Annotated in this window: 53 protein-coding genes, 4 tRNA genes, 1 pseudogene and 1 riboswitch (1 of these 59 cut by a window edge); of the genes and pseudogenes, 28 read left to right on the top strand and 30 right to left on the bottom strand. The window is 61.9% G+C overall.

Annotated features, from left to right (window positions below):
- From ACB030_RS14905 to ansB, 7 genes are all read left to right on the top strand, one after another.
- A protein-coding gene (locus tag ACB030_RS14905; protein WP_371160818.1) for a glycoside hydrolase family 1 protein crosses the window boundary here: on the top strand, positions 1 to 1317 show its 3' portion. Its footprint begins 69 nt before the window's first position; the window shows 1317 of its 1386 coding nt (coding positions 70-1386); its start codon lies beyond the left edge, outside the window; the stop codon is at positions 1315 to 1317.
- A 70-nt stretch (positions 1318 to 1387) separates the two neighbouring features.
- A complete protein-coding gene (gene chbA, locus ACB030_RS14900) occupies positions 1388 to 1699 on the top strand; it encodes a PTS N,N'-diacetylchitobiose transporter subunit IIA (protein ID WP_025328403.1) in 312 nt (103 codons plus the stop codon).
- A gap of 11 nt (positions 1700 to 1710) precedes the next feature.
- Positions 1711 to 2640 carry an ROK family protein gene (locus ACB030_RS14895; RefSeq protein WP_371160816.1) on the top strand — a complete coding sequence of 310 codons (930 nt, stop codon included), beginning with the start codon at positions 1711 to 1713 and terminating at the stop codon, positions 2638 to 2640.
- Between the two features lie 225 nt (positions 2641 to 2865).
- Complete coding sequence (locus tag ACB030_RS14890) at positions 2866 to 4005, top strand: carbohydrate porin (protein WP_371160814.1); 1140 nt, start codon at positions 2866 to 2868, stop codon at positions 4003 to 4005.
- A gap of 127 nt (positions 4006 to 4132) precedes the next feature.
- A complete protein-coding gene (locus ACB030_RS14885; protein ID WP_205642546.1) occupies positions 4133 to 5095 on the top strand; it encodes a LacI family DNA-binding transcriptional regulator in 963 nt (320 codons plus the stop codon).
- 62 nt (positions 5096 to 5157) lie between these two features.
- On the top strand, positions 5158 to 5352 hold the full coding sequence (locus ACB030_RS14880; RefSeq protein ID WP_371160812.1) for a heavy-metal-associated domain-containing protein: 195 nt from the start codon (positions 5158 to 5160) through the stop codon (positions 5350 to 5352).
- 129 nt (positions 5353 to 5481) lie between these two features.
- Positions 5482 to 6540 (top strand): L-asparaginase 2, encoded by a 1059-nt coding sequence (ansB, locus tag ACB030_RS14875; RefSeq protein WP_139745638.1) that lies wholly within the window; start codon positions 5482 to 5484, stop codon positions 6538 to 6540.
- A gap of 95 nt (positions 6541 to 6635) precedes the next feature.
- Here the strand turns inward: ansB and ACB030_RS14870 are convergent, their stop codons facing one another.
- Positions 6636 to 7622: a sodium:calcium antiporter gene (locus tag ACB030_RS14870; RefSeq protein ID WP_371160809.1), complete on the bottom strand. Its 987-nt coding sequence runs from the start codon at positions 7620 to 7622 to the stop codon at positions 6636 to 6638.
- A gap of 4 nt (positions 7623 to 7626) precedes the next feature.
- Positions 7627 to 7818: riboswitch (yybP-ykoY riboswitch) on the bottom strand.
- Positions 7819 to 8020: 202 nt separating this feature from the next.
- On the opposite strand from ACB030_RS14870, the gene ACB030_RS14865 reads away from it, so the two are divergent.
- Positions 8021 to 8608 (top strand): superinfection exclusion B family protein, encoded by a 588-nt coding sequence (locus tag ACB030_RS14865; protein WP_025328396.1) that lies wholly within the window; start codon positions 8021 to 8023, stop codon positions 8606 to 8608.
- 64 nt (positions 8609 to 8672) lie between these two features.
- On the opposite strand, the gene ACB030_RS14860 is transcribed toward ACB030_RS14865, so the two are convergent.
- The 3 genes from ACB030_RS14860 to ACB030_RS14850 all read right to left on the bottom strand — a co-directional run bounded on the left by ACB030_RS14860 (position 8673) and on the right by ACB030_RS14850 (position 10270).
- Positions 8673 to 9131, bottom strand: a complete 459-nt coding sequence (locus tag ACB030_RS14860; RefSeq protein WP_162520173.1) for a methylglyoxal synthase — start codon at positions 9129 to 9131, stop codon at positions 8673 to 8675.
- Positions 9132 to 9442: 311 nt separating this feature from the next.
- Positions 9443 to 9922 (bottom strand): bacterioferritin, encoded by a 480-nt coding sequence (gene bfr / locus ACB030_RS14855; protein WP_025328394.1) that lies wholly within the window; start codon positions 9920 to 9922, stop codon positions 9443 to 9445.
- Positions 9923 to 10063: 141 nt separating this feature from the next.
- Positions 10064 to 10270 carry a bacterioferritin-associated ferredoxin gene (locus ACB030_RS14850; RefSeq protein WP_139433903.1) on the bottom strand — a complete coding sequence of 69 codons (207 nt, stop codon included), beginning with the start codon at positions 10268 to 10270 and terminating at the stop codon, positions 10064 to 10066.
- Between the two features lie 139 nt (positions 10271 to 10409).
- Between ACB030_RS14850 and ACB030_RS14845 the strand changes: the two genes are divergently transcribed.
- The 6 genes from ACB030_RS14845 (at position 10410) to ACB030_RS14820 (ending at position 17366) form a co-directional block, all read left to right on the top strand.
- Complete coding sequence (locus ACB030_RS14845; RefSeq protein WP_371160806.1) at positions 10410 to 10724, top strand: HlyU family transcriptional regulator; 315 nt, start codon at positions 10410 to 10412, stop codon at positions 10722 to 10724.
- Positions 10721 to 12793: a tRNA(Met) cytidine acetyltransferase TmcA gene (locus ACB030_RS14840; protein ID WP_371160804.1), complete on the top strand. Its 2073-nt coding sequence runs from the start codon at positions 10721 to 10723 to the stop codon at positions 12791 to 12793. The genes ACB030_RS14845 and ACB030_RS14840 overlap by 4 nt, the downstream gene beginning before the upstream one ends.
- Positions 12794 to 13194: 401 nt before the next feature.
- Complete coding sequence (gene coxB / locus ACB030_RS14835) at positions 13195 to 14322, top strand: cytochrome c oxidase subunit II (protein WP_371160860.1); 1128 nt, start codon at positions 13195 to 13197, stop codon at positions 14320 to 14322.
- Between the two features lie 9 nt (positions 14323 to 14331).
- Positions 14332 to 15918: a cytochrome c oxidase subunit I gene (gene ctaD / locus ACB030_RS14830; RefSeq protein ID WP_139433907.1), complete on the top strand. Its 1587-nt coding sequence runs from the start codon at positions 14332 to 14334 to the stop codon at positions 15916 to 15918.
- A gap of 9 nt (positions 15919 to 15927) precedes the next feature.
- Entirely contained in the window at positions 15928 to 16482 is a 555-nt protein-coding gene (locus ACB030_RS14825) for a cytochrome c oxidase assembly protein (protein WP_371160802.1), read from the top strand.
- Positions 16483 to 16484: 2 nt separating this feature from the next.
- Positions 16485 to 17366: a cytochrome c oxidase subunit 3 gene (locus ACB030_RS14820; protein ID WP_041204951.1), complete on the top strand. Its 882-nt coding sequence runs from the start codon at positions 16485 to 16487 to the stop codon at positions 17364 to 17366.
- Between the two features lie 8 nt (positions 17367 to 17374).
- Here ACB030_RS14820 and ACB030_RS14815 read toward each other — a convergent pair whose 3' ends face one another.
- On the bottom strand, positions 17375 to 17581 hold the full coding sequence (locus ACB030_RS14815; protein WP_268422370.1) for a DUF2909 family protein: 207 nt from the start codon (positions 17579 to 17581) through the stop codon (positions 17375 to 17377).
- Positions 17582 to 17662: 81 nt separating this feature from the next.
- Between ACB030_RS14815 and ACB030_RS14810 the strand changes: the two genes are divergently transcribed.
- The 4 genes from ACB030_RS14810 to cyoE all read left to right on the top strand — a co-directional run bounded on the left by ACB030_RS14810 (position 17663) and on the right by cyoE (position 20799).
- Positions 17663 to 18325 carry an SURF1 family protein gene (locus ACB030_RS14810; protein ID WP_371160799.1) on the top strand — a complete coding sequence of 221 codons (663 nt, stop codon included), beginning with the start codon at positions 17663 to 17665 and terminating at the stop codon, positions 18323 to 18325.
- Entirely contained in the window at positions 18322 to 18810 is a 489-nt protein-coding gene (locus ACB030_RS14805; RefSeq protein WP_247625454.1) for a hypothetical protein, read from the top strand. The genes ACB030_RS14810 and ACB030_RS14805 overlap by 4 nt, the downstream gene beginning before the upstream one ends.
- 70 nt (positions 18811 to 18880) lie before the next feature.
- Positions 18881 to 19897, top strand: a complete 1017-nt coding sequence (locus ACB030_RS14800; protein ID WP_371160797.1) for a heme A synthase — start codon at positions 18881 to 18883, stop codon at positions 19895 to 19897.
- Positions 19894 to 20799: a heme o synthase gene (cyoE, locus tag ACB030_RS14795; RefSeq protein ID WP_371160795.1), complete on the top strand. Its 906-nt coding sequence runs from the start codon at positions 19894 to 19896 to the stop codon at positions 20797 to 20799. Before ACB030_RS14800 ends, cyoE begins: the two co-directional genes overlap by 4 nt.
- A gap of 76 nt (positions 20800 to 20875) precedes the next feature.
- Here cyoE and ACB030_RS14790 read toward each other — a convergent pair whose 3' ends face one another.
- From ACB030_RS14790 to nhaC, 7 genes and pseudogenes are all read right to left on the bottom strand, one after another.
- Positions 20876 to 22306 carry a gamma-aminobutyraldehyde dehydrogenase gene (locus tag ACB030_RS14790; protein ID WP_371160793.1) on the bottom strand — a complete coding sequence of 477 codons (1431 nt, stop codon included), beginning with the start codon at positions 22304 to 22306 and terminating at the stop codon, positions 20876 to 20878.
- 29 nt (positions 22307 to 22335) lie between these two features.
- Positions 22336 to 23152, bottom strand: a pseudogene (locus ACB030_RS14785) (ABC transporter permease).
- A 7-nt stretch (positions 23153 to 23159) separates the two neighbouring features.
- Complete coding sequence (locus ACB030_RS14780) at positions 23160 to 24128, bottom strand: ABC transporter permease (RefSeq protein WP_371160791.1); 969 nt, start codon at positions 24126 to 24128, stop codon at positions 23160 to 23162.
- Positions 24125 to 25138: an ABC transporter ATP-binding protein gene (locus ACB030_RS14775; protein WP_371160789.1), complete on the bottom strand. Its 1014-nt coding sequence runs from the start codon at positions 25136 to 25138 to the stop codon at positions 24125 to 24127. The genes ACB030_RS14780 and ACB030_RS14775 overlap by 4 nt, the downstream gene beginning before the upstream one ends.
- A 74-nt stretch (positions 25139 to 25212) precedes the next feature.
- Positions 25213 to 26358 (bottom strand): ABC transporter substrate-binding protein, encoded by a 1146-nt coding sequence (locus ACB030_RS14770; protein ID WP_371160787.1) that lies wholly within the window; start codon positions 26356 to 26358, stop codon positions 25213 to 25215.
- A 198-nt stretch (positions 26359 to 26556) separates the two neighbouring features.
- Positions 26557 to 27480, bottom strand: coding sequence for a LysR family transcriptional regulator (locus ACB030_RS14765; protein ID WP_025328378.1), 924 nt, complete (start codon positions 27478 to 27480; stop codon positions 26557 to 26559).
- Positions 27481 to 27585: 105 nt separating this feature from the next.
- Positions 27586 to 28995 carry a Na+/H+ antiporter NhaC gene (nhaC, locus tag ACB030_RS14760; protein WP_371160784.1) on the bottom strand — a complete coding sequence of 470 codons (1410 nt, stop codon included), beginning with the start codon at positions 28993 to 28995 and terminating at the stop codon, positions 27586 to 27588.
- A 304-nt stretch (positions 28996 to 29299) separates the two neighbouring features.
- Between nhaC and ACB030_RS14755 the strand changes: the two genes are divergently transcribed.
- Positions 29300 to 29509 (top strand): hypothetical protein, encoded by a 210-nt coding sequence (locus ACB030_RS14755; RefSeq protein ID WP_041206801.1) that lies wholly within the window; start codon positions 29300 to 29302, stop codon positions 29507 to 29509.
- 7 nt (positions 29510 to 29516) lie between these two features.
- Here the strand turns inward: ACB030_RS14755 and ACB030_RS14750 are convergent, their stop codons facing one another.
- The 8 genes from ACB030_RS14750 to rsmC form a co-directional block, all read right to left on the bottom strand.
- Positions 29517 to 29783, bottom strand: a complete 267-nt coding sequence (locus ACB030_RS14750; protein ID WP_106885716.1) for a late competence development ComFB family protein — start codon at positions 29781 to 29783, stop codon at positions 29517 to 29519.
- 102 nt (positions 29784 to 29885) lie between these two features.
- Positions 29886 to 29971: transfer RNA gene (locus ACB030_RS14745), tRNA-Leu, on the bottom strand.
- Between the two features lie 70 nt (positions 29972 to 30041).
- Positions 30042 to 30127, bottom strand: a tRNA-Leu gene (locus ACB030_RS14740).
- Between the two features lie 46 nt (positions 30128 to 30173).
- A tRNA-Leu gene (locus ACB030_RS14735) sits at positions 30174 to 30259 on the bottom strand.
- A 51-nt stretch (positions 30260 to 30310) separates the two neighbouring features.
- Positions 30311 to 30396 (bottom strand) — tRNA-Leu (locus ACB030_RS14730).
- Positions 30397 to 30512: 116 nt separating this feature from the next.
- Positions 30513 to 31973 (bottom strand): glycogen synthase GlgA, encoded by a 1461-nt coding sequence (gene glgA / locus ACB030_RS14725; protein WP_371160782.1) that lies wholly within the window; start codon positions 31971 to 31973, stop codon positions 30513 to 30515.
- A complete protein-coding gene (gene glgC / locus ACB030_RS14720) occupies positions 31963 to 33222 on the bottom strand; it encodes a glucose-1-phosphate adenylyltransferase (protein WP_371160781.1) in 1260 nt (419 codons plus the stop codon). Before glgC ends, glgA begins: the two co-directional genes overlap by 11 nt.
- Before the next feature lie 107 nt (positions 33223 to 33329).
- Positions 33330 to 34358 (bottom strand): 16S rRNA (guanine(1207)-N(2))-methyltransferase RsmC, encoded by a 1029-nt coding sequence (rsmC, locus tag ACB030_RS14715; protein ID WP_371160780.1) that lies wholly within the window; start codon positions 34356 to 34358, stop codon positions 33330 to 33332.
- 278 nt (positions 34359 to 34636) lie between these two features.
- Between rsmC and dapA the strand changes: the two genes are divergently transcribed.
- From dapA to ACB030_RS14700, 3 genes are all read left to right on the top strand, one after another.
- Positions 34637 to 35509 carry a 4-hydroxy-tetrahydrodipicolinate synthase gene (gene dapA, locus ACB030_RS14710; protein WP_042648184.1) on the top strand — a complete coding sequence of 291 codons (873 nt, stop codon included), beginning with the start codon at positions 34637 to 34639 and terminating at the stop codon, positions 35507 to 35509.
- 95 nt (positions 35510 to 35604) lie between these two features.
- Positions 35605 to 37245 carry a diguanylate cyclase domain-containing protein gene (locus ACB030_RS14705; protein WP_371160779.1) on the top strand — a complete coding sequence of 547 codons (1641 nt, stop codon included), beginning with the start codon at positions 35605 to 35607 and terminating at the stop codon, positions 37243 to 37245.
- A 158-nt stretch (positions 37246 to 37403) separates the two neighbouring features.
- On the top strand, positions 37404 to 37994 hold the full coding sequence (locus ACB030_RS14700) for an HAD family hydrolase (RefSeq protein ID WP_371160778.1): 591 nt from the start codon (positions 37404 to 37406) through the stop codon (positions 37992 to 37994).
- A 135-nt stretch (positions 37995 to 38129) separates the two neighbouring features.
- On the opposite strand, the gene hfq is transcribed toward ACB030_RS14700, so the two are convergent.
- Positions 38130 to 38489, bottom strand: coding sequence for an RNA chaperone Hfq (gene hfq / locus ACB030_RS14695; protein WP_371160777.1), 360 nt, complete (start codon positions 38487 to 38489; stop codon positions 38130 to 38132).
- A 323-nt stretch (positions 38490 to 38812) separates the two neighbouring features.
- Here hfq and ACB030_RS14690 point away from each other — a divergent pair, with 323 nt between their 5' ends.
- From ACB030_RS14690 to ACB030_RS14680, 3 genes are all read left to right on the top strand, one after another.
- On the top strand, positions 38813 to 40084 hold the full coding sequence (locus ACB030_RS14690) for a PqiA/YebS family transporter subunit (protein WP_371160776.1): 1272 nt from the start codon (positions 38813 to 38815) through the stop codon (positions 40082 to 40084).
- Positions 40077 to 41723, top strand: a complete 1647-nt coding sequence (pqiB, locus tag ACB030_RS14685) for an intermembrane transport protein PqiB (protein WP_371160775.1) — start codon at positions 40077 to 40079, stop codon at positions 41721 to 41723. The genes ACB030_RS14690 and pqiB overlap by 8 nt, the downstream gene beginning before the upstream one ends.
- A 100-nt stretch (positions 41724 to 41823) precedes the next feature.
- Positions 41824 to 42393 carry a membrane integrity-associated transporter subunit PqiC gene (locus ACB030_RS14680; protein ID WP_371160774.1) on the top strand — a complete coding sequence of 190 codons (570 nt, stop codon included), beginning with the start codon at positions 41824 to 41826 and terminating at the stop codon, positions 42391 to 42393.
- Between the two features lie 57 nt (positions 42394 to 42450).
- On the opposite strand, the gene ompA is transcribed toward ACB030_RS14680, so the two are convergent.
- Positions 42451 to 43482: a porin OmpA gene (gene ompA, locus ACB030_RS14675; protein ID WP_371160773.1), complete on the bottom strand. Its 1032-nt coding sequence runs from the start codon at positions 43480 to 43482 to the stop codon at positions 42451 to 42453.
- 299 nt (positions 43483 to 43781) lie between these two features.
- Positions 43782 to 44789 (bottom strand): SGNH/GDSL hydrolase family protein, encoded by a 1008-nt coding sequence (locus tag ACB030_RS14670; protein ID WP_371160772.1) that lies wholly within the window; start codon positions 44787 to 44789, stop codon positions 43782 to 43784.
- A 238-nt stretch (positions 44790 to 45027) separates the two neighbouring features.
- Here ACB030_RS14670 and ACB030_RS14665 point away from each other — a divergent pair, with 238 nt between their 5' ends.
- Entirely contained in the window at positions 45028 to 45408 is a 381-nt protein-coding gene (locus ACB030_RS14665) for a YgiW/YdeI family stress tolerance OB fold protein (protein WP_371160771.1), read from the top strand.
- 64 nt (positions 45409 to 45472) lie between these two features.
- Here the strand turns inward: ACB030_RS14665 and mltC are convergent, their stop codons facing one another.
- The 5 genes from mltC to ACB030_RS14640 all read right to left on the bottom strand — a co-directional run bounded on the left by mltC (position 45473) and on the right by ACB030_RS14640 (position 50636).
- Entirely contained in the window at positions 45473 to 46573 is a 1101-nt protein-coding gene (gene mltC, locus ACB030_RS14660; RefSeq protein WP_106885730.1) for a membrane-bound lytic murein transglycosylase MltC, read from the bottom strand.
- A gap of 179 nt (positions 46574 to 46752) precedes the next feature.
- Positions 46753 to 47025 carry an oxidative damage protection protein gene (locus tag ACB030_RS14655; protein ID WP_139433930.1) on the bottom strand — a complete coding sequence of 91 codons (273 nt, stop codon included), beginning with the start codon at positions 47023 to 47025 and terminating at the stop codon, positions 46753 to 46755.
- Positions 47022 to 48095, bottom strand: coding sequence for an A/G-specific adenine glycosylase (gene mutY, locus ACB030_RS14650; protein ID WP_371160770.1), 1074 nt, complete (start codon positions 48093 to 48095; stop codon positions 47022 to 47024). The genes ACB030_RS14655 and mutY overlap by 4 nt, the downstream gene beginning before the upstream one ends.
- A 205-nt stretch (positions 48096 to 48300) precedes the next feature.
- Positions 48301 to 48993, bottom strand: coding sequence for a GspB family T2SS assembly factor variant ExeB (gene exeB, locus ACB030_RS14645; protein ID WP_371160768.1), 693 nt, complete (start codon positions 48991 to 48993; stop codon positions 48301 to 48303).
- Positions 48993 to 50636, bottom strand: a complete 1644-nt coding sequence (locus ACB030_RS14640) for an ExeA family protein (RefSeq protein ID WP_371160766.1) — start codon at positions 50634 to 50636, stop codon at positions 48993 to 48995. Before ACB030_RS14640 ends, exeB begins: the two co-directional genes overlap by 1 nt.
- A 250-nt stretch (positions 50637 to 50886) precedes the next feature.
- On the opposite strand from ACB030_RS14640, the gene ACB030_RS14635 reads away from it, so the two are divergent.
- Positions 50887 to 52125, top strand: coding sequence for a multifunctional CCA addition/repair protein (locus tag ACB030_RS14635; RefSeq protein WP_234566953.1), 1239 nt, complete (start codon positions 50887 to 50889; stop codon positions 52123 to 52125).
- Positions 52126 to 52240: 115 nt separating this feature from the next.
- On the opposite strand, the gene ACB030_RS14630 is transcribed toward ACB030_RS14635, so the two are convergent.
- A complete protein-coding gene (locus tag ACB030_RS14630) occupies positions 52241 to 53506 on the bottom strand; it encodes an inorganic phosphate transporter (RefSeq protein WP_106885734.1) in 1266 nt (421 codons plus the stop codon).
- Positions 53507 to 53531: 25 nt separating this feature from the next.
- A complete protein-coding gene (locus ACB030_RS14625) occupies positions 53532 to 54212 on the bottom strand; it encodes a TIGR00153 family protein (protein WP_025328355.1) in 681 nt (226 codons plus the stop codon).
- 169 nt (positions 54213 to 54381) lie between these two features.
- On the opposite strand from ACB030_RS14625, the gene ACB030_RS14620 reads away from it, so the two are divergent.
- Positions 54382 to 55326: an inorganic triphosphatase gene (locus tag ACB030_RS14620; RefSeq protein ID WP_371160763.1), complete on the top strand. Its 945-nt coding sequence runs from the start codon at positions 54382 to 54384 to the stop codon at positions 55324 to 55326.
- The last annotated feature ends 157 nt before the right edge of the window (positions 55327 to 55483 follow it).

Here is a 55483-nt window from a genome sequence, read left to right as displayed (position 1 = left end):
AGCCTCCAGGGTGGCAAGGCCCCAACCATCTGGGATCACTGGTTCGAGCAGTCCCCCAACCGTTTCCATCAGCAGATAGGGCCGGCGCAGACCTCCGGTTTTTATGAGCATTTTCGCGATGACATCCGTCTGCTGAAGCAGCTTGGTCACAACAGCTTTCGCACCTCCATCGCCTGGTCCAGGCTGATCCCGGCTGGCCGGGGGGAGCCCAACCCGGAGGCTGTCGCCTTCTACGACGCCATGCTCGACGAGCTCAAGGCCGAGGGGATCGAGCCCTTTATCTGCCTGTTCCACTTCGACATGCCCATGAGCATGCAGGCGCTGGGGGGCTGGGAAAGCCGGGACGTGATAGAGGCTTACGCCGAGTTTGCCGAGACCTGCTTCAGGCTGTTCGGGGGCAAGGTCAAACACTGGTTCACCTTCAACGAGCCGATCGTGCCGGTGGAGGGGGGTTACCTCTACGACTTCCACTATCCGAACGTGGTGGACTTTCGCCGCGCCGCCACCGTGGCCTATCACACCATGCTGGCTCACGCCAAGGCGGTGCAGGCCTATCGCGACCAAGGCCAGGATGGCCAGATCGGCATCATCCTGAATCTGACCCCTTCCTATCCGCGCTCGCAACACCCGGCGGATCTGAAGGCGGCCAACATTGCGGATCTGATGTTCAACCGCAGCTTCCTGGATCCGGCGGTCAAGGGGGAATACCCCGCCGAGCTGGTCGAGCTGCTGCGGGAATACGATCAGCTGCCGGCCTGCGAGCCGGGCGATGCCGCCCTGCTGGCGGCCGGCAAGATAGACCTGCTGGGGGTCAACTACTACCAGCCGCGCCGGGTCAAGGCGCGCAGTCACGCGGTCAATCCTGCCAGCCCCTTCATGCCGGAGTGGTTATTCGACTACTACGAGATGCCGGGGCGCAAGATGAACCCGCACCGGGGCTGGGAGATCTACGAGCAGGGGATCTACGACATCCTGGTCAACCTGCGCGACCACTACGGCAACATCCCGAGCTACATCTCCGAAAACGGCATGGGGGTCGAGGGGGAGGCCAGGTTCAAGGGAGAAGATGGCCAGATCCAGGATGACTACCGCATCGGCTTCATCCGGGATCACCTCATCTGGCTGCACAAGGGGCTGTCGGAGGGCTGCCAGTGCCGGGGCTATCACCTCTGGACCTTCATCGACAACTGGTCCTGGAGCAATGCCTACAAGAACCGTTACGGCTTCATCGAGCTGGAGCTGGAAAGCCAGACCCGGCGTATCAAGAAGAGCGGCCAGTGGTTTGCCACCGCCGCCCGTGAGAATGGCTTTGACTGATTATTCTGTCACCTGACCCCCTATAAAGAGCGCCAGCCCCAGGGCCGGCGCCCATCATCAAGGAGTGTGTATGTTCGATCTGGAAGAGACCGTCATGGGTCTTATCATCAATGCCGGCATGAGCCGCAGCCTCTGTTTCGAGGCGCTGCGCCAGGCCAGGGCCGGCCAGTTTGCGGAGGCTGACGATCTGTTGCGCCAGGCCGCCGAGGCCGCCAATGCCGCCCATGCAGTACAGACTCGGCTGATCGAGGCGGATGAGGGGGAGGGCAAGATCCCGGTCACGCTGATCCTGGTCCACGCCCAGGACCACCTGATGACCGCCATGTTGGCCCGAGAGCTGGTCACCGAGCTCATCGAGCTGCACCGCAAGCTGGCTGCCTGAGGAAGACGATCATGTTGCGACTCGGACTCGACATCGGGGGCACCAAGATCGAGGCTCAACTGCTCGATGGCCAGGGCGTCAGCCTGCTGCGCAAGCGTATCGCGACCCCGACCACGGGGTACGGCGATTTCCTGGCGGCCATCACCGAGCTGGTGAGGGAGATACGGCAGGCGATGGACAGCGTCTTCACCATCGGCATAGGGCTGCCCGGGGCGATCGACCCGCAGACGGGTCGCATCAAGAATGCCAACTGTCTGTTTCTCAACGGACAAGACCTTAAAGGAGACTTGACCCAGGCACTGGGCCAGCCGGTGTGGCTCGCCAATGACGCCGACTGTTTCGCCCTCTCGGAGGCCGTCGACGGGGCGGGAGAGGCGGGCAGGGTAGTGTTTGGCATCATCCTCGGCACCGGCTGTGGTGGCGGCTTGGTGGTCAATCGCCAGCTCGTCGTCGGTCCCAACGCCATCACCGGGGAGTGGGGTCACAATCCGCTGCCCGGCTACGATCCGGCGCTTGATGGCCCAACCCAGCCCTGTTACTGCGGGCGCAGCAACTGCATCGAGCGGTTCGTCTCCGGGACAGGGTTTGCCGGCCGTTTCGTGGAACGCCACGGCCGCGGGCTGTCGCCGCTTGGGATCATCACGGCTGCCGCCGAGGGGGATGTGGAGGCAGGGGTCCACTATGACCACTTCATCCATGCCCTGGCCCGCAGCGTCGCCAGCCTGATCAATGTGCTGGATCCGGATGTCATCGTACTGGGGGGCGGCCTCTCCAACATCGCCTCCCTCTATCGCGATCTGCCGGCGGCAGTGATCCCCTACCTGTTCTCGGCGCAGTGCCTCACCCCCATAGTGCCTGCCCGCTACGGAGACAGCAGCGGGGTACGCGGCGCCGCCTGGCTGCCGAGCTGCGTCGAAGGAGCCACCACATGGGCCATCTGAGCCGTGGCCGAGGAGAGCGCGCCGACTCGCCTGCCCCGGCGGGCGATGCCTGTCAGGGGCTGAGACACAGCCTCGGGCCCTAGCCCCCACCCGATTTGATCCATGCCCTTTGCCCCACATTGCGTCGCGATGGGGGAAAGGCATGCCCGAATTTGTCCTCCCTTCAGGGAGACAGATAAATAAGTGCTTGTATATCAAAAACATAAAACTCAAGGAATGATAATAATGAAACTGACAAACCTGTCCGCCCAGCTCCTTGCCATCCTGGCCCTGAGCACCCCTTTCATGGCCAGCGCCGTGGTGGAGACCAACACGGACTTCGGGCGCCTGAGCCTGGGGGGCGATGCGGAGATCAACCTGAACGCATCCAACACCACCCGTGGCAACGTGCTGGGGCAGACCAGCGAGACCCGCACCGATCGCTGGGACGAAGATGGTCGCCTGCTGCTGAACTTCCTCGGGGTACGGGAGCTGGAAGATGGTCGCTATGGCCAGATCCAGATCCAGCCCACCATAGGCACCAATGGCGGTGCCGGTGCCGATGACGCTTACCTGGGGTTCGGCCAGCGCAGCAACTGGGGGATGAAGGTCGGCCGCTTCGAGGCTTATGACATGTTCCCGCTGGGTCAGGACATCTTTGTCGAGCATTCCGGTGACAGCGCCAACGACCTCTACTCCGATGGCAATGGTTATGTCTACATGCTCAAGGAGGGTCGTGGCCGGGCTGGCAAGGGAGGCCAGCTGCTGCTCAACAAGGAGACGGGCAACTGGTATCTGGAGCTCTCCACCCTGATCGGAGATCGCACCAATCTGTTTGCAGGCCAGCAATACCATGGCTATGCGCTGACCAAGGCCAAAGACTCCATCATTGTTCGTCCCGTCATCGCCTGGAAGGGGGAGAACCTCAAGGTCGCCCTGGGGGCCGAGGGCAACGTGATCAGCGACGCCATCGTCACCAGCGACGACGTCTCGGTGTCCGATCGCATGGGTTATGGCCTCACCACCAGCTGGACCCAGGATGCCCTGGTCATCAATGCCAACCTGGCCCGCATGGATGCCGAGGCTGAAACCGATACCACCCTGGGCGCCAACCTGCTCTGGCACAATGCCGGCCTGGGTTACGTCTACGCCATCAACGACATCAGCAGCGCCAATCTGAACAACACCAGCGCCGATTTCAGCAAGATGGTGGGCAAGCACACCATCAACACCGTCTACGCCTCCTACAAGATCCCGAGCGTGCTGGACCTGAACAACTTCGATATCTATCTGGGAGCCTACTGGTCCCAGCTGAATGTCGACAGCGGCGAGGTGGACAACATGAACCGCTACGGTGGCCGGGTGCGTTTCAAATATTACTTCTGATGGAAGCCAGATTGGCAGAGGGGGGCAAGGGCCCCCCTTTTCCATTGACCAGAGTGCCGGCCCTTACCGGAGGTCGCTGGCCTGTGCTAGGATGGAGGCCTGTTAACCGGTTACCGTTGATGAAGCCATGGCCAATATTACCGATGTGTCGCGCCTCGCGAATGTGTCTAAAGCCACCGTTTCCCGCGTCCTGAGCGGCTCGCGCGGCGTGCGTGAAGAGAGCCGGTTGGCCGTGTTGCAAGCCGCCGAGCAGCTGAATTTCCGACCCAATGCCACGGCTCGCTCCCTGGCGACCCAGGCGACGGATTGTGTGGGCATCATCCTCTCCCCCCAGCTTGGCAATCGTCTGGCCAGCATGCTGCCGTTGCTGGAAGGGGCCTTGGCCAAGACGGGCAAGAGCATGCTGGTGCGCTTTGCCGACGAGGCGCAGCAACAGCAGCTAGCGGTCGATGAACTGCTGGGAGGCCGTTGTGACGGAGTGCTGGTGCTTGGTACCAAACAGCCTCTGAATCCAGACCCGCGCCTCATTCAGCTCGATGGGGTGAGCGACACCGCCAACCTCAACCTCAGCTATGACCTGACCTTCGCCACCGAGAGCGCCTGTCGCTTCCTGCTCGGCAAGGGTCATCGCCAGCTGGTGCTGATGCTGGATGACAAACTGTCCCCAGCCGGAAAGAGCGCCATCCAGGGTTATCAGCAGGCACTTCAGCAGCAATCTCTGCCCTATAACAGCCAGCTGGTGATCGACGGTACCGACAACCAGCAGGCGCTGCTCGGCCTGCTCAATCGCTACCTGCCCTTCACGGCGCTGGTGGTGCAGCAAGATGCCCAGGCCGCCGACGCCATGAGGCTGTTGCGCGAGTTCAACCTCCATATCCCTCAGGATGTCTCCGTCATCAGCCTGGAGGGCTCCTCCCTGGCGAGCCAGCTGACCCCGCCGTTGACCTGCATCGAATACCCGAGTGAGCGGCTGGCCCAGGAGAGCGTGCGAGTGTTGCAAGCACAGCTGGCGCAGAGTCTGCGACCGGCCGATGAGCAGCAGAAATTCCAGGGGCGTCTGGTGGTGCGTGAATCCGTGGTGGCCCGCTAGGGCTTGACCTTGCCGCGGGCGTCAGCTTTAGGCTGACGGCACATCCACAGAGGAGAGATCCCATGACCATAGAACTCACCGTTTCCGGCATGTCCTGCGGTGGCTGCGCCGCCAGCCTGCAGAAGGCGCTGCTGGCCCAGAGCGCTGTCAGCCAGGCCCGGGTCGATTTTGGCAGCCGCAAGGCCGTCATCGAGAGCGAACTGAGCAAGGCCGAGTTGATCGCGCTGATCGAAGCTCAGGGATTCAGCGCGGAGTGATTTATCCCTATATGGGTAAAAATCAGACCAATATTCTGTTTGCTTGTTTCTATTGTTGAGAGCGATCACTTAAAAACGATCTAAACTGGATGAAAATGCTGCGGTCAACTAACCCAAAAGGATTGCAGCATGACTCACCCTATCCGCAAGACCCTGCTCGCCGTCGTCCTCGGCATGACCCTATCCCCCCTGGCCATGGCCCTGCCGCAGGTTCATATTCTGGCGACCGGTGGCACCATAGCCGGTGCGGGGCAGTCCGCCACCCAATCCAACTATGAGGCAGGCAAGGTAGCCATCGAGACCCTGATCGCCGCCGTGCCCGAGATGAAGAACGTGGCCGAGGTGCAGGGGGAGCAGGTGGTCAAGATCGGCTCCCAGGACATGAACGACGAGGTGTGGCTCAAGCTGGCCAAGCGGGTCAACGAGCTGCTGGCCAAGGATGACGTGGATGGGATCGTCATCACCCACGGCACCGACACCATGGAAGAGACCGCCTATTTCCTCAACCTCACCGTCAAGAGCGACAAGCCGGTGGTGCTGGTGGGTGCCATGCGCCCCTCCACCGCCATGAGTGCCGACGGCCCGCTGAATCTGTATAACGCCGTGGTTACCGCCTCCGACCCCAGCTCCAAGGGCCGTGGCGTCATGGTCGCCATGAACGACACAGTGCTGGACGCCCGGGACGTCACCAAGACCAACACCACAGGGGTGCAGACCTTCGCCGCCCCCAACTTCGGCCCGCTGGGTTACATCCACAACGGCAAGATCGACTACCAGCGCAGCCCGGCCCGCCTGCACACCAGCAAGACTCCATTCGACGTGAGCAAGCTCGACAAGCTGCCGCAAGTGGGCATCGTCTACAACTATGCCAACGCCACCGATCTGCCGGCCAAGGCCATGGTGGATGCCAAGTTTGACGGCATCGTCAGCGCCGGGGTGGGCAACGGCAACCTCTATCACAGCCTGTTCGACACCCTGGCCAAGGCGAGCAAGGACGGCATCCGTGTGGTGCGCTCCGCCCGCGTGCCGACCGGTGCCACCACCCTGGATGCCGAGATCGACGACGCCAAGTACGGCTTCGTGGCCGCCGGCACCCTGAACCCGCAGAAGGCGCGTATCCTGTTGATGCTCTCCCTGACCCAGAGCAAGGATCCGGCCCAGATCCAGCGCTGGTTCCAGCAGTTCTGATCCCGGGGTTCAACCCGCGAACCTAAATCCATGAAGAAAGGGCAGGATCCGATCCTGCCCTTGCTGATGGCGCCATGTTCAGATGCCAGGTGCCTTCAGCTCACCATCAGCCAGCCGCAGAAACCCAGATACACCAGCCCCACGCAGGCCAGCCTGCCCGCCGTCATCCGCCCACGGCTGAAGCCCCACCACAGCAGAGCCACCGCCAGCAGGGTCACCAGGGAGGAGACCAGCATGGTGCTGTCGAGCAACCAGGGGGTCAACAGCAGGCAGAACGCCTTGGGAATGGTGCCCTGGATCATCATGGCGCCGGAGATGTTGGCCAGCGCCAGCCGGTACTTGCCCTGCCGCACCCAGATCAGCACGTTCATCAGCTCGGGCATCTCGGTCGCCACCGGGCTCAGCAGCAGGGCCGCCAGCACGGGGGAGAGGCCGAACAGCTCGCCCATGCTCTCCAGCTGATGGACAAACAGCTGGGCCGCCAGCGCGACAACCACCAGGGCTCCCAGGGTCTGCAGCAGCACCTTGCGAAGGGCCGGGATGCCGGTCTTGGGATCCAGCTTGAGGGGGGAGGGCAACTGGGTCTCGTGGCTGTCGGTCTGTTTCAGCTCGCGCCGCACATAGAGGAGGTATGCCAGCACGAACAGCGGGGCCAGCCAGGTCTTGCCGGTGAAGGCCACCATGCCGAGGGCCACCGCCACCAGGAAGATGCCGACAAACCAGGCCTGATCCCGACCAGTCTCGCGCTGCACCTCGCCATTGATGACCCTGTGCTCAGGGCCCATGCACAGCAGCAGGGTCAGGCCGACGGCGGCATAGCCTATGGTGGAGAGCACCAGGGGGCCGCCGAGGGCGGCGCCTATCCCAATCTGCTGCTGGGCGGGGGCATCCCCCATCAGCAGGGCGCTCAGGGTGACTATGCATTCGGGCAAGGCAGTGCCGAGGGCCGCCAGCAGGGAGCCGGTGGCACTCTGGGAGAACTTGAGGTGATGGCCGGTCCATTCGATACCGTTGACGAAATAGTCGCAGGCCAGGTAGATGGTGGCGGCAGAGAGCAGAAATAACAGCAGGGTGATCAGCATAATGGGCAACCGCCAGGCGAGCAGAACAACCGATGGACCCGATACGGCTCGCCCGGCTGGCTTGCGTATCGAGGCCAAAGGTCTTGCAGGACGATAGATGCTATCGCCGCCCATGCCATGGATCGGCAGATCCAAGAATGTTGACATGAGCCCGGCCCGGATTTCGGGCGGGTTGCTACTCCCCAATGACAGTGCGGGGTTTTTACCAGGAGACGGGTCACCCCACAAGGAAAATGGCGGCTCATCCCCCGGCAACTTGTAAGGGGATGTAACCTGGCCAGCGACCAATTCCACCAGTCTGCTCGCCAGGATCCGGATCCCGCCCACAGGATCCTCGCCTTGGCACAGGGATTGCTATGAGTTGACTACTGTCCACATTGACTTGGGAAGGGTGAACGATGAAACGGTGGATCCAACATTTTTATCAGCTGAATCGCCTCAACTGGCTGATGGTCTGGCTGCTGCTCTGCTGCAGCATCATATTGCTGTTCCCGGCCGGGCTGATGAAAGGCGCCGTCAGTCAGTGGGCCACGGCTCACGCCGCCTGGCTGGGGGTCGGCATGCTGATCGCCATCTCCTACTTCTGCAGCCAGGGTTTCCTGATCGCCTGGGAATGGGCCTGTGACGAGTGGCAATCCCGCCGTCAACAGGATCAGCTGGCCCAGATGATAGGCTTCCTCGACTTCAACGAGAAGGCGGTGCTGCGCGAGTTCGTGCTGCAACGCAAAAGCGTCATAAACCTGCCGATCACCGAGCCTGCCGTCAAAAACCTGATGGATGCCGGGGTGCTCACCTATGCCTATGGCAAGCCGGTGCGAGAGAAGGAGGACGAAAACCAGATCCGCGCCCTGATGATTGCGCTGCCTGCTCGGCCGCTGCTCACCTACAAGGTGCTGGGGCTGTCGCGCGGCAAGATGAGTGACGAACAGGTGGAGCAGATCATGAATGCCAGACCCAAGTTCGCCCAGAAGAGCTTTCAGCGCTGAGCCGCCACCATCCTTCAGACAAAAGAGCCGGACACTGTCCGGCTCTTTGCTATCTGGTTGATAGCTATTCGGTTCTTGCCTTGAGATAACCGGCGTAGTCGGGCACCTGTACGCTGAATGCCTGCTGCATGTGCGGGCTGTCCATGATGAAGTCCGCCGTCGCTTCGTTGGTGGCGACCGGGATGTTCCAGACAGCCGCGAGGCGCAGCAGCGCCTTCACGTCAGGATCGTGCGCCGCGGCATTGAGGGGATCCCAGAAGAAGATCATCACGTCGATCCTGCCCTCGGCAATCAGGGCGCCGAGCTGCTGATCGCCCCCCATGGGGCCGGAGAAGAGGCAGGTGATGGGCAGCTGTGCCTTCTTGCCGAGCAGGGTGCCCGTGGTGCCGGTTGCATAGAGGTGGTGGAGCTTGAGCTCCTCCTTGCGGCGCAGCACCCAGTTCAGCAATGGGGTCTTCATGTTGTCGTGAGCCACCAGGGCTACCCGCTTGTGGGGCGCCATCTCACGTGCAATCAGTTCCATGGAAATCATCCGTAGCAAAGTGATGGGAATAGGGCAGTATCCTAATCGAAAGCGGCGCCCGCTGCTTTGCCCTGCATCGTAACTGTGATCACTGCAATGGTTCAATCCGGCTTGGGGCTGTGCCTCGTTCGCCGGATCCGGCGGTGCGCCCAGTATCGTGAAGGGGGTTGGCTGACGGAAACAACCCGGTTGGCCCTGCCTGGCAGAGAGTAATGCCCGTATGTTTCAAATTCATGCCTGGGCTTGAAGCTGGCGGCCCAGAAAAAAACCCGCCTTGGCGGGTTGGGGGCAGGTCTTGATGGCATCCGTACTCAGGATGATTCGCTATGAAGCTGGGATTGCTGATAATTTTCCAGGCCGATGCGAGCGATGAGATCGAGCTGGGTTTCCAGCCAGTCGACGTGTTCCTCCTCGTCTTCCAGGATATCCTGGAACAGGTCACGGCTGACGTAATCATGGACGGACTCGGCATAGGTGATGGCCGTTTTCAGGTCGGGAATGGCATCCATTTCCAGTGACAGATCGCAGCGTAACATCTCTTCGACTGTCTCACCGATGCGCAGCTTGCCCAGATCCTGCAAGTTGGGTAGTCCTTCCAGAAACAGCACTCGCTTGACCAGCTCATCGGCGTGTTTCATCTCATCGATGGACTCATGATATTCCTTGTGCCCAAGCCCCTTGAGGCCCCAGTCATCGTAGATGCGGGCGTGCAGGAAATATTGGTTGATGGCAACCAGCTCATTGGCCAGCACCTTGTTGAGGTGGGCAATGATTTTGGGATCTCCTTTCATCGACATTACTCCTCGTATTCGAGCCTAGGGCACCGATCACTAGAGCGTAGTCGAGAAAAATGACCATAAGAAGATGGCGAATCGGCTCCCCTGCAAGGGAGAGCATCCGCTCGATGAGGTGAGGGGTCGGGAAGAGGCGCTTCAGGCTACTTCGTAATAAAGGGGCGCCTGCTCCGACTCCAGCTTGTCGATCTCGGTGGCGATGATCTCCATCGCCATGCGCACGCACTTGCCACATTGGGCACCGACTTCCAGCGACTGTTTCAGCTGTCTGAACTCGGTCTTGCCTGCCTGTACCGCCTTGCGGATCTGGTTATCTGTGATGCCGCGGCACAAACACACGTACATAATAGTGGACCTCATGCTGGAATGAGATGAAATCTAAATGAGAATGGTTCGTAGTGCAAAGAACGAATGGTAATAAGATCCCCTGCTTGCCAGTGATTCCCCCCTTGAGGAGAATGCAACCATCAGAGAGGAGATGAACATGCTCAAGAAACTATTCAGTGCCCTGTTCAAGGGGCAAGCCGCCCAGATAGTTGATGTCACACCCACCGAATACGCCGGCTATCTCATCTATCCCGAACCCATGGCGGAAGGAGGGCAGTTCCGGCTTGCAGGGCGCATCACCAAGGATGTGGATGGTGTGCTGCAGACTCATCGCTTCATCCGCTCCGATCTGTTCGCCAACCCAGCCGACGCCGAGCGCTTCATGGTGCAAAAAGCCCATACCTTCATCGATCAGATGGGGGAGCGCATGTTTGAACCTCGCGTCAAAGCGGGCGACAGTTCAGCCTCATGACCCCAGCCGAGGTGGATCTGTTGCGTCAGGCTCTCGCTCGCACCGGTGAGCGTCGCCTGATCTGGCTGGAAGGGATCGAAGCCGATTGCATCACCCGCGCCGAACCCTTGCTGGGGGAGGCTGTCTTCTGGCTGGGGGATGGCCCCGAACGCCATAAGCCACTGCCTGCCGCCAAGGCGCTACAACGGCTCGGTCAGGAGTGCGATACCCTGGTGTTCAACGCCTTCAGCGGTTTTCATCCCGATGCCTTCGGTGCCCTGGCGGGGACGCTGCGCGCCGGTGGTCTGCTGCTGCTGCTGACTCCTCCCAGAGCGGCGTGGCCAGCCTACCCGGATCCGGACAGGCTGCGACTGGTCGCCCAGCCTGAGGGTGCAAAGCTGGCGGGTCATGGTTTTATCGCCCGCCTGGTGCGGCTGCTGACAGGGGATCCTGCCCTCTCTTTGAACCCTCCCATCGGCGGTGAGCCCTGGTGTCCTCTTGACGCAAGCCGGCCACTCAGCACCGATCAAGCCCGTGCGCTGCCAGCCATTCACAAGGTGTTGCATGGTCATCGTCGCCGTCCGCTGGTGCTGAGCGCGGATCGTGGCCGCGGCAAGAGTGCGCTGCTGGGGCTAGCCAGCGCCGATCTGCTGCGTCAGGATCCCGGCCTGCGGATAGTAGTGACGGCTCCTTCCCAGGCGACCGTCGCCACGCTCTTTGCCCATGCTTCGGCCGCGCTGGCAGATACGCCAGAGCGGCTGGCGGGCCTGACCTATGTGTCGCCAGACCGAGTGGCTCAGGGTGATATGCAAGCGGATCTGCTGCTGGTGGATGAGGCCGCCGCCATTCCGACGCCTCTGCTGGAGGCCATCCTGGCCCGTCACAGCCGCATAGTGTTTGCCACCACCGAGCACGGCTATGAGGGGACGGGACGTGGTTTTCATCTGCGTTTCAAGCGGGTGCTCGACAGGCAGACCCCGGATTGGCAGGAGCTGCATCTGGCGGAACCCATCCGCTGGAGCCGGCATGATCCGCTGGAGCCGCTGATCTTCCGGCTGCTCGGCCTCAATGCCGACATAGTGGCACCGGCTCCCCCGAAAGCACCAAGCTGGCGCAGGTTGGCGCAGGAGGCGCTGGCCGGGGATGAGGCGCTGCTCAATCGGGTGTTCGGCCTGCTCGTCCTGGCCCATTATCAGACCAGCCCCAGCGATCTGCGGTATTTGCTGGAGAGCCCCGATCTCGACATCCACCTGCTGGAGCAGGAGAGGGAGCTGCTCGGTGTTGCCCTGGTGGCCCGGGAAGGAAACATAGCGCCTGCGCTCGCTCATGACATCTGGGCCGGGCGAAGACGTCCCCGCGGTCATCTGCTGCCCCAGTCGCTGCTGGCACACGCCGGCTTCATCACGGCAGGGGAGCGTACCTATGCCAGGGTGATGCGCATCGCCATTCATCCCACCTTGCATCGCTTGGGGCTGGGTTCTCTGTTGCTGGCGCAGTTGGAAACACACTACCGCACGCAGGGATACGACTATCTGGGGTCAGCCTTTTCTGCAAGTCCCGATCTGCTGCCATTCTGGCTCAAGGGGGGCTTGACGGTATTGCGCATCGGCCTGCAGCGGGATGCAGCCAGCGGCAGCCATGCGGCCTTGTTGCTCAAACCACTGAAAGCGGAGCTCGATTCGGAGCTGGCTCAATGGCGACGGCGCTTCGTGAGCCAGTTGCCCACCCTGCTGGCGGGAGAACTCAAGGGGTTGGAGCCCGAACTGGTCTGGCTATGTCTGAGAGGTGGCCTGGCCGTAGAGGCGCCCGAACTGGATGAGTTCGAGTATCAGGAGCTCGACTGCTTTGCCCATCATCACAAGCCGTTCGAGCTGTGCCAAGCCAGCCTGCAACGCTGGCTGGCCAGTCGGGTGACTGTGCTGGATAAACTGCTCCCTGACGAGCGTCGGCTGCTGATCGCCCCCATCTGGCAGTATGTGCCCTGGGCCGAGCTGGCAAAGACGTTGGGCGTTGCTGGCAAGCCTGCACTGATCAAGCTGCTACGTAGCCTGCTGGCCCGGCTGTTGGACAAACCGGCGTCCATGGCCTGACAGCGAAGAGATGACCACGGCGGTACGAGAAGACGCCGCTGGTCGCCACAGATGAACGAGGGGCCTATCTGGCCCCCTTATCTTTTGTCGCGCGGCCCTGGCCGCTCGCTACCGGATATATCTTGTGATTGGGCCGTTCAGGGTGATGCCATGGGGCAATGGCCGCCGCCAGCACGCCCTCGTTTACCCCGGATAGGATGCCAACTGCTCTGACGAGTCCTTCGTCGGCTGGCATCACTTTGGTTTTTTCAGAATATGGACTAATACTTGAGTGTGACTGAGAGTTTAATAAATGCATTATTTTCAGATGGTTAGCCTTTTAGCTGTCAATGCTTGCCATCTTTTCTAACGTGCACAGGGAGTGCAATGTGGGAAAAAATGCAATCAACCATGGCGCATGGATGGTGTGGCTCGCCAGCAGCAGTGTTTCAGCCAACGACATCACATTCAACATGACACGCGGGGCGACCGCCATCAGCCAGCAGGTGTATGACCTGCATATGACGATCTTCTATATTTGCTGCGCCATTGGCCTGATCGTCTTCGGGGCCATGCTCTGGTCCATAGTCCACCACCGAAAGTCTCGCGGCGCCAAGGCCGCCCAATTCCACGAGAGCACCCGCATCGAGCTGTTATGGACGGCCATACCTGTGCTGATCCTGGTCGCCATGGCGGCACCGGCGACCTCGACACTGCTGAAGATGGAGGATACCTCCAAAGCCGACCTGACCGTGCTCATCACGGGCTCGCAATGGAAATGGCATTACAAATACCTCGAGCATCCGGTGGAGTTTTACTCCTTGCTGGCGACCAGCAAGAAGCAGATCTCGGGCGACGAACCCAAGAGCGGCACCTATTTGCTGGAAGTGGATCAGCCTCTGGTGTTGCCCGTCGGCAAGAAGATCCGATTCCTGATGACCTCGGACGACGTCATCCACTCCTGGTGGGTTCCCGCCTTTGCCGTGAAGAAAGATGCCAATCCCGGTTACATCAACGAGTCCTGGACCCGGATCGACAAGGCTGGCACCTACCGGGGGCAGTGTGCCGAGCTGTGCGGCAAAGACCACGGCTTCATGCCCATAGTGGTGGTGGCCAAACCTGCCGAGGAGTTCGATGGCTGGATCGCCAAGACTGCGGCAGATCAGGCGGCTGCCAAGGCCCAGCAGCAAGATCAGGCCAGCCAGACCATGACGCTGCCGCAGGCCATGGAGCTGGGAGAGAAGGTCTATCTGGGCTATTGCGCCGCCTGCCATCAGCCCGCGGGTACCGGCTTGCCCGGCATCTTCCCGGCCCTCAAGGGCAGCAAGGTGGCGACGCTGCCAGAGCAAAGAGCCCAGCACCTGGACATAGTCCTGCATGGCAAGAGCGGAACCGCGATGCAGCCCTTCGGCAAGCAGCTGACGGCGCAGGAACTCGCCGCCGTCGTGACATACGAGCGCAATGCCTGGGACAACAAGACCGGTGATGTCATTCAGGCTGCAGAGGTGCTGCCCCTTCTGAACCCAGTCGATCCAAACAAGGACAAGTGAGGCGCCAGCATGAGTGATGGAATCACGGATACCCTGCACAGCGAGCACGCCCACCAACCTGCATCGGGCCTGAAACGCTGGCTATACACCACGAATCACAAAGATATCGGCACCCTCTATCTGCTGTTCGCCCTGACCATGTTCTTCACCGGTGGCGCCATGGCCATGGTGATCCGGGCCGAGCTGTTCCAGCCCGGGCTGCAACTGGTCGAGCCCCTGTTCTTCAACCAGATGACCACGGTACATGGCCTCATCATGGTCTTTGGCGCCGTGATGCCCGCCTTCACCGGTCTCGCCAACTGGCTGATCCCCATCATGATCGGGGCCCCGGACATGGCGCTGCCCCGGATGAACAACTGGAGCTTCTGGATCCTGCCGTTTGCGTTTCTGATCCTGCTGTCGAGCCTGTTCATGGAGGGCGGTGGCCCCAGCTCGGGCTGGACCTTCTATGCCCCCCTGTCGACCAAATACAGCGGCAACAGCACTGCGCTGTTCGTCTTTGCCATCCACATCATGGGGATCTCCTCCATCATGGGAGCCATCAACGTCATCGTTACCATCTTCAACCTGCGGGCGCCGGGCATGGGCTGGATGAAGATGCCGCTGTTTGTCTGGACCTGGCTTATCACGGCCTTCCTGCTCATCGCGGTCATGCCGGTCCTGGCGGCGGCGGTGACCATGGTGCTGACGGACAAGTATTTCGGGACCAGCTTCTTCGATGCGGCCGGGGGCGGGGATCCTGTGCTGTTCCAGCATATCTTCTGGTTCTTTGGCCATCCGGAGGTGTACATCATGATACTGCCGGCCTTTGGCATCGTCTCCAGCATCATTCCCACCTTCTCTCGCAAGAAACTGTTTGGTTATCGCTCCATGGTCTATGCCACCAGCAGCATCGCCTTGCTCTCCTTCATGGTCTGGGCTCACCACATGTTTACCACTGGGCTGCCGGTGGTCGCCGAGCTGTTCTTCATGTACGCCACCATGCTGATCGCGGTGCCGACCGGGGTGAAGGTATTTAACTGGGTGGCCACCATGTGGCGGGGGTCCCTGACGTTCGAAACCCCCATGCTGTTCGCCATCGCCTTCATCACCCTGTTCACCATAGGTGGCTTCTCGGGGTTGATGCTGGCCATGATCCCGGCCGATTTCCAATATCACGATACCTATTTTGTCGTGGCCCATTTCCATTATGTGCTGGTCACCGGCGCCGTCTTCTCTATCCTGGCCGCCGCTTATTACTGGTTGCCCAAATGGACGGGGCACATGTATGACGAGCGACTCGGGCAGTGGCATTTCTGGTGCTCGCTCATTTCGGTCAATGTGCTCTTCTTCCCCATGCATTTCGTCGGTCTGGCGGGCATGCCCCGTCGCATTCCGGATTACGCGCTGCAGTTTGCCGACTTCAACATGCTGATCAGTCTCGGCGGCTTCGCCTTCGGGTTGTCGCAGTTGCTGTTCGTCTGGGGGGTGATCAAGTGCATCAGGGGAGGGCAGCAGGCGAGCAATCAGGTATGGGAAGGGGCGGAGGGGCTGGAGTGGACGCTCTCATCCCCCCCTCCCTACCACAGCTTCAAGACCCCGCCAGAGGTGCGGTAAGGAGATCATATGGCTCAGGTCAATCACGGTCCCCTGCTCAGAAAGCTGGCCTTGGTGGTGTTTGTCATGTTCGGGTTCGCCTTTGCACTGGTGCCGCTGTATGACGTCTTTTGCAGGATCACCGGCCTCAACGGCAAGACCGCAGTACAGCCGGCCACGACCGAGCGGGCGGTGATCGACAGCAAACGGACCATCCAGATCGAGTTTCTTGCCCATGCGGACACCCAGATGCCGTGGCAGTTCAGCGGCGAAACGGCGCGGTTGTCGGTGCGGCCTGGGGAAATGAAGCTGGTCAATTATCGGGTGTTCAATCCCACCGATCGCACCATGATTGGTCAGGCGGTGCCGTCGGTCTCGCCCGGTCCCGCCGCCGCCTATTTGAAGAAAGTGGAGTGCTTTTGCTTCAACCGTCAGGAGTTGCAGGCGGGGGAGAGCAAGCTGATGCCGCTCAAGTTTTATGTCGACCCCGATTTGCCCGACAACATAAACACCATCACGCTCTCCTATTCACTCTATGAGATCACTCAGTCCACCCCAGCCCCGACGCTGGCGCAGAGGAAATAATCATGGCCAAAGTGAACCAGACGTATTATGTCCCGGACCAGAGCCGCTGGCCCATCATAGGGGCGGTGGCCTTGTTTTTCCTGGCTTTCGGGGCGGGGCATCTGGTCAATGAGGTGGCGAGCAAGCAGGCCGGGGTCGGTCGGTATTTGATGATGGCTGGCGTTGCCTTGCTGATCTTCATGCTGTTTGGCTGGTTTCGCCACATTATCCAGGAGTCCATGACCGGGCTCTACAGCGCCCAGATGGACAGATCCTTCCGGCAAGGCATGGTCTGGTTCATCTTCTCCGAGGTGATGTTCTTCCTGGCCTTCTTCGGGGTGCTGTTCTATGCCCGCCAGCTTGCCATGCCCTGGCTGGACGGCGCGGGCAACAAGGCGATGACGGCCCAGTTGCTGTGGCCGGATTTCTCGGCGCACTGGCCCATGGTCAAGACCCCGGGAGGGACCACGACCCAGGCCATGCCCTGGCACGGTATCCCCCTCATCAATACCCTGATCCTGCTCGGATCCTCCGTCACCCTGCTGTTTGCTCATACCGGGCTGGAGAATGGAAAACGCAGTCGTCTCAAGGGGATGCTGCTTGTGACCGTGCTGCTCGGGTTGGCGTTCCTGTGGCTGCAAGGCTATGAATACCTCCATGCATACCGGGATCTGGGGCTGCGACTGGACTCCGGCATCTACGGCAATACCTTCTTCATCCTGACTGGATTCCATGGCTTGCATGTCACCCTGGGGACTGTATTCCTGCTGATCATCTGGCTGCGGATAGTGTTGAAGGATCACTTCACCGCCGAGCGCCACTTCGCCTTCCAGGCCGCGGCCTGGTACTGGCACTTCGTCGACGTGGTCTGGCTCTGCCTCTTCGTGTTCGTCTACCTGCTCTGAGGTCGGGATCAGTAAGGGCGCGGGTTGGGCTCCAGCCAGCCCATCATCAGGGAGAGCAGCAGGATGGCGACCACCAGCAGGGAAAAGAACACCCGACGCCCCAGCGGGGCCGACATCTTCTGGGGGTGACCCGTGGTCATCATCAACCAGAGGGCATGAAACAGCTGTCCTATGATGAGCAGCAGCATCAGTACCAGCACTATCTTGATCAACATGTTGGAGCCCTCCGTTATATGCGTGACATGGCAACATGGGATAAGCAGCGACCATGGCATCACAGGCGCTGGATCGTACTGATGTTCACTCTGGTTGTGACGGCGGGTTTGTGCAAGCTGTCGCTCTGGCAGTGGCAGCGGGGGATGGAGAAAGAGGCCTGGCTGGGACGGATGGCGGTGGCGCAGCAGGTGGCGCCAATGGCGCTTGCCCGGATCGACTGGCGCAACCTTGAGTCACTGGATGGCCTGTCACTGGGAGGGGAGGTCGAATGGGTGTCCCCTCATGTCTGGTTGCTGGACAACCAGGCGGTGGCGGGCGAGATCGGTTACGACGTCATCATACCGGTACGCGCCGGTGATGCCCGTCCCTTGTTGCTGGTCAATCTGGGCTGGGTGCCTGCACCCGCCAGCCGGCAGCAGCTGCCAAGTCCCGTCATCCCGGCAACTCTGGATCTCGACGGTCTGCTGCGCACGGCCCCCGGTGGCGTCTTGCTGGGTCAGAACATCGAGTCCGGCCCCTATCCTAACCGGCTGCAGTCCATCAGGGTGGATGCCTTGAGCGAGATCCTCGGCGCGCCCCTCGCTGACGCCGTTTTTTATCAAAGGCAGACTCCCTTCCTCCACCACTACCAGCCGAATGTCATGCCGCCCGAGAAGCACAGGGCATATGCAGTGCAATGGCTTGGGCTGGCGCTGGTGATGCTGGTGGGGGGGCTGGTGCTGACAAGGAGGTTGTCCCCATGAACTCATGGTCAAGATGGAAGGTGCCTGTCCTCTTTGGGCTGGTGATACTGCTGCCTGTGGTACTGGCTGCGCTGACCCTGAGGCAGGGCTGGTATGAACCCGGTACTCGCAACAAGGGGGCCTGGTTGGATCAGGAGGTCTATCTGTTGCAGCCGCTCCCGCCCCATCAGAACCAATGGCGACTGGTCTATCTGGCCGCCCGGCGTTGTGAGGCGCAATGCCAGCAGGTGCCCGAGTTGATGTCGCGGATCCAAAGCGCCCTTGGCCGCAATCTGGACAAGCTGGATCTGGTGCAACTGGCCGATGCGCCGCCGCGTGGGGCGAACGGAGCTGTGCGGGCGGGCGATATGATGCTGGTGGACTCGCAAGGGCTGGCCATCCTGCGCTACGAGGTGCCGGCCAGCACGGCGGCGTGGCCGCTGCTTGGCAAGGCCGTGCTGTCGGATCTGCAGCAACTGCTCAAGTATCAGCGAGGTGTGCAATGAACGCGCACCTGAGGCCTGTGTCGTGTGTCCTGCTGCCATCATCCGGTTACAAGCGTCAGCGGGGGGGCGTATGAAGATACAGAAGAGGCTCGCATCGATCGCCATCGTGCTGGCGGTGCTGGTCATCGTGCTCGGTGCCTATACCCGACTGACGGATGCCGGGCTGGCCTGCCCCGATTGGCCTGGTTGTTACGGCTCCATGGCCGTTCCCCAATCCGTGCATATGGAGCGGGCGGCCCAGCTCTACCCGGATACGCCGCTGGAGCCTCACAAGGCGCGCAGCGAGATGGTCCACCGCTACTTTGCCGGTGTGCTGGGCTGTGTGATTGCGCTGCTGTTCGTGCTGAGCTGGCGTGCTGGCGGCCGTCTGCGTCGCCTCTCTGGGGCCTTGCTGGTGCTGGTGGTTGGGCAGGCGGCGCTGGGCATGTGGACGGTGACGCTGGCGCTGCACCCTCTGGTGGTGACCACCCACTTGCTGGGTGGGTTCACCATCCTGACCCTGCTCTGGCTCTATCGGGCCGAGCTTGCGCGCTTCCCCGCGAACGCCCCCCTCTGCCGCGGTCAGGGCTTGCCCTGGCTCGGCAATGCGGCCTGCGGTGTGCTGCTGCTGCAGATAGCGCTGGGGGGCTGGACATCGGCGAACTATGCGGCCATGGCCTGCGTCGAGCTGCCTCTCTGCCAGGGGAGCTGGCAGGCGCAGTTGAACTGGGAGGAGGCCTTTCATCTGCCGCTTGGCCACGCCAGCTATGAGTTCGGGGTGCTGAGCAAGGAGGCGCGCCAGACCATCCATATCGCCCATCGTCTGGGAGCCCTGGCCACCGCCCTGCTGGTGGGGGGCTTTGCCCTCGCCCTGATCCGTCAGGGGGCCCCGTTGCGCTTCCTGGGGGGGCTCTTGCTGGCCCTGCTGCTAGTGCAAATTGCCTTGGGGCTGGCGAATGTCCACCTGGCCCTGCCGTTGGCCAACGCCCTCGCACACAACCTGGTGGCGGCGCACCTGCTGGTGTGTTGTGTGCTGGCCCGTGGGCGGCTCTCCCGCCCCCGGCTTTCCCCCTCGCTGTCGCCTGAGGCGATCAGGAGTCAGACATGAACAGCAAGTCCTTGGCCCGCCTCATCGACCCTCGGCTGCTGCGGGCCTACTACCAGCTGACCAAGCCCAAGGTGGTGGCCTTGCTGTTGCTGACCGCCTGGGTCGGCATGCTGCTGGCAGAGCCGACCCAGGCCTCCCTGGACGAGATGGTGCTGGGGTTGGCGGGGATAGGGCTGCTGGCTGCCGGGGCCGCGGCCATGAACCACTCTCTGGATCACGGCATCGATGCCCAGATGCGCAGAACGCGCTGGCGACCGGTCGCCATGGGGCGGATCGGGCCCAAGTCTGCGATGGCGTTTGCGCTCTGGCTGGCGTTGATGGGGTTCGTCTTGCTCTATTGGGGTGTGAATCCCCTGACCGCCTGGCTGACCCTGGCCAGCCTGTTTGGCTATGCGGTCGTCTATACCCTGTTGCTCAAGCGGGCCACGCCACAGAACATAGTCATCGGCGGGCTGGCGGGCGCCATGCCGCCGCTGCTGGGCTGGACCAGTATCACGGGACAGCTCTCGGCCGAGCCCTGGTTGTTGGTGATGATCATCTTTACCTGGACGCCGCCCCACTTCTGGTCCCTGGCCATCCACAGACGGGATGACTATGCTGGCGCGAACATTCCCATGCTGCCCGTCACCCACGGCATAGCGTTCACCAAGACGGCCATCCTGCTCTATCTGCTGATCCTGACCCTGGTCTGCCTGCTGCCCTACCTGATCGGTATGTCCGGGCTGATCTATCTGATCGGCAGCCTGGCGCTGAACCTCGGGTTCTGCTGGCATGGCTGGTTGCTGAAGTATTCGGATCGCCCCGGTCAGGCGATGCGCACCTTCCGCTTCTCCATCTATCACCTGATGTTGCTGTTTGGCCTGCTTGTTCTGGACCACCACTGGCTGTGGCGGCTGTCATAGGGGGGAGGTATCTGGCAGGGGATTTGCGTAGTTGCTTGTGCATTCAGGCTGGCCCCGGGGCCAGCCTGAATCATGTTCAGAGCTTGACCATGATGTGGCGCGGCACCGTGTAGTCCTCCAGCGCGTAGAGGGAGAGATCCTTGCCGTAGCCCGACATCTTCATGCCGCCGTGGGGCATCTCCGAGGTGAGCATGAAGTGGGTGTTGATCCAGGTGCAACCATATTGCAGGTGGCTGGCCACCTTGCTGGCGAGGCTCAGATCCCGGGTCCAGACCGAGCTGGCGAGGCCGTAGTCTGAGTCGTTGGCCCACTGTACCACCTGTTCGGCGTCGCCAAAGCGGGTCACCGACACCACGGGGCCGAACACCTCCCGCCGCACTATCTCATCCTCCTGGCGGGCATGGGCTATCAGGGTCGGCTCGAAGAAGAAGCCGTTGCCGGCGCGGATCTTGCCGCCTGTGGTCACCTCCACGTGGCCGCTGCTCTGGGCCCGCTCCACGAAGCTGGCGACCCGGTTGCGCTGGCGGTCCGAGATGAGCGGTCCCATCTCCACCCCCTCCTCGCGTTGGCTCCCCACCTTGATGGAGGCCACCGCCTCCGTCATGGCGGCGACGAACTTGTCGTAGATCTTGCCCTGGGCATAGATGCGGCAGGCGGCGGTGCAGTCCTGTCCGGCGTTGTAGAAGCCGAAGGTGCGAATACCCGCCACCACGGCCTCCAGGTCTGCATCGTCGAAGATGATCACCGGCGCCTTGCCCCCCAGTTCAAGGTGGGTGCGCTTCATAGTGCGGGCGGCGCTCTGCAGTATCTTCTGGCCGGTGGCGATGTCACCGGTCAGCGACACCATGCGCACCAGCGGGTGCTCCACCAGGGGGGCCCCCACGCTCTCGCCCCGGCCGCAGACGATGTTGATGACGCCACGGGGGAAGATCTCGCTGGCGAGCGCCGCCAGGCGCAGTGCGGTGAGCGGGGTCTGCTCGGAGGGTTTGAGCACCACTGTATTGCCCGCCGCCAGCACCGGCGCCATCTTCCAGGCCGCCATCATCAGCGGGTAGTTCCAGGGGGCGATACTGCCCACCACCCCTATGGGATCGCGGCGGATCATGCTGGTGTGCCCCTCGATATACTCCCCCGCCAGCGGTCCCTGCAGGCAGCGGGCCGCCCCGGCGAAGAAGCGGAAGCAGTCCACCACGGCGGGCAGCTCGTCGTTCAGCACCGCCAGGTAGGGCTTGCCGCAGTTGAGAGATTCGAGCGCCGCGAACTCCTCGGCGTTGCGTTCGATGGCATCCGCCAGGCGCAGCAGCAGGGTGCTGCGGCTTGCCGGGGTGGTGCGGCTCCACTGGGCGAAGGCGCGCTGGGCACCGTTGACCGCCCGGTTCACCTGCTCGAATGACGCCTCGGGCACAGAGGCGATCAGCTCCCCGGTAGCCGGGTTGAGAATGGGCTCGGCCTGGCCGTCACCGGTGACGAACTGGCCGTCGATCAAGAGTTGGGTAGAGAATTTCATGGTTGCATCCTTGCGCAGGCGTTGAGTCGTTATTTGCCACTGCCGGCGACGTCCTGGCCGTCGCGGGTGAGGTAGTAGGCAAGCAGAATGGGAATGGTGGTCACGGCCACTATGATGAGGGCCACCACGTTGGTGACGGGTCTGTCACGGGGGCGGATCAGTTCCTGATACATCCAGATGGGCAGCGTAGTCTGCTGGCCCGCGGTGAAGGTGGTGACTATCACCTCGTCAAAGCTCAGGGCAAAGGCCAGCATGCCTCCCGCCAGCAGCGCCGTGGCGAGGTTGGGCAGGATGACGTAGCGCAGGGTCTGGAAGCCGTCGGCCCCGAGATCCATCGACGCCTCGATCAGCGACTGGTGGGTGCGGCGAAAGCGCGCCAGGGCGTTGTTGTAGACCACCACCACGCAGAAGGTGGCGTGGCCTATGACTATGGTCCAGAAGCTGAACGGGATCTCCATCAGGCCGTAGGCGGAGCGCAGGGCTATGCCGGTGACTATGCCGGGCAGCGCGATGGGCAGCACCAGCAGCAGTGACACCACCTCCTGGCCGAAGAAGCGGCTGCGGGCAATGGCCCCTGCCGCCAACGTGCCGAGGATCATGGCCGCCAGCGTCGCCAGCCCCGCCACCTCCAGCGACAGATGGATAGCACGCCACACATCGGGGCGATTGAGGGTCACCTCGAACCACTTGAGGGTGAGTCCGGGGGGGGGGAAACTGGTAACTCTTGCTCTCGCTGGTGAAGGCGTAGAGGAAGATAAACAGAATGGGAAAGTGCAGGAACAAGAGCCCGCCGATGGCCGCGTACTTGAGCAGGCCGGAGGGCTGGCTGCCATGATCCTGTTTTATTGAGGTATTAGAGCGCATCGAAGGCTCCTAAGCGTTTCGCAATGGTCAGGTAGATGGCGATGATGAGGATGGGCACCAGCGAGAAGGCGGCGGCGAAGGGCAGGTTGCCCGCCGTGCCCTGCTGCATGTAGACCACCTGGCCTATATACATGGTCGAGTTGCCTATGATGCCGGGGATGATGTAGTCCCCGAGCGTCAGGGAGAAGGTGAAGATGGATCCCGCCACCACGCCGGGCAGCGCCAGCGGCAGGATCAGGGTGCGGAAGGTCTGGGCCGGGGTCGCCCCCAGATCGCTGCTCGCCTCCAAGAGGGATCGCGGGATCCGCTCCACCGCCGCCTGGATGGGCAGGATCATGAAGGGCAGCCAGACGTAGACGAAGACGATGAAGGTGCCGAGCCGCGAAAACGAGAGCGAAGGGCCGCCGATCACCGGCAGGGAGAGGATGCCGTCCAGCAGCCACTCCAGCCCCAGGCTGTCCGCCAGCCAGCTCACCACCCCCTCCTTGGCCAGGATCAGCTTCCAGGCATAGACCCGTACCAGATAGCTGGACCAGAGCGGCAGCATGATGCCCACATAGAACAGCGCCCGGGTCTTGCCGCTGGTGTAGCGCGCCATGTAGTAGGCGATGGGGAAGCCGAGCAGGGCGCAGGCCAGGGTCACCAGCAGCGACATGCCGACGGTACGGCCTATGACGTCCAGGTTTTCCGGCCGCAGCAGGGCGATGAAATTTTGCAGCCCCAGCTCGTGGCGTACCTGACCGCTGAACTCGTCCAGCCCGAAGAAGGCGTTGGAGAGCAGCATCAGCAGGGAGCCCACATAGATGATGCCGAGCCAGAGCAGGGGCGGCCCGAGCAGTATCCCCAGTAGCAGGCCGGGACGGCCGTAGAGCAGGGTGGAGAGGCGCCGCAGCGGCCGCAAGCGTGCAGGTTCGGTGGCGTGGCTCATGGCTAGACTCGCACTGTGGGGGAGGCTCATGGCTGAGCCCCCGATCCTGAGGCGCTCAGGCGGTGGATGGCCTGCTCAGGCCAGCTGAGGCTGACCCGGGCACCACGGGCCAGGCGGGCCTGCCCCTCGTTGGGGTGGTTGACGATAAGCTCGAGCTGCTCCCCGAGGCTGACCCGGTAGCGCACGAAGGGGCCGAGGTACTCCACCTCGCGGATCTCGCCGGACCAGCCCGGCATGCCGGCCTCGGTGAGCCGGATCCGCTCCGGGCGCACCATCATCTGGCGTGCATCGCCGCACAGGCGTTTGGCCTGCTCACCCTCGAACAGGTTGACGGTGCCGACAAAGCGGGCCACAAACGGCGTCGCCGGGGCATCGTAGATGGTATCCGGCGCGGCTATCTGCTCTATCTTGCCCTGACTGAAGATGCAGATGCGGTCGCTCATGGAGAGCGCCTCCTGCTGATCGTGGGTGACGAAGATGAAAGTGATGCCGAGCTGGCGCTGCAGCGCTTTGAGTTCGAGCTGCATCTGCTCGCGCAGCTTGAGGTCCAGCGCACCCAGGGGTTCGTCCAGCAGCAGGATGCGCGGCTGGTTGATGAGGGCCCGGGCGATGGCGATGCGCTGGCGCTGGCCGCCGGAGAGCTGGCCCGGTTTGCGGTTGCCGACACCGGGCAGGCGCACCAGCTCCAGCATCTCGTCCACCTTGCGGTGACGCTCTGCCCTGGACACTCCCCTGATCATCAGGCCGTAGCCGATGTTGTCCCGCACATCCATGTTGGGAAACAGGGCGTAGTCCTGAAACACGGTATTGAGGTTGCGATCATAGGGCGGCACCCGGGAGCAGGGCTCGCCGAACAGGCGGATCTCCCCCTCGCTCGGGTACTCGAAGCCCGCGATCATCCGTAGGCAGGTGGTCTTGCCGGAACCGCTCGGCCCCAGCAGGGTGAAAAATTCTCCGGACGGGATCTGGAAGGAGATGTCGTCGACCGCCTTCACCTCGCCATAGTGGCGGCTGACCCGGTCAAATTGTACGGCTGTCATGGTACGTCCTTGTCACTAGAGGTGCGGGCCGGACTCCTGTCCGGCCCGCTGGGTTGCGCGCAGTCAGCTCAAGCTCAGCGGCCACCCAGGATGGCGATATAGTCGGACACCCAGCGATAGTAGGGCACGCAAGTCCCCTGGCTCTTGCACTGGGAGACGGGGGTGCGCCAGAAGTGCACCTTGTCGAAGTTCTCTATGCCGTTGGTCTTGCAGCCCTCTTTGCCCAGCAGGGCATTGCCCTCGCAGGCGGCGGGCACCACGGGAACGGAGCCGAACCAGGAGGCGAGATCCCCCTGCAGCTTGTTGTTGAGGGAGTGTTCCAGCCACTGGTAGGCACAGGTGAGGTGCTTGGCTTCGCTGTGCACCATGCTGGTGTCGGCCCAGCCGGTGACGCCCTCTTTGGGCACAGTGGTGGCGATGGGCTGCTTGTCGGCGATCAGGGCATTGGCCTGGAAGGGCCAGGAGCCGGAGGCCACCACCCCCTCGTTCTTGAAGTCATCTATCTGGACGAAGGCATCGTGCCAGTAGCGCCCCACCAGCTGGCGCTGCTTGCGCAGCAGATCGAGGGAGGCCTTGTACTGCTCCTCGTTCAGCTCGTAAGGATCCTTGATGCCGAGCGCCGGCTGGTGGGTCATCAGATAGAGGGCGGCATCGGCGATGTGGATGGGGCCGTCGAACGCCTGCACCCGCCCCTTGTTGGACTTGCCGTCCGGCAGGGTCTGCTCCTCGAACACCACGCCCCAGGAGTCGGGCGCCTTGGGGAACACCTTGGTGTTGTACATCAGGATGTTGCCGCCCCACTGGTAGGGGACGCCGTAGTGCTTGCCCTCCACAGTGTGCCAGGGCGCATTCTGCAGGCGGGGGTCTATCTTGCTGTAGCTCGGGATGAGCGCCAGATTGAGCGGTTGCACCTTGCCGCCTGCGATGAGGCGCAGGCTGGCGTCGCCGGAGGCGGTCACCAGATCGAAGCCCCCCTCGTTCATCAGAGCCACCATTTCGTCCGAGGTGGCGGCCGTCTTGACGCTGACCTTGCAGCCGGTCTCCTTCTCGAAGCCGGTCACCCAGTCGTAGTTCTTGTCGGTTTCGCCACGCTCCACGTAGCCGGCCCAGGCCACGATATTGAGCTGGCCTTCACCCTTGCCGAGCTCGGTCGGGGCGGCCTGGGTCTGGCCTGCCAGCAGGGCGGGGATCAGGGCCAGGGTCAGGGGGGTCAGTTTCATCTTGCTCTCCTTGCATGATCTGGAGCCATGCGATACCGCAATGGCGCTTAACATCCTGTTAACCAGTCATGAGCGTAGGAGAAGGCAGTGGTAATGAGAATTTCAATTTTTAACGCCAGAGGTATCTGCCAAATCTATATCGAGTGCATATGAATCTTATTTTTGATGGCGGCGCGACGATCACCCTGAGGGTGCTGGCTAGCGGGAGGCCGGCTGGCGGGCCCGCAGCCGGCTCTGATCCCGCGCTATGTCGATGAACTCGCGGGCGGTCCAGTCGAGCCGCGAGCCGCGGCGCCACACCAGGCCGATGTCGATGGCAGGGATGGGTTCCTTGATGGGGCGGGCCTCCACCCGCTCCTGCTCCAGCGACCAGGGGCGATAGGCAAAATCCGGCAGCAGGGCGACCCCGAGCTGGCTCGCCACCAGGCTGCGCACCGCCTCCACCGAGGCGGTGCGCAGCACAGTGCGGGGGGAGATGCCGTAGCGGCGCAGGCCGGCCCCGATGATCTGATCCAGCTGATCGGCAGTGAGGGAGATCATGGGCTCGTCACCCAATGCCTTGAGGGAGAGGGTCGATTCCGCGCAGAGGGGGTGGTTGGCGGCGAGCCAGAGCCGCAGGGGGGATCGGGTCAGTAGCTCGGTATCGAACGCCTCCTGGCGTATGGTGCGGTTGGTCATCAGTATCCCCACATCCACCTCGCCGTTGACGATCTGATGCTCCAGAAACGGCTGCTCGTCCTCCTTCACCTCGATGCGCACCGCCGGAAAGGCTCGGCGAAAGCGGCCTATCGCCTCCGACAGGTAGTAGCCGGCCACCAGCGTCGTCACCCCTATGGTGAGCTGCCCCTGATCCTGCTGGGCCACCGCCTTGAGGGACTGGCCGGCTTCGGTCATGGCGCCGAGAATGCGCCTGGCATGGAGCAGGAACTGGTGGCCCTGGGCCGTCAGGGTGACGCCACGTGGGTTGCGCTCGAACAGGGCGGCGCCGAGCTCGGTCTCCAGCTCGCGGATGGCGCTGGTAACCGCCGACTGGGAGATGTGCAGTTCGGCGGCGGCGCGGCTCACGGAGAAGCTGTCGGCCACGGCCACGAAGTAACGGATCTGGCGAAAGGTAAAATTCATCTGGGCATCCTGCCACGGGCGACGAGGTTGGCTGCCAGCTTAACCCCGAACTTCCCCCAAGCAAAAGGCGCCGTGATGGCGCCTTTATCATTATTTTTCCTGCTGTTAGCGGGAGCTGGCCGCCTCTATCACCGGCACCCGGTTCACCGCCTTGCCCAGATAGGCGAGGGTGATGGTCACTATGATGCAGGTGAAGCTGAGCCACATGTAGGGCAGGTAGTCGAGTGTGGCCACCCCCAGTACCCCGGCCATGAAGATGCCGTTGTCGCTCCAGGGCACCATGCCGCAGGTGAGGGTGCCGCCGAACTCGGCGTTGCGGGAGAGGTTCTTGCGCGCCAGTCCCAGCCGGTCGTAGTTCTTGGCCATGATCTTGGGGGTCAGGATCAGGGACACATACATGGCCGAACCGAACACGTTGGCCAGGAAGGCGGTGCCTATGGTGTGGCTGGTCAGGCTGCCGACGCTGTTGATGCGCTTCTCGAAGGCGCTGGCGATCACCGACAGTATGCCGACCTTCTCCAGCAGGCCGCCAAACCCCAGGCCGAAGATGATGACGGCCACCGAGCCCAGCATGGACTCCATGCCGCCGCGACCCAGGATGTTGTCGATGAAGTCGACCCCTGAGGTGATGGCGAACGGGCTGTAGGCGGAGTGCATCGCCTTGACCGGATCCATGCCCTGGAAGGCTATGGCCCAGACAAGGCCGAGCAGGGCGCCGAAGCTGATCACCGGGAAGGCGGGCTTGCGGTTCGCCAGCAGGCCCAGCACCAGGATCACCGGCACTATGGCCAGCGGCGTGATGTTGAACTGCTTGTCGAGGGCCTCCATCACCAGATTGACCTGCTCCAGGCTGACGTTGCCGGAGTACTGCATGCCGACCACGGTGAACAGGGCCGCCGTGATGACGTAGGAGAAGAGGCTGATGGGCAGCATCCCCTTGATGTGCTCCACCACGTCGACGTTGGACATGGTCGACGCCAGCACCACAGAGTCGGAGAGGGGGGAGAGCTTGTCACCGAAGTAGACGCCGGAGAGCACGGCACCGGCCACCAGGGGGGCAGGTACCCCCAGGCTGTGGCCTATGCCCATCATGGCGATCCCCGCCGTGGCGGCAGAGCCCCAGGAGGTGCCGGTAGCCAGCGAGGTGAGGGAGCAGATGATCAGGGTCGCCAGCAGGAAGATGGAGGGGTGTATCACCTTGAGGCCGAAGTAGATGATGCTGGGGACTATGCCGCCGGCGATCCAGGTGCCCACCAGGGCACCGACGGAGACCAGTATCAATATGGCCCCCATCCCCTTGGCGACGCCGTCGACGGCCGCCTGCTCCAGGGACTTGTAATCATGGCCTAGCTGGATGCCGAGCCCCATGATGACGAACCAGGCGATGAACAGCGCCAGCTGGATCGGCAGATCGAGCACGCTGGTGAACGAAAAGGCCAGGGCCAGGAAAATGGCCAGGCAGGCAAACACCTGCGCCATGCCAGGCAATCGGATGTGGTTTTGTTGGTTTTGCATAGATACTTCCTAAACTCTTGCTCGCCAAGGTCGGTCCCTCTCGTCCTGTGGATACACGTATCCCGAGGGGCCGGCCCAAAAAGAGGCCGCAATCTACCACAAACCCGGGGCGCAAAATCCCAACTTATTTAGCAAAAATGCATTAATGTTTGATAAATCTACTCATTAGTTGATCTCATCGGCGCTTTTTTTGATTATCAGGCGGATGCAGGGCAAATAGCCAAAACCCATAGAGAAGTCCGATTGCACTCCCCATGCTCACAAACGATAATCGTTATCATTTAGTTCTGTGGGTAGCATCATCATGATCTGGATAGTGCGGTGTCTCTTGCTGGCAGCCTTGCTGGCGGTGTTGGGCTGGGGTCAGGACAAGGCGTACGGCCTGTGGAGTCTGGGCTTCTTGCTGGCTGCCTGGGTCATGCTGGAACCCAGGCTGAGGCCGGCGCTGATCCTGCTGCCGGTCGCGGGCATGACGGGGGTCGTCACCCTGCTCTGGCAGCAAAGCTGGCTATAGGAGCCGTTCAGCGGGAAGGAACGGCCTGGATCTTGTCATAGGCCAGGCGCAGTGAGGTCATGACCTTCTGCTCCATCTCGGTGCGTTCGGCATCCGTGGTGAAGTAGATCATGTCGACGTTGTGACGTATGTAGTGAGAGGGGAGCTGATTGAGGGTAAGGCAGCAGAGATCGGCCAGCTGGTAGGGGGTCAGTCTCTGGTTAAGTCCCTGTTTTTCTATCTCTTTGAGCACCAGATGTTCATAGAAGTTGTGAATGTCGGTATCCAGGATCATGGGAAAACCCCTGTGGTGGCATGGCATCCTCAACAGCATAGCCATGGCAGGGGCAAAAACAAAAGGCCCGTCACTTTCGTGATGGGCCTTTTGCAGAATGAATGGTGCGAAGAGAGGGACTCGAACCCTCACATCCGTGGGACACTAACACCTGAAGCTAGCGCGTCTACCAATTCCGCCACCTTCGCACACTGATTTTCTCCAGCTGGTTTTAAATGCGGTTGGAGCGCATTGCTCTGTGTTTACATGTCAGAATCATGGTGCGAAGAGAGGGACTCGAACCCTCACACCCGGGGGGCACTAACACCTGAAGCTAGCGCGTCTACCAATTCCGCCACCTTCGCACATTCGGGTTATCAGTCTGGATTTACATGCTGTCTGATAAAAGCATGGTGCGAAGAGAGGGACTCGAACCCTCACATCCGTGGGACACTAACACCTGAAGCTAGCGCGTCTACCAATTCCGCCACCTTCGCACATTGTCATCAATCTTGTTTTACATGCCATCGATGGAGCATGTTGCAGTATGGTGCGAAGAGAGGGACTCGAACCCTCACATCCGTGGGACACTAACACCTGAAGCTAGCGCGTCTACCAATTCCGCCACCTTCGCATCACTGCGGTGGGGGATTCTATAGAGTTTTGGGGGGCCGTCAACAGCCAAAGGGGACTTTTTTCGCTGTTGACGGATAAAGCCGTATCAAGGGCACAAAACTTCAGCAATCTGGGTCACACCGGGGCCAGTGCGTCCTGATACATCTGCTCGTACAGGGGAACGGAGTCGGCCCAGTCGAAGCGGGTGTGCATGGCATTTTGCTGCACGCGGGCAAACCGCTCCGGTTCCTGCAGGTAGTGGAGCAGGCTGCGGCGCATGGCATCGAGCAAGGTGCTGGCGGTGGGATCGTTGAAGCAGAACCCGGTCGCGTGCTCCGGATCGGCGTCCCAGTCCACCACAGTATCTTTCAGTCCGCCGACGGCTCTCACCAGCGGCAGGGTGCCATAGGCCAGGCTGTACATCTGGTTGAGGCCGCAGGGCTCGAACAGGGAGGGCATCAGGAAGAAATCGGCGCCCGCTTCCACCAGGTGGGCCAGACGGTCGTCATAGGCATTGATGAAGGCGAACCTGTCGGGATGTTGCTGGGCTATGGTCTGCAACTGGGCGGCGAGGGAGGGATCGCCGGAACCTATGATCACCACCTGCACCTGATGCTGCAAAAACTTGTCCAGCGCCGGGATCAGCAGGTGCACCCCTTTCTGCTCGGTCAGTCGGCACACCATGCCATAGATGGGCAAGTTGCCGACGGGCAGCCCCGTCTCCTGCTGCAGGGCCCGTTTGCAGGTGTGTTTGCCGGTCAGGTTGTCGGCGTCATAGGTGGCGGGCAGCAGAGGATCGAAGGCGGGATCCCAATCCTGATAGTCACAACCGTTGAGGATGCCGCGCAAGTCGCTCGCCCGTTGCTGGAACACGCTGGCCATGCCGTGAGCCCCCAGGTGCGTCAGCAGCTCGCTGGCGTAGTTGGGGCTGACCGCATTGATCTTGTCCGCATAGAGCACACCACACTTGAGCAGGTTGATGTGACCGTAGTCGTAGTTGATGCGCTGCTCGTAGTCCTGGATCTCCGGCACGGCCCAGAACTGCTGGCGATCGAACACCCCCTGGAAGGCTGCATTGTGGATGCTGATGACAGACCGGGTGCGCTGGAAGAAGGGATTGTGAGCATGGCGCGTCTTGAGCAGCAGCGGCAGCAGGCCGGTGTGCCAGTCGTTGCAGTGGACTATGTCAGGGGCAAAGTTCAGCTGCTCGCAGGCGTGCAGGGTCGCCGCCGCCAGGAAGGCGAAACGCTCGCCGTTGTCGGTATAGGCCTGATTGTTCTCGGCATAGAGCTGTGCCCGCTCGAAATAGGCTGGGCAATCGAGCAGATAGACGCAGATCCCGTCCAGTTCCAACTGATAGATGCGATAGCTGATGTCGTCCCGCCCCTGGGGGGTGGGTAGCCAGCGCGAGGCGAGGAGAATGGCCTCGTCCCGGCGCTTGAGCGTCTTGTAGAAGGGCAGGATGATGCGAACGTCGTGACCCTCCCGGGCGAGATGCTGCGGCAGGGCCTTGGCCACATCCGCCAGGCCCCCGGTCTTCACCAGCCCCTCAACTTCAGAGGCTACAAACAGGACTTTCAGTGGGTTAATAGCCAACTCTTGCTCCCTTAGGTACCACGACGATTCCGCCTTCGGATACGGTAAATCGCTCTCTGTCATGGTCCAGATTCTCACCGATCACGGTGCCGGGTGCAATTTCAACGTTTTTGTCGATGATGGCGCGTCGAATTGAGCAGCCTTCACCTATCTTCACATCCCCGAGCAGCACGGATTCGCTGATGTGGCTGCAGGGGCCTATGTTGCAGCGAAAACCCAGGATGGAGCGCTGGATCTGGCTGCCCTGAATGAAGCAACCACCGGAGATCAAGGAGTTGGCGATCTTGACCTTGCACTCATCTGTGTCGATGAAGGTGGCGGGGGGCAGGGGCGGATAGTGGGTGTGCAGCGGCCACTTGCGATTGTAGAGGGAGAAGGGGGCGTCGTCGGCCACCAGGTCCATGTGGGCCTGCCAATAGGAGTCGAGAGTCCCCACATCTCGCCAGTAGACGTTGGGCTTCTCACCGGGGATGACGTTGGTGCTGTAGTCGTAGACATAGACGGGGGCGCGGGGGAACAGGCTGGGGATGATGTCCTTGCCGAAATCGTGGCTGGAGTTCTCCTCGGCGGCATCGCGCTTGAGCTCGCGGTAGAGCGCCTCGGTCTCGAAGATGTAGTTGCCCATGGAGACCAGCGCCTGGGTAGGATCCCCCGGGATATGTTTCGGATATCGGGGTTTCTCTTCAAACCCTATCATGCGGCCCTCCTGATCCACCTCGATCACCCCGAAGGCGCTCGCCTCCTCGATGGGCATGCGCAGCGCCGCCACCGTGAGGGCGGCGGCCTTCTGCTTGTGGAAGCTCACCATCTGGCTCACGTCCATCTTGTAGATGTGGTCGGAGCCGAAGATGCAGACGTGCTCGGGGTCGGAGATCTCGATGAAGCGCAGGTTCTGGTAGATAGCGTCGGCGGTGCCGTCATACCAGCGTTTACCCATCCGCATCTGGGCCGGAATGGGATCGATGAAGCGATCCGTGATGCCGACTATGTTCCAGCCCTTCTTCATGTGCAGGTAGAGAGACTGGGACTTGAACTGGGTGAGCACATAGATGCGCAGGAAGTCGGCGTTGACGAAGTTATTGAGCACGAAGTCGATCAAGCGGTAGCTGCCGCCAAAGGGGACAGAGGGCTTGCTGCGGGTGGTGGTCAGTGGCTGGAGTCGGGTTCCTTCGCCGCCTGCCAATATCATGGTGAGTATGCCTGCCATCGTATTTCTCTCCCTGAATTCATACTTTGAAAAGGTTTTCATGTTGCCGCGAAAAAACACCCCTAAAGGGGTGGTAAACGTTTTTCTTGGTACCTTAGCAGATCCCGTCTGGCACTCTCTACTTGTTTTATTACAACCGTTGCACTTATTTAGGCTTTGCTCAGATACACCTTGAATTTGCCATCGCCGGCGATCACTTCGGTCCGTTTGAAGTGCGTCTCCAGTATAGGCTGGTAACGCAGGAAGGCATTGGCGACTATGGTCAGGGCGCCATCGGCGGTCAGAAACTCGGGGGCCCTTGCCAGGAAGGTTTCGGTGGCGGCATAGAAGGTCTTGAGCCCGACATGGAAGGGGGGATTCGAGACGATATGTTGGAATCTTTCGGCAATATCGGAGTAGACATCAGAGGCATAGACTCGCCCCTGCAGACCGTTGACCGCCAGGGTGCGGCGGCTGGATTCGAGCGCAAGGGCGCTGATGTCCACCATGTTCACCGTCAGTGCCGGGTTGCGTTTGGCCAATATCGAGCCGATGACGCCGGCGCCACAGCCAAAGTCGAGCAGCTTGCCCTGCATGGGTGGGAGGCTCGCCAACAGCATCTGGCTGCCGAGATCCAGCCCGTCGGCGCTGAAGACTCCTGGCAGTGCCATGACGGTCAGCTCGGTATCGCCGGCCTTGCACTCATAACGGCTGAACCAGGCATCCAGCTCGAACGGGGCGACCGGCTTGCCGAGCTCACCATGATAGAGGGAGCAGCGGCGGGCCGAGTCGCGTTTTATCGGCTTCTCGCCATAGGGAGCCAGCAGCTTGTCGGCCCCGTTGATGCCGCCGCGGTTCTCGCCAGCGAGGAACAGCTCGGCGCCAGGCTCCAGCAGCGGGGCCATCATGGCCAGCAGATATTGCGCCTCGGCCTTGGCCTTGGGCATCAGCAGCAGTAGGGCATCGAAGCGAGGGTTCCCGCCGAGCTGGTGATCGAACAGGATGCGCTCACCCAGGGCCGCCTGCTGGCTGCGGTAATAGCAGTAATCCGTGGTGAAGACCGTCAGGGAGTCGGCCAGCTCGGCCAGCTGACGAGGGTAATCATCTTCCAGGGCGCCACACACCAATAGCCGTTTGCCGACAAAGAGGGCTTGATTACGTTCCAGCATCTGGCTGACGGCACTGACAGGACGGCTCATTGGGACTCTCCACGCTTTTTTGGGCGGCCATTATACATGGCCGCTTTCGCCTTGACATTTATGCTGTGTTCCCGAAATATGCCCAGACACCTTATTTATCCAGAGATGATGCAATGCGGTCATGCGTATCGAAACGAAAGCATAAACACAGCCTGACATTCGGGCCTGCTGGCGTGCGCGCGTAACCTCTCATCCCTGAGACGATTCAAGCCCCGGTAGCGACCCCCGTACCGGGGCTTTTTATTGACCAATCCATCTGTTTAGGAGAAGGAAATCCCATGTTTCAAGGTTCGATAGTTGCCCTGATCACCCCATTTCGACAGGGCCAGCTGGACGAGGCCGCGCTGGCTCGTCTGGTGGAGTGGCACATAGAGCAGGGGACCCATGGCATAGTGCCGGTCGGTACCACGGGGGAGAGCCCGACCCTGACCCATGACGAGCATTGCCGGGTGGTGGAGCTGGTGGTCAAGCAGGTGGCGGGACGGATCCCTGTCATCGCCGGTGCGGGGTCCAACAACCCGGTCGAAGCCATCGAATACACCCGTTTCGCCGAACAGATGGGGGCGGATGCCACCCTGCATGTGGCCGGTTACTACAACCGCCCGAATCAGGAAGGCTTGTTCCACCACTTCAAGGCGGTCCATGACGCCACCACCAAGCCCATCATCGTCTACAACATCCCGCCCCGCGCCATCGTCGATGTGCAGCCGGCGACCCTGGCCCGCCTGGCCGAGTTGCCGCGCATCGCCGGCGTGAAGGATGCCACCGGCGATCTGGCCCGTCCCTGGACCGAGCGCCAGCTCATCAAGAAGCCCTTTGCCTGGCTCTCCGGTGAAGATGCCACCGCCGTCGCCTACAACATCGGCGGTGGTCAGGGTTGCATCTCGGTGACGGCCAACGTGGCCCCCAAGCTGGTGGCCGAGGTCCAGAACCTGACCCTGGCCGGCGAGTGGCAAGCCGCCCGCGAGCTGCAAGACAAGTTGATCCCGCTGCACCAGGCCATGTTCGCCGAGCCGAGCCCTGCGGGTGCCAAATACGCCGTCTCTCTGCTGGGTCTGTGCAGCGAGGAGTGCCGTCTGCCGGTGATGCCGCTGTCTGATGCCACCCGCGAGCGGATCCGCGCCGCCATGCAGGCATTGAATCTGTTGTAAAAACTGGGCTCTGGATCTCGCTTTTGACTGCCAGGTCAATTAATGGCCTGGCTTTGCCGATATACTCGCTTGGATACAACCAAGGATGATTTGGCATGCAAGAATGGGATCCGGAGCACTTCACCAGCTTTGAACATCTCTGTGAAGTGACCTTGGCCGCGGTCAGAGAAAAGACCGAGGCCGAGCAGATCTATCTGTGGCTGCGGGCGCCGACGCCCCAGCTCTATCACTACAGGCCCGAGCAGGGCTTGCTCTGCCTGAGCGCCGACCTGCTCACCTCCCTCGACCTGCCCCTCCTCTTCATCGAGCGCTCCCTCGATCTCGGCCAGTTGCTGGTGGAGCCCATCGCGCCGACCAGTGCCATCTGGGAGAGCGTCGAGCCCGAGGTCCCGCGCCTGCGTGCCTGCTTCCCGCTCAAGCGCCACAAGGGGCTGGAGGCCGTGGTCTATCTGGAAACCCGGCGCCGCCTCGATCGCCTGCCAAGGCGCCAGCAGCAGAGCATCCAGCTGCTGATGCACTACCTCGCCGCCGAGCTGGAGAGCCGGCGGCTCGCCGGTCAGGTCGATCTGGAGCGGGATCAACGGATCAACACCCAGGCTGACCTCGTCCGCAGCCAGGCCTTGCAGGACTCCTTCCTCAGCATGCTGCAGGCGCTGCACCAGGTGGGGGTCAAGCTGTCGCGCTGTGACAGCGAGGATCGCCTGCTGCACGATGCCGTGGCGCTGGCGCGCCAGGAGTTGCAGTTCGATCGCATCGCCATCTTCCTGACGGACAGTGAATTCAAGACCATGCACGGGACCTGGGGCACCAACGAGGCGGGCGAGCTCATCGACGAGCGCCATTTCATCAGCCCCATTCCGGATCACCCCACTGTGCAGGAGGCGCTGCGCCGCAAGGACTATGTGCTGGTGCTGGAAGATACCCCGCTCTATTACGAGAAGCAGGAGGTGGGGCGGGGCTGGAATGCCATGGTGTCGCTCTGGGACGGGGGCACCCCCATCGGCTGGATCGCCGCCGACAACCTGCTCTGGCGTCGTCCGCTCAAGGCGTATCAGAGCGAGATCTTCAAGCAGTATGCCGCCGTGCTCTCCCAGTTGCTGATCCGCCAGCGCACCCAGGCGGCGCTCGAGCGTTTCAACCGTGACCTGGAGCTGAGGGTGCAGGAGCGGACCCGGCAGCTGGCCGACACCAACCGGGCGCTGGAGGAGGCCAACCGGCGCCTCTCCCTGCTGTCGCTGGAGGATCCCCTGACCGGGATCGCCAACCGCCGTCAATGGGACATCACCATGGAGCGGGAGTGGGAGCGGGCCCGTCGCCATCAGGGGGTATTGGCGGTGCTGATGATAGACGTGGATGAGTTCAAGTCCTACAACGATCACTTCGGCCACGGCAAGGGGGATCAATGCCTGCAACGGGTCGCGGCCCTGCTGCAGGAGACGGAGCGGCGGCGCACCAACCTGGTGGCCCGTTATGGCGGCGAGGAGTTCGTGATCCTGCTGTGCGCCCCGCAACCCGGGGAGGCGGAGCGGCTGGCGGAGCAGATCCACCAGGGACTGGAAGCCCTGCAGATCCCCCATCCGGCCTCCCGGGTGGCGACGACGCTCACCGTCAGCATCGGCTTCAGCTATCTCATTCCCTCCTCGGACAAGGGGTGGCAAACCCTGACCGAGCAGGCGGATCAGGCGCTCTATCACGCCAAGTCGCAGGGGCGGGCCTGTACTCTGGCCTATCGCTGACTCGGGCCCGCCCTCTCTCCTCTGTCGCTGCATCAGGGCGGCGGCCCTCTTCCTCGGCATAAATGTGGTGGCAAGCGTTTCTCGCTCTTCGACGCATGGCGATGATCCCCGGGTCTGGCTAGAATGGGGGCCCATTTTTCACAGACAGATCCTGCACCATGACCCTATCCGGATTTCAAGGCCTGGTCTTCGACCTCGACGGCACCCTGGTGGACTCCATGCCCCTGCACCTGGCCGCCTGGGAGCATACCGCCCGCGAGTTTGGCTTTCAGTTCGATGCCGACTGGTTTTATGAGCTGGGTGGCATGCCCAGTCGCAAGATAGCCTTGCTGGTGGCCGAGGTGCAGCAGATAGCGCTGGATCCCCTGGTGGTGACGCGCTGCAAGACGGAGCACTACGTGGCCAACCTGCACAAGGCGACCCCTTTCCCGGCCATGCTGGATCTGGTCAGGCGCCATCACGGCCTCATCCCCATGGGCATAGGCACGGGGTCACCCCGCATCAATGCCGAGGCGGTGCTGCGCAATACCGGACTGGATCGCTACTTCTCCGTGGTGGTGACCGCCGACGATGTGGAGCTGCACAAACCCCACCCGGATACCTTCCTGCTGGTGGCGCAGCGACTCGGGGTCAAGCCTGAGGGCTGTCTGGTGTTCGAGGACACGGGCATAGGGGCGCAGGCCGGTGAGGCCGCAGGCATGCAGGTGTGCATGGTCAAGGAGGGGAAGCCGGTCGGATTGACCTACTGAGCAAACGGGCTGGCCATCGAGGCCGCCTGGGGGAGAAGACCCACTCTCATACGGGACAGGCATGACATGAGAGTGGGGATGCGCGTCGTCACCGATTGACGCAGCGGCAAGCTCAGAGTCAGGAGGAGGCGAGCATCACTGCTCGCTGCTACCGCCCTGATTGTCGTCATAACGGCTCGGACCGCCGTGGGCGCGCGGGGCCATGGAGACCCGTGGCTTGCGGGCGCGCTGGATGCTGACCTGGGGGCGGCCGGAGTGCATGGCGATGGTGGAGATCTTGGCCTTGTAGACCAGTTGCTGATTGCCATGGGCATCGGTCAACAGCACGCTGTACTGGTCGAAGCCACTGATGGTCCCCTCCAGCTTGATGCCGCTCACCAGGAAGATGGCGACCTGACTGCGGTTCTTGCGCAACCAGTTGAGGGCAGAATCTTGCCCGTTCCCAAGGGAGAAAGCCTGCTCGATGGTGGAGTAGCTTGGGGATTCAGTTGTCATAAATTATTGTCCCGCGGAAAAAAAGTGGCGTTTGATTGTGCTAAATGGTCACAGGCTTGTCAAAGTCATTCTCACCCCGCCGCCAAAGCATCAGTGAACGGGGGCTGCGGTGCGGTGGCTTGCGCAAATCTGCAGATAAATATACCCCTCTTCCCTTGATGCCGGGTCGGGCTATGTCACAAGCCCCCTTTCCAGGCCATGGGTTATGCCCATCTATCTCCCGTCCCTTAAGGCTCTGTACATGAACAGGGCTGGTGGTTAGCGGCGGTGGCTGCAATAATTGGCGCCTCTGGCCGTTCGCGGCCTCATGCTGGGGTCCTATCTTGCATCCGGTTTCACACCAACACCCAATTACCTATACCCATGACGCGACCGCGTGCGAAGAGTGTGACCTGCTGGTGCCGGCCACCGCGTTGGTCGTGGGGGAGGCGAGCAGCTGTCCCCGCTGCGGTCACGTCTTGAGCCGATACTTGCCGCAGCAGGAGCGCAGGCCCATCGCCTACGGCTTTGCGGCGCTCATCATGTTCGTGCTCTCCAACGCCTTCACCTTCATGTCGTTCTCGGCCAAGGGAGTAGGGCAGGAGATGACCTTCCTGCAGTGCATCACCACCCTGGTGGATCAGGGCTATCTGTTTCTGGGGGCCGTGCTGAGCCTGACCCTGATCGGCCTGCCACTGGTCTATATCGGCTCCATCATGCTGGTGCTGTGGCGGCTCGACAAGGATCTGCACAGCAACGCCCTGCGCTCCCTCGGCCGACTGCTGTGCCGGATCAAGCCCTGGCTGATGGTTGATGTCTTCCTCATCGGTGTGCTCATCTCCCTGGTCAAGCTGATGGGCATGGCGGACGTCAAGATGGGACTCTCGTTCTGGGCCTTCGTGGGCTACACGGTGCTGCTGATCAAGATGATCTCGTCCCTGGACCGGATGTGGCTGTGGCAGCGGCTGTTCGGCCCGACCGAGGCGAGGGAGCTGGATCCCGAGGCCAGCGCCCTGGCGTGCGGGCTGGTGGGCTGCCACATCTGCGGCGCGCTCAATGACGGCGATGCCCACAGCTGCTCGCGTTGCGGCGATCGTCTGCACCAGCGCAAGCCGGGTGGCCTGAACCGCACCTGGGCACTGCTCATCACCTCGGTGATCCTCTATATTCCTGCCAACCTCTATCCCATCATGGACACCGTCTTTCTGGGGGACGACAGCCCCTCGACCATCATGGGTGGTGTGGTGTTGCTCTGGGCCATGGGTTCCTACCCCATAGCCGCGGTGATCTTCTTCGCCAGCGTGGTGGTGCCCCTGGTGAAGATACTGGCGCTGCTGTGGCTCTGCTACATGGTGCAGCGTGGCCGGGTCGGCTCTCCCCTTGGCAAGCTCAAGCTCTATCGCATGACCGAATTTGTGGGGCGTTGGTCGATGATCGACGTCTTCGTGGTGGCCATATTGGCTGGCCTCATCCGGCTCGATAATCTGATGACCATCTACCCGGGCCCCGCGGCCATTGCTTTTGCCGGGGTCGTTTTGATCACCATGGTGGCCGCCATGAGTTTCGATTCCCGCCTGATCTGGGATTTACAACAAGGAGAGCGCGAACGTGAGTGAGCGTAAGACGAGGTGGAAACCGGGCTCTGACTTTATGAGCTCGGCCGCCGCTATCTGGATGGTGCCGTTGCTGGCGCTGTTCATCGGAGCCTGGATGCTGTTCCAGCACTGGTATTCACAAGGCCCCAGTTTCACCCTGACGGTCGCCACCGCCGAGGGCATAGTGGCGGGCAAGACGGTGATCCGCTCCCGTGAGGTGGAAGTGGGTCGCATCGAGGCGGTGGAGCTCAGCGAGGACTACAGCCATGCGGTGCTCAAGGCCCGTCTGACCAATGCCGCCGCCGGCATGCTCAAGAAGGACAGCCAGTTCTGGGTGGTCAAACCCAGGGTCGGGCGGGAAGGGGTGTCGGGTCTGGGTACCCTGCTCTCCGGGGCCTACATCGAACTCGCCCCGGGCAAGAAAGGCAAGGCGCGCGGTGAATACGCCATGCTGGACAAGCCCCCGCTCGCCTCGGTGGACGCCAAGGGGCTGAGGCTCTCCCTCAGCAGCCGCGATGCGCGCGCCCTGGGGATCGGTTCCCCCATCAGCTATCAGGGCTTCACCATAGGCCAGATAGAGGAGGCCAAGTTCCTGCCCGAGAAGAGCGAGATGCAGTACCAGCTCTTCATCAATGCCCCTTACGACATCCTGGTGAGCAGCAACTCCCGCTTCTGGCTGACGCCGGGCTTCGAGGTCTCCATGAGCAGCGAGGGGATGAAGGTGAAGATGGATTCGCTCGAGAGCCTGCTGGACGGCGGCATCACCATGGGGCTGCCCCCGGGCTGGACACCTGGCGAGCCGGTCAAGCAGATGGACAGCTTCACCCTGTTCCAGGATGAGGCGAGTGTGCTGGCCGGTAGCCTGGATCAGTTCATCGACTACGTCTTCCTGTTCGAGGACAACGTGGGTGGCCTGCACCCCGGGGCTGCGGTGCAGTATCGCGGCATCCGGGTCGGCACCGTCATCTCCGCCCCCTACCTCATCGACGACAAGGGGGGGCAGATCTTCAAGAGCCGGCAGATCCCCGTGCTGGCCCGCATCGAGGTGCAGCGCCTCTCCCATCGCTACGCCAATGCGGAGCGGGAGCAGTGGCGCGCCCTGTTCAGCAGCCAGTTCAAGGAGGGGTTGCGGGCGACGCTCAAGACCTCCAGTCTGCTGACCGGTGGCAAGGTGGTGGATATCAACTTCTATCCGGATGCCCCCGCCTATAAGCCCGTCAAGCTGGCAGGCTATCAGGTGTTCCCGACCATGCAGGCCGGGCTGGATCAGATAGAGCGCAAGGTGAACCTCATCCTCGACAAGTTTGTCGACATGGACATGGCCACCACGCTGACCCAGGTCAACAACACCCTGGCGACCCTGGACAAGACACTCAAGCACATCAAGACCGTGAGCGCCAATCTGGAACAGTTCACCGGCCAGCGTTCGACCCAGCAGTTGCCCGAGTCCCTCAACCAGAGCCTCAAGCAGTTGCAGGAGACAATGCAGGCCTATGATGCCGGCTCCCAGACCAACCAGGAGCTGCGTCAGTCGGTGCAGTCTCTCAATCAGCTGATGGGGGAGTTGCAACCCCTGGTCCATTCCCTGAACGAGCAGCCCAGTTCGCTGATCTTCGACCGCTCCCGTCCCCAGGATCCTGAGCCCAAGCGAGGAAAATGATGATGTCCCTGACTTTGCCAACCCTGAATCGAGAGGCCAAGTTCGTTGATCTTCGATCGCATCCTTTCCCCCAGGATCTCGAGCACAAGCGAGGAAAATGATGAAAAAACGGATGATGACCCTGGCCTTGCTGGGCCTGCTGGCGGGATGCAGCGCCGCCCCGACGACACTGCACTACTACTCGCTGGATGCGGAGATCCCGCAGTCGAACGGCGTCACGGCGCAGCCTCAGCACCAGTTGGTGCTGCGTCCCGTCGCCCTGTCTGGCCAGCTGGATCGGATGAGTCTGGTCTATCAGCTGGAGGGCAGGGAGCTGCACTTTGCCGAGTTCCATCGCTGGGCGGGTTCGCTGGATGCTCAGTTGAACCAGCTCACCCTGAATGGCCTCTCCAGCAGGCTGCCGGGCTGGGTGGTGCGTCAGGACGGGGCCCGCAAGGGGCCAGTGCTGACCATCTCGGTTGAACGCTTCCAGGGGCGGCACGATGGTCGCGCCCTGCTCAGCGGTCGCTGGCGCTTGCTGACGGAGGAGGGGGTGGTGCTGCGGGACGTGCCCTTCCAGCAGGAGCGGGTCTTGCCGGCCGATGGTTATGGCGCCCTGGTCGACGAACTGGGACAAGGGTGGCAGCAACTGCTCGATCAGATAGCGGCGGATGTGCGCACCCGCAGCTGAACGGAACAATGAAAAACGGGAGGCCAAGGCCTCCCGTTTTGTTGTCTGACGCCGGGGTTATTGCTGAACTTCCGATACCCCTTGTACCTTGACCTCTACCCGGCGATCCGGGGCCAGGCAGACGATCAGCTCGCGTTTGGACTGGCTGGTGCAGCTCTCGCCGGTGACAGGAGAGCTCTCGCCACGCCCTTCCACGTTGACCTTGCCGGCAGGCAGCCCCTTGCCAACCAGATAGTCGGCGACCGTCTGGGCCCGCTGCTCGGAGAGCTTCTGGTTATAGGCGTCGGAGCCGAGACGGTCGGTATAGCCGATGACGGTGGCCGAGCCATCCTTGGGTCTGGCTTCCTCAATCTGGGTGTAGAGGGTATCCAGCGCCTGGCCGGCTTCCGGCTTGAGGGTGGCCTTGTTGAAGTCAAACAGCACGTCCGAGCTCAGGGTGAATTGCTTGTCGACCACCACGGGCTCGGGGGCCGGGGCCGGCGCTGCGACCGGCATGGCCGGCGGGACCTGGCCGAAGCGATAGACGGCGGCCAGGGAGAGCAGGCCGTTGTCCATGCGCAGGCCGGTGTCTTCACGACTGCCGTAAGGGGTGCTGTATTGGTACTCGAGGCGGGCCGCCCAGTCCAGATTGAGGGCATATTCGGCGCCGAGTGCACCGACGAAGACGGCGCGGCCATCGTCGTCCAGCTTGTCGCTGCTGGTCCAGCCGTAACCGCCACCGAGGCGACCGTAGAGATCCAGATTGTCCGCCACAGGGAAACCGAGCTTCAGGGTCAGCTGTGCCAGCTGCGCCTCGACATCGTCGTTGAAGACGGCGCCATTGCGGGTGCCGTTGTATTTGAGCTTGCCAAGGTAGTCGTAACCGAGCTCGATCCCCAGGTTCTGGTTGATCTGGTAACCGGCGAAGGCACCGGCCCCGACCTCGTCGTCATCCTTGTCTTCGGTAGTGATGGTGTTGCTCTCGTCGACGCCGTAGAAGTTGGACCAACCCAGTTTGGCACCGCCATACCAGGTATTGTCTTGTCCGGCTGCCTGAGCGTTGGCCGCAAGCAAGCCTGAAACCAGCAAGGTAATCAGTGTTTTGTTCATATGAAGCCTCTGCAATTTGTCTGTGGGAGAGGTCGAATGGATATCGCCTCGCCTCATGGGTTGGGCCTGTTTTGAGCCGCAACTCGCTTAAAAGTAGCTCGCTTTTTAAAATCCACAAGCAACTGATATCAAACATATTGTGATAACCATCTGCATCATAGAGGAGTCGGCTGATGACTGTGGGGGCATGACCCAATTCTGTGATAAGCGTCATACGAGTTTCATTTGTTCGTTGTGGGAAACAACTGACTCCAACAAAGAGGCCGACATTAAGTCGGCCTCTTGCATCTGCTTGCCCATCACCGGGGGATGAACTCGTACTCCCGTTCGATGAAGGTGGCGGCGCGCTCGCTCAGGGCGGCGTGCACGGCCGTGGTCGGGTGGACCTGATCCCAGAACATCTTGCCTTCACAGTCGAGCTCGCTGGCGCTGCGGCGAGCCATAGGGCTGGCAACGGCCTGGGCCAGCAAGGGGTTGCCGGCGATGGCGAGGCGTTCCTGCGCATTGAAGGGGGCAAGCTGGCTGTCGGTGGTGGCGCTGCGGGAGGAGAACGGCTTCCACACATAGCCCCCGCCGTAGCAGGCGTTCTCGGTGTCGCTCAGGCCGAAGTTCTGCGGATCCCGCAGCATCTCGGCGAACTGCTTGTCGATCTCGAACAGCTTCACCATGCCGGTGGGGGCCAGCTGGCGTGCCAGGTTCAGCAACAGCTCGTTGTGATAGCGGGAGACATGGCTGGCCGCCTCCACCACCTTCTGGCTGCGGGCCGACGGGTTCTGGCCCAGATCCGGCAGGTTGAACAGCAGGATCTGTTTTGCCCCATGGAGCACCATGCGGTTGGCCGAGTCACTGATGACGTCGCGCACCCGTTTGGCGTCCAGCTCGGTATTCCAGCCATAGGCCAGATAGTCGTTGGCGCCGACCCAGAGGATCACCAGGTCGTCCTCCTTGAAGCTGTCCTTCTCCAGGAACTGGGTGATCTCGTAGTCCAGGTTGTTGATGACCTGGTACTTGGGGTTCCAGGAGATCTTGTTGTAGGCCACCGCGGTGGCGCCCCCCTCCGCCTCGTTGGCTATTTTCAGCCCCGGGAACGGCTGGGTCAGCCGCTCCAGCCAGACAGGACCGTTAGAGAAGCGGCCCTGATAGTAGGGCGGGCTGGAGGGTAGATAACCGCGCATCTTGCCGTACATTTTGCCGGTGTCGGAGAGACTGTCGCCGAACATCACTATGCGGGAGAAGGGGGGACGCGTCTCGACGGCATGGGCCGTCAGGGCGAAGAGTCCCAGTAAACACAGAAGCCATTTGTTCATCTTGCTGTTCTCATGGAGTGGATGCAGGCGCTGCCTGCGGGCTGTTCCTCGAAGGCAAGGGGCTGGGGACCCCTGTTGCCAGGCTGCACGGTATCCACTCGAATACAATCTTGCAGCAAGCCATGGGCATTAAATCGATTGCGGTCACACTGGTCTCCCCTGGATGGGGGAGGCTTCACGTTTGTTTCACGCAAGCCCGGGCAAGATGCCTGCATACCCCAATGACAGGAGCGTGAAAATGAACAAAGCAAAGGTAATCGGCCTGGTGGCCCTGATGTCCGTCTCTTCTTTCGCCATGGCGGCCTATACCGGTCCCCAGGAGCAGAACAAGGTTTCGGTCGCGCAGTTGAAAGACGTGGCAGATGATCAGTGGGTGACCCTGGAAGGCAAGCTGGTCAAGCACCTTGGCGGCGAGAACTACACTTTCCGCGATGAGAGCGGCGAAGTGGAAGTGGAAGTGGACGGGGACGTCTGGCGCGGCGTCGAAGTGGGCCCGGACGATCTGATCCGCATCCGCGGCGAGGTTGACCACAGCTGGAACAAGACAGAGGTAGAGGTCGAGCACCTGGAGAAGGTAGGTGCCGCTCCCCAGAGCAAGGGCGGCTTCATCGCCAAGTAAGTTTGCAGACCATGCTGACAGCAAGGGCGCTACATAAGCGCCCTTGCTGTTTTTGTGGCTGCCGTCAGCCCGCCCGGACGGCGACGGTACGCTTGAACCCCTTCTCGGCCTGATTGACCTTGTAGAGGTAGCGACGGGCCTCCGCCTTGGGGTGCTGCTCGGTCAGCACCTGATAGACAGCCTCGGGGGAGAGCCGGTTGATCATGTCAGGGGCCGCCTTGCGGTTGCTGGAGAAGGTGTTGAGCACCCCGCCCGCACCGCCGTTGTAGGCGGAGATCACCGCATAGCGACGGGATTGGGGATCCTGGATATCCGCCAGATAGACGGTCTGCAGCAGGTGCAGATAGGCAGTTCCCACGTCTATGTTGTAGGCCGGATTGAACAGATCCTCCCGGGTTGGCTGACCGTTCTTGCCCTTGACCCGCACATAGACGTCCCGTCCGGCGGTGGCCGGGATCACCTGCATCAGACCATAGGCATTGGCATGGCTGACCGCATAGGGGTTGAAGCTGCTCTCTGTCTTGATCACCGCATAGATCAGGCTCTCGGCGACGCCGTATTTGCGGGAGGCCTCGCGGATGATGCTGGCGTACTTGTAACCGCGCTTGTCCTCATGGTTGGCCACCATGGGGATGTCGACGAAGAAGATGGTGCGGATGCCGAGGGTGCGCTTCTTCATCGCGCTGGCGAGCAGGTAGTCGGCATAGCGCTCGGCGCGCCAGCCGGAACGGATGGCCTGACCCTGGGTATCCAGCACCTGGCCATAGAGGAAGGGCTCGCCACCGGGCATGATCTCCCTGTCCGAATAGAGATCCACTTCCGCCGGATCGTCCGGGGTCAGCAGCGTCTCTATGATGGCGCGGCGCAGGTGGGCGCGGGGATCTATGCCCGAGACAGTCTCCACCATGATGTGGCCGCTGGAGAAGTCGACGTGGGCCCGGCTCTTGTATTGATCCGTGTATTTGACGTAGTCAAACTTGCCCGCAAACAGTGCCTCGCGTCCCCATATCTCGTTCACGTTATGGGAGAGCGCACTGATCATGTGTTCGAAGCCGCGGATGTCCTTGCCGTTGACCAGATCCTCGTCTTCTGCCCCGGGTTTGGGAGAAGAGGAGCAGGCAGAGAGAAACAGCAGGGCGCACAGCAGCCAAAAAATTCGACCCATAAGATCCTCAAACTGGGCGGTGGGACCGCCCGTCACTCATTTGCCTTGAACCAGAAGAGGGCCAGCCATCGATGGGCACTCACTCTGGATCACGGGGACAACTCATTGGCACCGTGCCGGGAGCCACATGGTCGCAGATGCCGGGCTTCGGCACTCTGCGCCCTGCTTGCCGACTCGGTTTACTGGCTGGGAGGGGTGTAACCGTCGATGGCCACTTCACCCGCTTCAAACAGGTAGCTCACCATCTCCTTTTCCAGCAACTGGCGATGCTCGAGATTCATCATGTTCAGCTTCTTCTCGTTGATCAGCATCACCTGTTTCTTCTGCCATTCGGTCCAGGCTTCCTTGCTGATGTTGTCGAAGATCCGCTTGCCGAGTTCGCCGGGATAGAGTTGGAAATCCAGGCCAGGAGCCTCTTTTTTCAGACGCTGGCAAAATACGGTACGGCTCATGTTGACCTCTGTGGTTGTAAGTCCGGGTAGGCGAGCAGGCGGGCCGTGGCGGCCGCCAATCCCACCTCGGCAGGATGGCGTAAGTTATACCAGAGTCGGGAATCCGCTTCCATGAGCAAGGGGGGCGGCGGGGCCGCCATTTCGATCAGCAAGGGCCGAATATCGAGGTGGAAGTGACTGAAAGTGTGGCGAAATCCAGCGAGCTCCCGGTAGTCGGTCTCATCGAGTCCCAGCCCCTGCAGGCGCCCTTCGATCTCGGCCAGGGACTCCACCTGGGGGAAGCAGTAGAGGCCGCCCCAGATCCCCTGGGGAGGGCGCTTCTCCAGCAGCAGCTGGTCGCCGTGGCGAATGATCAGCATGATGCCGTTGCGGGCCGGAATGCTCTTCTTCGGTTTGCTATTGGGGTAGGCGGTGGGGTTGCCCTGCGACAGCCCCTGGCAATCGGCCTGCACCGGGCAGCGATCGCAGGCGGGCTTGCTGCGGGTGCAGACGGTGGCCCCCATGTCCATCATGGCCTGGTTGTAGTGGGCCACGCCGAGCCTCGGGGTGAGGCGGGTCGCCAGCTCCCAGAGATCGTTCTCCACCTGCTTCTGGCCTGGCCAGCCCGGCAGCGCCAGCCAGCGGGTGAGCACCCGCTTGACGTTGCCGTCCAGAATGGCGTGGGGCTGACCCAGCGACAGGGAGAGCACGGCACCTGCGGTGGAGCGACCTATCCCGGGCAGGGCCATCACCTCTTCCAGCCGCTCCGGAAACAGGCCGCCGTGCAGATCGCGGATCTGCTGGGCCGCCTTGTGCAGGTTGCGGGCGCGGGCGTAGTAACCGAGCCCGGTCCAGTGGTGCAGCACCTCGTCGATGGGGGCGTCGGCCAGCGCCAGCACATCGGGGAAGCGGGCCATGAAGCGCTGATAGTAGGGGATGACGGTGGCGACCTGGGTCTGCTGCAGCATGATCTCGGAGATCCAGACCCGGTAGGGGGTCTTGTCCTCCTGCCAGGGCAGGGTCTTGCGGCCGTGGATCTGGTACCAGTCCAGGATCCTGGTCGCGAAAGTGCTGTTATCTGAATTGCTCACATTATTCTCATGCTATTGATTTAAAACTAAATTGACCAACGTGTAGCAGTCTTGGCGCTGATACCAGTACAACGCCCGGGTGGCGAAAGTGCTGTTATCTGAATTGCTCACGGGGTTCTCATGTTTTGATTAAAAAGGGGAGCTCTCGGGCTCCCTCTTGAACTGCCGGCCAGGCCCGCAGGCCCGGCTTGCCATTGTGGCTCGCTCAGCCGCGCCAGTCCTGCAGTGCCTTGAGGCTGACATGCTGACCGCCGACCTGCAGGATGATGTAATCCTGGGCGATGGCGACCAGCAGCACCCCGGAGGCGATCTCGCTGCCCTCGTGCAGCTCCCGCCCGTTGAGCACCACGGCGCGTTTGGCCGGGTCGGAGGAGAAGTTGTGGGCGCCATAGGTCAGGGGAGGCACCTGCTGTTTCAGCGCGGGATCCAGGGCGCTGATCGGCATGGCACCGGACTGGGGCTGGGCCTGGGGCGCCGTCTCTTCCACCAGGGGGGTGTTGTTGAGGGCCATCATGATGCGCTCTGCCAGGCTCTGGGTGCCGTTGCCGTTGCCGTTGCTGGCGGTCGCCGTTGCGGGGGCAACGGCTTTGGGCTGCACCACGGGTTCTGGCAAAGGCGGGGGCAGCGGGCGGGTGATCATGGGTCTGGGTTCGACTCGCACGAAGGGGGGCGTCACCACCTCCTTCACCTCGATCTGCTGTTCTATGGGCTTGAGATGATAGAGGTGCCAGCCATAGTTGGCGGCCGCCCCCATGATCAGGGCAAGGGGGGCCAGCAGCCACCAGATCCAGCGGCGGTTCGGTTCCTCTTCCTGGCTCACGGGCAGGCCCATGAGGGGCATGTGGGGCGTGAACTGGGGCTGATCGGCGCGGCGCAGAGCCTTGAGCAGGGTAGACATCAGGAGGCCTCCTCCACCAGGGGATCCATGGCGTCATCCGCCACGGCATCCAGATCGACAGGGGTGCTGGCACGCAGGGATTCATCCTCCAGCCTCGGCATGGGTTCACCGGCCACCACATTCAGGCGCAGCAGGGTATTGCTGCCGGCGATGCCGTCCGGGGTCAGTCCCTGCTCGCGCTGGAACTGTTGCAGCTTGTTCTTGAGGGTGGCATCGAAGCGGCTCACCTTGCGATCCGGTTGCTGCATGGCGCGGCTCAGCGCATTGTCCAGCCACTGCACCTGGGTCGCACCGGCATTGCTGCCGATCAGGGTCACCCCGCCCTTGGGCATGCGCCACAGCAGGGTATAGCTGCCCCCCCAGGCGTCGGTGAGCCACTGTCTGTCCACCTGCCAGCTCTGATTGCCGATGAGCAGGGACGCCTTGTCCGGCCCCAGGCTGACCAGGGTGGCGTAATAGAGGCCGCCGGTCTCGTCGGTCAGGCTGATGAGGGCCGGGTGTTGCAGGGCCTGCAGCTCGGCCAGGGTGGCTTCCCCCTCGTGGCAGCGCAGCCCGGCGCGGGGAGCGTCGTCACAGGTCGACTCCTCCAGCTCGGTCTGGTAGCCCCACACCCTGTAGAGATTCTGCATGGCCACTCCGGGGTCCAGCGCCTGATTGATGGCGCGGGTCAGCTGCTCCTGCTGCTCAGGGGTATCGTCCACCTTGACCGGCACTTCCACCTTGACCAGGGGGCGGGTCGGGAAGACGCCGAACCACTGCCAGCCCCACCAGCCGGTGGCGACCAGCAGGGCGCCGGCCAGCGCGACCAGCAGACCGGACTGCCAGGTGCCCTCGTCGCGAATGCCGCTCACTTCATAGGCCGACTGACTGATGTCGCCATGCACTATCTTGTGGCTGCCGCGGGCGAAGGCGGCGATCAGGGCGCGATCGCAGATGAGGTTGATGAGGCGCGGGATACCACCTGAGAGGCGATGCAGGGTCTGGATCGCCTTTGGGGTGAAGATGGGCTGGACGCAGCCCGCCACCTGGAGCCGGAAGCGCACATAGGCATCCACATCCTGGCGGGAGAGCGGCAGCAGGTGATAGCGGGCCGTGATGCGCTGGGCTAACTGGCGCAGCAGGGGCTGGCGCAGCATCTGTTGCAGCTCCGGCTGGCCGATGAGCACCACCTGCAGCAGCTTCTTCTCGTCCGTCTCCAGGTTGGTGAGCAGTCGCAACTGCTCCAGCACGCCGGGCAGCAGATGCTGGGCTTCATCCACCAGCACCACGCTGCGCTTGCCCGCCGCCAGATTGGCCAGCAGGTGGTCGCGAATGAGATCGAACAGCTGCTTGAGGCTGGCCTCCTGGGCATAGGGCAACTGGAACTCGTCACAGATGGCCGCCAGCAGATCCCGCTCGGTCAGGGAAGGATTGAGGATGTAGGCGATCTCGGTCTCGGCGGGCAACTGCTGGAGCAGGCAGCGGGAGACTGTGGTCTTGCCCGTGCCCACTTCCCCCGTCAGCAGCACGAAGCCGCCACCGTCCTGCAACCCGTAGTTGAGGTGGGCGAGGGCCTCCCCGTGACGTTCGCTCATATAGAGGTATCTGGGGTTGGGCGAGATGGAGAACGGGGGCTCCGACAGACCGAAGAACTGTGTGTACATAAGGATCCATTCCATTGTTATGGGCGGCAGGTTAAAGCCTCCCCAGAGGGATGTCAAAGACCCGGACACCATAAGAGGGGCATCATAGCCGGTGCCCGAAATGCCTGGGGTGATCGTGCCCGGATTATGGCAAGAAGAGGCCATGTCCCTGTGCTTTCTCCCGGGGTGGCGGGCGGGCCTCTCGCGGGCGCATCGTCTATGGTGGCCAAAAGCGGTATCATCGAGGCAGGTTTATCGAGGGAGAGTGCGCGTGCAGATTTATCTGGTTGGGGGGGCGGTCCGTGATCGCCTGTTGGGATTGCCCCAGGGGGACAGGGACCACCTGGTGGTCGGTGCCACTGTGGAACAGATGCTGAACCTGGGGTTCACCCAGGTCGGCCGCGACTTTCCGGTGTTTCTCCACCCCAGCACCCAGCAGGAGTATGCCCTGGCGCGCACCGAGCGCAAGCAGGGGCAGGGCTATACCGGCTTCGTCTGTCACGCCGCCCCCGAGGTGACGCTCGAGCAAGATTTGCTGCGCCGGGATCTCACCATCAACGCCATCGCCGAAGACGAGAGCGGGCAACTGCACGATCCCTATGGCGGTCTCCGGGATCTGGAGGCGCGGCTGCTGCGCCACGTCTCCCCGGCCTTCGCCGAGGATCCCCTGCGCATCCTGCGGGTGGCGCGCTTCGCCGCCCGTTTCCATGAGCAGGGCTTCGTGGTGGCCCCCGAGACCCTGGCCCTGATGCGGGAGATGACCGACGCCGGCGAGCTCGCCCACCTGACCCCGGAGCGGGTCTGGAAGGAGCTGGAGAAGGTGCTGCTGGGGCAAACCCCCAGGGTCTTCTTCGAGGTATTGCGCGACTGCGGTGCCCTCAAGGCACTCTTCCCCGAGCTGGACGCCCTGTTCGGGGTGCCAGCCCCCGCCAAGTGGCACCCTGAGATAGACACCGGCATCCACACCCTGATGGTGCTGGATCAGGCCTGTCAGCGCTCCCCGGATCTGCCGGTCCGCTTCGCCGCCCTCTGCCATGACTTTGGCAAGGGCCTGACCCCCCCTGCGTTCTGGCCGAGCCACCACGGTCATGGCCAGAAAGGGTTGCCCCTCATCCGGGATTTCTGCGAGCGGTTCAGGGTGCCGAACGACTGCCGCGACCTGGCCCTGCTGGTGAGCGATCTGCACACCCACATTCACATCGCCTTCGATCTCAAGCCGCCGACCCTGCTCAAGGTGTTCGACAAGGCGGATGCCTGGCGCAGGCCGGAGCGCTTCGCCCAGCTGCTGGATGCCTGCCGCGCCGACTTCCACGGTCGCACCGGTTTCGAAGAGAAGGTCTACAGCCAGCCGGACTATGTGGCCCAGGCCCTGGCGGCGGCCCAGGCGGTGCCGGTCAAGGAGATAGTGGCGGCGGGTTTCAAGGGGGAGGGGATCCGCGAGCAACTCGCCAAGCGGCGGCTCGATGCCATCAGCCGGGTGCGCGACGAGTGGACCTTTATCGACGAATAAGCGCCTCAGGAGGGTCGATGAGCGAAACGTCATCGACCGTTTGAGGCAACGCAGAAGCATAAAAAAGCCCGAGTCAATGACTCGGGCTTTTTGCCGTCTGTAGGTTGTAACCGGCTTAGGAGAAGCAGGCCTGCAGCACGTAGAAGATGGCGATGGCCAGGATGGCGCCGGCGGGCAGGGTGATGACCCAGGAGACCACTATGTTGCGCAGCACCCCCAGGTTCAGGGCGGCGATGCCACGGGCCAGACCCACCCCCATCACGGCACCGACCAGGGTCTGGGTGGTGGAGATGGGCAGACCCGTACCCGAGGCGATCACCACGGTGGCGGCGGTCGCCAGCTGGGCGGCGAAGCCACGGCTTGGGGTCAGGTGGGTGATGCCGGTGCCGACGGTGGCCATTACCTTCTCACCCATGGTGGCCAGACCGATGACGATGCCTATGCCGCCAAGGGGCAGTATCCACCAGGCGATGTGGGAATTGCCGGTGATCTGGCCGGCACTCTCGACTGTGGATACCACGGCGGAGAGCGGGCCTATGGCGTTGGCCACGTCGTTTGAGCCGTGGGCGAAGGCCATGGCACAGGCGGTGATCACCATCAGGATGCCGAACACCTTCTCCACGTTGGCGAAGTGCATCTTGTTGTCATCCTGCGGGTTGTACTGCTGACCGCGAATGTAGAACCAGCCGCCGATGGAGAGGGTCACCGAGATGGCGATGGAGAGCAGGATGCCCTCGCCGTCGCTCAGGTGCAGACCGACGTGGGTCAGCCCCTTCTTGATGGTCACCAGGCAGATGACCAGCGCGGTCAGGAACATGTAGAAGGGGACATAGCGCTTGGCGTTGGCCAGCGGGTTGTCGGTGTTGAAGATGAGCTTCTGCACGCTGATGAACATGAAGTAGGCGATGATGCCCGAGATGGCCGGTGTGACCACCCAGGAGCCGACTATGCCGCCAAACTTGCTCCACTGTACCGCTTCCGGGCCGACGCTCACCACGGCGAAGCCGACGATGGCCCCTATGATGGAGTGCGTGGTGGAGACCGGCCAGCCGAAGTAGGAGGCCAGGATCAGCCAGAGGCCTGCCGCCAGTAGGGAGGCGATCATGCCGAGCACCAGCAGATCCGGGGTATCGGTGAAGGCATTGGTATCTATGATGCCGTTGCGGATGGTCGCCGTGACCTCGCCGCCGGCCAGATAGGCACCAGCGAACTCGAAGATCATGGCGATGATGATCGCCTGACGTATGGTCAGAGACTTGGTGCCGACCGATGTGCCCATGGCGTTGGCGACGTCGTTCGCACCTATGCCCCAGGCCATCAAAAAGCCGAACAAGGCCGCCACGAGCACCAGGGTGGTGCCGTAATTTGCGATAATGTCCATTAGTAGTGTTTACCCAGTCAGTCGATTACGAACGAGCCAGCATCAGTTCCAGACGGGCGCCAACGCGCTCGGCCTGATCAGCCAGGTCACCTACCCATTCGAGGATCTTGTAGAGGAACATAACGTCGATCGGATTGTATTTGTGCTCAACGGCTTGCAGCTGTTGGCGCAGCCCGATCTGCATGGTGTCAGTATCGTCCTCGATAAGATCCAGCTGATGGATCATCTCGGCAACCATTTCAACTTCACGTCCTTTAAAGCCGGTTTCGAGCAGCTCATCGAGTTCTCCGATGGCTTTTTCGGCTTGGGCGGTCGCATCGATACAACGTTTGAGATAGGCCATGAAATCGGCACGCATCTCGGTGGGGAATTCCATCTTGCGGCCAAGCATGCGGCCGGAAATATCCTTGGCACGGTTGGCAATCTTGTCCTGCTGAGTCAGCAGTTCCAGCAGATCGGTACGGGCGACCGGCAGAAACAGGCCGCGTGGCAGTTTCAGGCGAATTTCGCGTTTGAGAATATCCGCTTCTTTTTCCAGCTGGGCGATCTGTTGCCGGATTTTCTCGGCATCTTCCCAGCGGTCTTCGGCAACGGCATCGAAGAAGGGGACCAACTGCTGGGAGCACTGGTGAACCTTGACGATATGCTTCTGCAGCGGCTTGATGGGGGACTTGGCAAAAAGACCCAAAATAGTATTTACTGGCATGGCCAAACCTGTGTCGGTGAAAAAACACTCGATACGATTTTATGAGGGGCGCAGGATAACCGAACTGTGCCATCAATAAAACCGTGAATTAATCCTTATCTATCGCTGGCATTATATCCTCGCGACCCGGATCATGCCCCCCAAAGTTGCCTGCCTGCCCGGAATGACTATGCAAACTGAGATCGAGATAAAGTTTTTCGTCACCAGCAACATTCAAGAATCTCTCTCCAACTTTCTGAATTCACTTGAAATTATCTCCTCTGAGCAGGCCCGGCTCGGCAATGTCTATTTCGATACGCCCAAGTTGAATTTGCGCCGCCTCGACATGGGATTGCGGATCCGCCGCAGCGACCATTTTTCCGAGCAGACGATTAAATGCCGTGGCCAGGTGGTCGGGGGGCTGCACGCCAGACCCGAATACAATGCCCCGGTGAGCGGGGATCTGCCGACCCTGTCCGCCTTTCCTGATGCCATCTGGCCGAGTCTGGCCGTGCGCAACGAGATCCAGTCCAGTCTGGTGGCACAGTTCAGCACCGACTTCCTGCGCCGTCACTGGCTCATCGCCTTCGAGGGAGCCCAGATAGAGCTGGCCTGGGATCGAGGGGAGATTGTCGGTGCCCTGGGGCACAGCGGGATCGACGAGCTGGAACTGGAGCTCAAGTCCGGCGAGGCGAGTGCCCTGTTCGGGCTGGCCGCGCGCTTGGCGGAGCTGGGGGGCCTCAGGTTGGGGGCACAATCCAAGGCGCAGCGGGGCTATCGGCTGGCGGGGCTCGGCAAGCCCCTGGCGGCGCAGCCCTTGCCGGATGTCGGCGGGCTCGATGGCAAGGCCTGCATCACGCTCGGCCTGCAGCTCTGGCAACATCACGAGCAGCTCTGGCTGGAGTGCGGGGATGAGGAGCGGCCGCTGGCGCGGCAAGGGATGCTGCAGGGTTGTGACCTGGTGGCCGAGGCCGCCGAGAACCTGGCGCAGGCCCCTGCCTGGTTGCCCGCTCTTCGGACGCAGCAGCGCTTGCTGGCAGGGGCGGGGGAGGAGCGGCTGTCGGTCCTGCTGCACGGCGCCGATCTCGTGGGCCTGCAACTGGCCATAGCGGCCTGGTTGCACCTGGATTCTTGAGAGTTCAGGTTTGCACTGAATGCAAAAAAGGTGAGCCTAGGCTCACAATGCCAGTCAGTTAAGCCTGACTGGCATTGTTTTTATTGGCTTTTTTACACTGTACCTCTGTGGCCTTGCTTTCACGCAGCGGGGGTAACTTCGCTCCCTGCGTTCCGGT

Source organism: Aeromonas sp. S16(2024) (genome assembly GCF_041403065.1).
Taxonomy (GTDB): domain Bacteria; phylum Pseudomonadota; class Gammaproteobacteria; order Enterobacterales; family Aeromonadaceae; genus Aeromonas.
Note: the sequence above shows the minus strand (reverse complement) of the source record. Positions and strands in the feature narration are given on the sequence as shown.

What these genes read in the sequence shown, in the direction of transcription:
- chbA (WP_025328403.1), top strand. Translation starts at nt 1,388, where the DNA reads ATGTTCGATCTGGAAGAGACCGTCATGGGTCTTATCATCAATGCCGGC.
- ACB030_RS14895 (WP_371160816.1), top strand. Translation starts at nt 1,711, where the DNA reads ATGTTGCGACTCGGACTCGACATCGGGGGCACCAAGATCGAGGCTCAA.
- ACB030_RS14890 (WP_371160814.1), top strand. Translation starts at nt 2,866, where the DNA reads ATGAAACTGACAAACCTGTCCGCCCAGCTCCTTGCCATCCTGGCCCTG.
- ACB030_RS14885 (WP_205642546.1), top strand. Translation starts at nt 4,133, where the DNA reads ATGGCCAATATTACCGATGTGTCGCGCCTCGCGAATGTGTCTAAAGCC.
- ACB030_RS14880 (WP_371160812.1), top strand. Translation starts at nt 5,158, where the DNA reads ATGACCATAGAACTCACCGTTTCCGGCATGTCCTGCGGTGGCTGCGCC.
- ansB (WP_139745638.1), top strand. Translation starts at nt 5,482, where the DNA reads ATGACTCACCCTATCCGCAAGACCCTGCTCGCCGTCGTCCTCGGCATG.
- ACB030_RS14870 (WP_371160809.1), bottom strand. Translation starts at nt 7,622, where the DNA reads ATGCTGATCACCCTGCTGTTATTTCTGCTCTCTGCCGCCACCATCTAC.
- ACB030_RS14865 (WP_025328396.1), top strand. Translation starts at nt 8,021, where the DNA reads ATGAAACGGTGGATCCAACATTTTTATCAGCTGAATCGCCTCAACTGG.
- ACB030_RS14860 (WP_162520173.1), bottom strand. Translation starts at nt 9,131, where the DNA reads ATGGAACTGATTGCACGTGAGATGGCGCCCCACAAGCGGGTAGCCCTG.
- bfr (WP_025328394.1), bottom strand. Translation starts at nt 9,922, where the DNA reads ATGAAAGGAGATCCCAAAATCATTGCCCACCTCAACAAGGTGCTGGCC.
- ACB030_RS14850 (WP_139433903.1), bottom strand. Translation starts at nt 10,270, where the DNA reads ATGTACGTGTGTTTGTGCCGCGGCATCACAGATAACCAGATCCGCAAG.
- ACB030_RS14845 (WP_371160806.1), top strand. Translation starts at nt 10,410, where the DNA reads ATGCTCAAGAAACTATTCAGTGCCCTGTTCAAGGGGCAAGCCGCCCAG.
- ACB030_RS14840 (WP_371160804.1), top strand. Translation starts at nt 10,721, where the DNA reads ATGACCCCAGCCGAGGTGGATCTGTTGCGTCAGGCTCTCGCTCGCACC.
- coxB (WP_371160860.1), top strand. Translation starts at nt 13,195, where the DNA reads ATGGTGTGGCTCGCCAGCAGCAGTGTTTCAGCCAACGACATCACATTC.
- ctaD (WP_139433907.1), top strand. Translation starts at nt 14,332, where the DNA reads ATGAGTGATGGAATCACGGATACCCTGCACAGCGAGCACGCCCACCAA.
- ACB030_RS14825 (WP_371160802.1), top strand. Translation starts at nt 15,928, where the DNA reads ATGGCTCAGGTCAATCACGGTCCCCTGCTCAGAAAGCTGGCCTTGGTG.
- ACB030_RS14820 (WP_041204951.1), top strand. Translation starts at nt 16,485, where the DNA reads ATGGCCAAAGTGAACCAGACGTATTATGTCCCGGACCAGAGCCGCTGG.
- ACB030_RS14815 (WP_268422370.1), bottom strand. Translation starts at nt 17,581, where the DNA reads ATGTTGATCAAGATAGTGCTGGTACTGATGCTGCTGCTCATCATAGGA.
- ACB030_RS14810 (WP_371160799.1), top strand. Translation starts at nt 17,663, where the DNA reads ATGTTCACTCTGGTTGTGACGGCGGGTTTGTGCAAGCTGTCGCTCTGG.
- ACB030_RS14805 (WP_247625454.1), top strand. Translation starts at nt 18,322, where the DNA reads ATGAACTCATGGTCAAGATGGAAGGTGCCTGTCCTCTTTGGGCTGGTG.
- ACB030_RS14800 (WP_371160797.1), top strand. Translation starts at nt 18,881, where the DNA reads ATGAAGATACAGAAGAGGCTCGCATCGATCGCCATCGTGCTGGCGGTG.
- cyoE (WP_371160795.1), top strand. Translation starts at nt 19,894, where the DNA reads ATGAACAGCAAGTCCTTGGCCCGCCTCATCGACCCTCGGCTGCTGCGG.
- ACB030_RS14790 (WP_371160793.1), bottom strand. Translation starts at nt 22,306, where the DNA reads ATGAAATTCTCTACCCAACTCTTGATCGACGGCCAGTTCGTCACCGGT.
- ACB030_RS14780 (WP_371160791.1), bottom strand. Translation starts at nt 24,128, where the DNA reads ATGAGCCTCCCCCACAGTGCGAGTCTAGCCATGAGCCACGCCACCGAA.
- ACB030_RS14775 (WP_371160789.1), bottom strand. Translation starts at nt 25,138, where the DNA reads ATGACAGCCGTACAATTTGACCGGGTCAGCCGCCACTATGGCGAGGTG.
- ACB030_RS14770 (WP_371160787.1), bottom strand. Translation starts at nt 26,358, where the DNA reads ATGAAACTGACCCCCCTGACCCTGGCCCTGATCCCCGCCCTGCTGGCA.
- ACB030_RS14765 (WP_025328378.1), bottom strand. Translation starts at nt 27,480, where the DNA reads ATGAATTTTACCTTTCGCCAGATCCGTTACTTCGTGGCCGTGGCCGAC.
- nhaC (WP_371160784.1), bottom strand. Translation starts at nt 28,995, where the DNA reads ATGCAAAACCAACAAAACCACATCCGATTGCCTGGCATGGCGCAGGTG.
- ACB030_RS14755 (WP_041206801.1), top strand. Translation starts at nt 29,300, where the DNA reads ATGATCTGGATAGTGCGGTGTCTCTTGCTGGCAGCCTTGCTGGCGGTG.
- ACB030_RS14750 (WP_106885716.1), bottom strand. Translation starts at nt 29,783, where the DNA reads ATGATCCTGGATACCGACATTCACAACTTCTATGAACATCTGGTGCTC.
- glgC (WP_371160781.1), bottom strand. Translation starts at nt 33,222, where the DNA reads ATGAAAACCTTTTCAAAGTATGAATTCAGGGAGAGAAATACGATGGCA.
- rsmC (WP_371160780.1), bottom strand. Translation starts at nt 34,358, where the DNA reads ATGAGCCGTCCTGTCAGTGCCGTCAGCCAGATGCTGGAACGTAATCAA.
- dapA (WP_042648184.1), top strand. Translation starts at nt 34,637, where the DNA reads ATGTTTCAAGGTTCGATAGTTGCCCTGATCACCCCATTTCGACAGGGC.
- ACB030_RS14705 (WP_371160779.1), top strand. Translation starts at nt 35,605, where the DNA reads ATGCAAGAATGGGATCCGGAGCACTTCACCAGCTTTGAACATCTCTGT.
- ACB030_RS14700 (WP_371160778.1), top strand. Translation starts at nt 37,404, where the DNA reads ATGACCCTATCCGGATTTCAAGGCCTGGTCTTCGACCTCGACGGCACC.
- hfq (WP_371160777.1), bottom strand. Translation starts at nt 38,489, where the DNA reads ATGACAACTGAATCCCCAAGCTACTCCACCATCGAGCAGGCTTTCTCC.
- ACB030_RS14680 (WP_371160774.1), top strand. Translation starts at nt 41,824, where the DNA reads ATGAAAAAACGGATGATGACCCTGGCCTTGCTGGGCCTGCTGGCGGGA.
- ompA (WP_371160773.1), bottom strand. Translation starts at nt 43,482, where the DNA reads ATGAACAAAACACTGATTACCTTGCTGGTTTCAGGCTTGCTTGCGGCC.
- ACB030_RS14670 (WP_371160772.1), bottom strand. Translation starts at nt 44,789, where the DNA reads ATGAACAAATGGCTTCTGTGTTTACTGGGACTCTTCGCCCTGACGGCC.
- ACB030_RS14665 (WP_371160771.1), top strand. Translation starts at nt 45,028, where the DNA reads ATGAACAAAGCAAAGGTAATCGGCCTGGTGGCCCTGATGTCCGTCTCT.
- mltC (WP_106885730.1), bottom strand. Translation starts at nt 46,573, where the DNA reads ATGGGTCGAATTTTTTGGCTGCTGTGCGCCCTGCTGTTTCTCTCTGCC.
- ACB030_RS14655 (WP_139433930.1), bottom strand. Translation starts at nt 47,025, where the DNA reads ATGAGCCGTACCGTATTTTGCCAGCGTCTGAAAAAAGAGGCTCCTGGC.
- exeB (WP_371160768.1), bottom strand. Translation starts at nt 48,993, where the DNA reads ATGTCTACCCTGCTCAAGGCTCTGCGCCGCGCCGATCAGCCCCAGTTC.
- ACB030_RS14640 (WP_371160766.1), bottom strand. Translation starts at nt 50,636, where the DNA reads ATGTACACACAGTTCTTCGGTCTGTCGGAGCCCCCGTTCTCCATCTCG.
- ACB030_RS14630 (WP_106885734.1), bottom strand. Translation starts at nt 53,506, where the DNA reads ATGGACATTATCGCAAATTACGGCACCACCCTGGTGCTCGTGGCGGCC.
- ACB030_RS14625 (WP_025328355.1), bottom strand. Translation starts at nt 54,212, where the DNA reads ATGCCAGTAAATACTATTTTGGGTCTTTTTGCCAAGTCCCCCATCAAG.
- ACB030_RS14620 (WP_371160763.1), top strand. Translation starts at nt 54,382, where the DNA reads ATGCAAACTGAGATCGAGATAAAGTTTTTCGTCACCAGCAACATTCAA.